The sequence below is a fragment of the Vibrio sp. VGrn 2 genome, from assembly GCF_009361695.1.
GTDB lineage: Bacteria > Pseudomonadota > Gammaproteobacteria > Enterobacterales > Vibrionaceae > Vibrio > Vibrio diabolicus.
Genome location: NZ_RBWD01000005.1, coordinates 230,687 through 288,357 on the forward strand (window position 1 = coordinate 230,687; position 57,671 = coordinate 288,357).

General features: G+C 45.6%; 47 protein-coding genes, 1 pseudogene and 1 riboswitch (2 of these 49 running past the window's edge). Of the genes and pseudogenes, 25 read left to right on the forward strand and 23 right to left on the reverse strand.

What is annotated here, in order from left to right; translation table 11 throughout:
- Window positions 1–619, reverse strand: the 5' portion of a protein-coding gene (locus D8S93_RS11385) for a ferredoxin--NADP reductase (RefSeq protein WP_047009626.1). The gene continues 146 nt to the left of window position 1, outside the view; 619 of the gene's 765 nt are visible here — the first part of the coding sequence; its start codon is at window positions 617–619; its stop codon lies beyond the left edge, outside the window.
- 210 nt (window positions 620–829) lie between these two features.
- Here D8S93_RS11385 and D8S93_RS11390 point away from each other — a divergent pair, with 210 nt between their 5' ends.
- Complete coding sequence (locus D8S93_RS11390; RefSeq protein WP_152813236.1) at window positions 830–1,282, forward strand: acyl-CoA thioesterase; 453 nt, start codon at window positions 830–832, stop codon at window positions 1,280–1,282.
- Between the two features lie 595 nt (window positions 1,283–1,877).
- On the opposite strand, the gene D8S93_RS11395 is transcribed toward D8S93_RS11390, so the two are convergent.
- The gene (locus D8S93_RS11395) at window positions 1,878–2,096 is read right to left on the reverse strand and encodes a VF530 family DNA-binding protein (protein ID WP_005396617.1); all 219 of its coding nucleotides are present in this window, start codon (window positions 2,094–2,096) and stop codon (window positions 1,878–1,880) included.
- A gap of 150 nt (window positions 2,097–2,246) precedes the next feature.
- Between D8S93_RS11395 and D8S93_RS11400 the strand changes: the two genes are divergently transcribed.
- A complete protein-coding gene (locus D8S93_RS11400; RefSeq protein ID WP_152813298.1) occupies window positions 2,247–3,170 on the forward strand; it encodes a LysR family transcriptional regulator in 924 nt (307 codons plus the stop codon).
- Here the strand turns inward: D8S93_RS11400 and D8S93_RS11405 are convergent.
- Both D8S93_RS11405 and D8S93_RS11410 read right to left on the reverse strand, forming a co-directional pair.
- Complete coding sequence (locus tag D8S93_RS11405; protein ID WP_005480132.1) at window positions 3,167–3,457, reverse strand: putative quinol monooxygenase; 291 nt, start codon at window positions 3,455–3,457, stop codon at window positions 3,167–3,169. The genes D8S93_RS11400 and D8S93_RS11405 overlap by 4 nt on opposite strands.
- A 69-nt stretch (window positions 3,458–3,526) precedes the next feature.
- Window positions 3,527–4,180 (reverse strand): oxygen-insensitive NAD(P)H-dependent nitroreductase NfsB, encoded by a 654-nt coding sequence (locus tag D8S93_RS11410; protein WP_005480118.1) that lies wholly within the window; start codon window positions 4,178–4,180, stop codon window positions 3,527–3,529.
- Window positions 4,181–4,374: 194 nt separating this feature from the next.
- On the opposite strand from D8S93_RS11410, the gene D8S93_RS11415 reads away from it, so the two are divergent.
- Complete coding sequence (locus D8S93_RS11415) at window positions 4,375–5,811, forward strand: helix-turn-helix domain-containing protein (protein WP_152813300.1); 1,437 nt, start codon at window positions 4,375–4,377, stop codon at window positions 5,809–5,811.
- Between the two features lie 129 nt (window positions 5,812–5,940).
- A complete protein-coding gene (locus tag D8S93_RS11420) occupies window positions 5,941–8,598 on the forward strand; it encodes an alpha-amylase family glycosyl hydrolase (RefSeq protein WP_319802986.1) in 2,658 nt (885 codons plus the stop codon).
- Window positions 8,599–8,682: 84 nt separating this feature from the next.
- On the opposite strand, the gene D8S93_RS11425 is transcribed toward D8S93_RS11420, so the two are convergent.
- Window positions 8,683–9,840 carry a D-alanyl-D-alanine carboxypeptidase family protein gene (locus D8S93_RS11425; protein ID WP_152813238.1) on the reverse strand — a complete coding sequence of 386 codons (1,158 nt, stop codon included), beginning with the start codon at window positions 9,838–9,840 and terminating at the stop codon, window positions 8,683–8,685.
- A gap of 210 nt (window positions 9,841–10,050) precedes the next feature.
- Here D8S93_RS11425 and D8S93_RS11430 point away from each other — a divergent pair, with 210 nt between their 5' ends.
- Both D8S93_RS11430 and D8S93_RS11435 read left to right on the forward strand, forming a co-directional pair.
- Window positions 10,051–11,346, forward strand: a complete 1,296-nt coding sequence (locus tag D8S93_RS11430; protein ID WP_152813240.1) for an alpha/beta fold hydrolase — start codon at window positions 10,051–10,053, stop codon at window positions 11,344–11,346.
- Between the two features lie 450 nt (window positions 11,347–11,796).
- Window positions 11,797–12,777, forward strand: coding sequence for a rhodanese-related sulfurtransferase (locus D8S93_RS11435; protein ID WP_085342522.1), 981 nt, complete (start codon window positions 11,797–11,799; stop codon window positions 12,775–12,777).
- A 70-nt stretch (window positions 12,778–12,847) separates the two neighbouring features.
- Here D8S93_RS11435 and D8S93_RS11440 read toward each other — a convergent pair whose 3' ends face one another.
- Window positions 12,848–13,153 carry a DUF6482 family protein gene (locus D8S93_RS11440; RefSeq protein ID WP_134646142.1) on the reverse strand — a complete coding sequence of 102 codons (306 nt, stop codon included), beginning with the start codon at window positions 13,151–13,153 and terminating at the stop codon, window positions 12,848–12,850.
- A gap of 108 nt (window positions 13,154–13,261) precedes the next feature.
- Between D8S93_RS11440 and D8S93_RS11445 the strand changes: the two genes are divergently transcribed.
- The 3 genes from D8S93_RS11445 to gbpA all read left to right on the forward strand — a co-directional run bounded on the left by D8S93_RS11445 (window position 13,262) and on the right by gbpA (window position 17,268).
- Window positions 13,262–14,743 carry a cryptochrome/deoxyribodipyrimidine photo-lyase family protein gene (locus D8S93_RS11445; RefSeq protein ID WP_152813242.1) on the forward strand — a complete coding sequence of 494 codons (1,482 nt, stop codon included), beginning with the start codon at window positions 13,262–13,264 and terminating at the stop codon, window positions 14,741–14,743.
- An 80-nt stretch (window positions 14,744–14,823) separates the two neighbouring features.
- Window positions 14,824–15,324: a fasciclin domain-containing protein gene (locus D8S93_RS11450; RefSeq protein ID WP_145533874.1), complete on the forward strand. Its 501-nt coding sequence runs from the start codon at window positions 14,824–14,826 to the stop codon at window positions 15,322–15,324.
- A gap of 273 nt (window positions 15,325–15,597) precedes the next feature.
- A riboswitch (cyclic di-GMP riboswitch) is annotated at window positions 15,598–15,698 on the forward strand.
- Between the two features lie 106 nt (window positions 15,699–15,804).
- On the forward strand, window positions 15,805–17,268 hold the full coding sequence (gene gbpA, locus D8S93_RS11455) for an N-acetylglucosamine-binding protein GbpA (RefSeq protein ID WP_152813244.1): 1,464 nt from the start codon (window positions 15,805–15,807) through the stop codon (window positions 17,266–17,268).
- Window positions 17,269–17,321: 53 nt separating this feature from the next.
- Here the strand turns inward: gbpA and D8S93_RS11460 are convergent, their stop codons facing one another.
- Both D8S93_RS11460 and D8S93_RS11465 read right to left on the reverse strand, forming a co-directional pair.
- Window positions 17,322–18,194: a patatin family protein gene (locus D8S93_RS11460; protein ID WP_005397800.1), complete on the reverse strand. Its 873-nt coding sequence runs from the start codon at window positions 18,192–18,194 to the stop codon at window positions 17,322–17,324.
- Between the two features lie 178 nt (window positions 18,195–18,372).
- Window positions 18,373–19,013: pseudogene (locus tag D8S93_RS11465) on the reverse strand (MarC family protein).
- 195 nt (window positions 19,014–19,208) lie between these two features.
- Between D8S93_RS11465 and nfsA the strand changes: the two are divergent.
- From nfsA to D8S93_RS11485, 4 genes are all read left to right on the forward strand, one after another.
- Window positions 19,209–19,931, forward strand: coding sequence for an oxygen-insensitive NADPH nitroreductase (gene nfsA / locus D8S93_RS11470; protein WP_152813246.1), 723 nt, complete (start codon window positions 19,209–19,211; stop codon window positions 19,929–19,931).
- Between the two features lie 418 nt (window positions 19,932–20,349).
- Window positions 20,350–21,471: a polysaccharide export protein gene (locus D8S93_RS11475; RefSeq protein ID WP_152813249.1), complete on the forward strand. Its 1,122-nt coding sequence runs from the start codon at window positions 20,350–20,352 to the stop codon at window positions 21,469–21,471.
- Window positions 21,472–21,540: 69 nt separating this feature from the next.
- Window positions 21,541–21,981: a low molecular weight protein-tyrosine-phosphatase gene (locus D8S93_RS11480; RefSeq protein WP_152813251.1), complete on the forward strand. Its 441-nt coding sequence runs from the start codon at window positions 21,541–21,543 to the stop codon at window positions 21,979–21,981.
- Between the two features lie 29 nt (window positions 21,982–22,010).
- On the forward strand, window positions 22,011–24,170 hold the full coding sequence (locus tag D8S93_RS11485) for a polysaccharide biosynthesis tyrosine autokinase (protein ID WP_152813253.1): 2,160 nt from the start codon (window positions 22,011–22,013) through the stop codon (window positions 24,168–24,170).
- A gap of 64 nt (window positions 24,171–24,234) precedes the next feature.
- Here the strand turns inward: D8S93_RS11485 and D8S93_RS11490 are convergent, their stop codons facing one another.
- Both D8S93_RS11490 and D8S93_RS11495 read right to left on the reverse strand, forming a co-directional pair.
- Window positions 24,235–24,606: a hypothetical protein gene (locus D8S93_RS11490; RefSeq protein ID WP_193621604.1), complete on the reverse strand. Its 372-nt coding sequence runs from the start codon at window positions 24,604–24,606 to the stop codon at window positions 24,235–24,237.
- 7 nt (window positions 24,607–24,613) lie between these two features.
- Complete coding sequence (locus D8S93_RS11495; protein ID WP_152813257.1) at window positions 24,614–24,922, reverse strand: monooxygenase; 309 nt, start codon at window positions 24,920–24,922, stop codon at window positions 24,614–24,616.
- Window positions 24,923–25,032: 110 nt separating this feature from the next.
- Between D8S93_RS11495 and D8S93_RS11500 the strand changes: the two genes are divergently transcribed.
- The 3 genes from D8S93_RS11500 to D8S93_RS11510 all read left to right on the forward strand — a co-directional run bounded on the left by D8S93_RS11500 (window position 25,033) and on the right by D8S93_RS11510 (window position 29,163).
- Window positions 25,033–25,917 (forward strand): LysR family transcriptional regulator, encoded by an 885-nt coding sequence (locus D8S93_RS11500; protein ID WP_152813259.1) that lies wholly within the window; start codon window positions 25,033–25,035, stop codon window positions 25,915–25,917.
- A gap of 286 nt (window positions 25,918–26,203) precedes the next feature.
- The gene (locus D8S93_RS11505) at window positions 26,204–27,469 is read left to right on the forward strand and encodes a DUF1835 domain-containing protein (RefSeq protein ID WP_152813261.1); all 1,266 of its coding nucleotides are present in this window, start codon (window positions 26,204–26,206) and stop codon (window positions 27,467–27,469) included.
- 389 nt (window positions 27,470–27,858) lie between these two features.
- The gene (locus D8S93_RS11510) at window positions 27,859–29,163 is read left to right on the forward strand and encodes a dicarboxylate/amino acid:cation symporter (protein WP_005397791.1); all 1,305 of its coding nucleotides are present in this window, start codon (window positions 27,859–27,861) and stop codon (window positions 29,161–29,163) included.
- Window positions 29,164–29,267: 104 nt separating this feature from the next.
- On the opposite strand, the gene D8S93_RS11515 is transcribed toward D8S93_RS11510, so the two are convergent.
- The 4 genes from D8S93_RS11515 to D8S93_RS11530 all read right to left on the reverse strand — a co-directional run bounded on the left by D8S93_RS11515 (window position 29,268) and on the right by D8S93_RS11530 (window position 32,167).
- Window positions 29,268–29,642, reverse strand: a complete 375-nt coding sequence (locus D8S93_RS11515) for a YkvA family protein (RefSeq protein ID WP_047009638.1) — start codon at window positions 29,640–29,642, stop codon at window positions 29,268–29,270.
- A 186-nt stretch (window positions 29,643–29,828) separates the two neighbouring features.
- A complete protein-coding gene (locus D8S93_RS11520; protein WP_054866806.1) occupies window positions 29,829–30,953 on the reverse strand; it encodes a M20 family metallopeptidase in 1,125 nt (374 codons plus the stop codon).
- Window positions 30,954–30,962: 9 nt separating this feature from the next.
- Window positions 30,963–31,430, reverse strand: a complete 468-nt coding sequence (locus D8S93_RS11525) for a YjiG family protein (protein ID WP_152813263.1) — start codon at window positions 31,428–31,430, stop codon at window positions 30,963–30,965.
- Window positions 31,430–32,167, reverse strand: a complete 738-nt coding sequence (locus D8S93_RS11530) for a nucleoside recognition domain-containing protein (RefSeq protein WP_152813265.1) — start codon at window positions 32,165–32,167, stop codon at window positions 31,430–31,432. Before D8S93_RS11530 ends, D8S93_RS11525 begins: the two co-directional genes overlap by 1 nt.
- A gap of 448 nt (window positions 32,168–32,615) precedes the next feature.
- Here D8S93_RS11530 and D8S93_RS11535 point away from each other — a divergent pair, with 448 nt between their 5' ends.
- Together D8S93_RS11535 and D8S93_RS11540 are read left to right on the forward strand one after the other, a co-directional pair.
- A complete protein-coding gene (locus D8S93_RS11535; protein WP_054866868.1) occupies window positions 32,616–32,903 on the forward strand; it encodes a hypothetical protein in 288 nt (95 codons plus the stop codon).
- Window positions 32,904–32,999: 96 nt separating this feature from the next.
- On the forward strand, window positions 33,000–33,716 hold the full coding sequence (locus D8S93_RS11540) for a DsbA family protein (protein ID WP_152813267.1): 717 nt from the start codon (window positions 33,000–33,002) through the stop codon (window positions 33,714–33,716).
- Window positions 33,717–33,783: 67 nt separating this feature from the next.
- Here the strand turns inward: D8S93_RS11540 and D8S93_RS11545 are convergent, their stop codons facing one another.
- From D8S93_RS11545 to D8S93_RS11565, 5 genes are all read right to left on the reverse strand, one after another.
- The gene (locus D8S93_RS11545) at window positions 33,784–35,844 is read right to left on the reverse strand and encodes an alpha-amylase (protein ID WP_152813269.1); all 2,061 of its coding nucleotides are present in this window, start codon (window positions 35,842–35,844) and stop codon (window positions 33,784–33,786) included.
- Window positions 35,845–36,024: 180 nt separating this feature from the next.
- Complete coding sequence (gene mtgA / locus D8S93_RS11550) at window positions 36,025–36,702, reverse strand: monofunctional biosynthetic peptidoglycan transglycosylase (protein WP_152813271.1); 678 nt, start codon at window positions 36,700–36,702, stop codon at window positions 36,025–36,027.
- 151 nt (window positions 36,703–36,853) lie between these two features.
- On the reverse strand, window positions 36,854–39,049 hold the full coding sequence (glgB, locus tag D8S93_RS11555) for a 1,4-alpha-glucan branching protein GlgB (RefSeq protein ID WP_227483973.1): 2,196 nt from the start codon (window positions 39,047–39,049) through the stop codon (window positions 36,854–36,856).
- A gap of 282 nt (window positions 39,050–39,331) precedes the next feature.
- On the reverse strand, window positions 39,332–41,512 hold the full coding sequence (gene malQ / locus D8S93_RS11560; protein WP_005396760.1) for a 4-alpha-glucanotransferase: 2,181 nt from the start codon (window positions 41,510–41,512) through the stop codon (window positions 39,332–39,334).
- A gap of 117 nt (window positions 41,513–41,629) precedes the next feature.
- A complete protein-coding gene (locus D8S93_RS11565; protein WP_152813273.1) occupies window positions 41,630–44,083 on the reverse strand; it encodes a glycogen/starch/alpha-glucan phosphorylase in 2,454 nt (817 codons plus the stop codon).
- Window positions 44,084–44,817: 734 nt separating this feature from the next.
- Between D8S93_RS11565 and malT the strand changes: the two genes are divergently transcribed.
- The 7 genes from malT to sstT all read left to right on the forward strand — a co-directional run bounded on the left by malT (window position 44,818) and on the right by sstT (window position 53,555).
- Window positions 44,818–47,526, forward strand: coding sequence for an HTH-type transcriptional regulator MalT (malT, locus tag D8S93_RS11575; protein WP_109169259.1), 2,709 nt, complete (start codon window positions 44,818–44,820; stop codon window positions 47,524–47,526).
- A 580-nt stretch (window positions 47,527–48,106) separates the two neighbouring features.
- A complete protein-coding gene (locus D8S93_RS11580) occupies window positions 48,107–49,024 on the forward strand; it encodes a DUF368 domain-containing protein (RefSeq protein ID WP_041853110.1) in 918 nt (305 codons plus the stop codon).
- A 256-nt stretch (window positions 49,025–49,280) separates the two neighbouring features.
- Entirely contained in the window at window positions 49,281–49,706 is a 426-nt protein-coding gene (locus D8S93_RS11585; RefSeq protein ID WP_152813277.1) for a hypothetical protein, read from the forward strand.
- A gap of 9 nt (window positions 49,707–49,715) precedes the next feature.
- A complete protein-coding gene (locus D8S93_RS11590) occupies window positions 49,716–50,330 on the forward strand; it encodes an SCO family protein (RefSeq protein WP_006740812.1) in 615 nt (204 codons plus the stop codon).
- Window positions 50,320–50,628: a PTS transporter subunit EIIB gene (locus tag D8S93_RS11595; RefSeq protein ID WP_046875700.1), complete on the forward strand. Its 309-nt coding sequence runs from the start codon at window positions 50,320–50,322 to the stop codon at window positions 50,626–50,628. The genes D8S93_RS11590 and D8S93_RS11595 overlap by 11 nt, the downstream gene beginning before the upstream one ends.
- 275 nt (window positions 50,629–50,903) lie before the next feature.
- Complete coding sequence (gene rsgA, locus D8S93_RS11600; RefSeq protein ID WP_152813279.1) at window positions 50,904–51,980, forward strand: ribosome small subunit-dependent GTPase A; 1,077 nt, start codon at window positions 50,904–50,906, stop codon at window positions 51,978–51,980.
- A gap of 357 nt (window positions 51,981–52,337) precedes the next feature.
- The gene (sstT, locus tag D8S93_RS11605; RefSeq protein WP_005396770.1) at window positions 52,338–53,555 is read left to right on the forward strand and encodes a serine/threonine transporter SstT; all 1,218 of its coding nucleotides are present in this window, start codon (window positions 52,338–52,340) and stop codon (window positions 53,553–53,555) included.
- 72 nt (window positions 53,556–53,627) lie between these two features.
- Here the strand turns inward: sstT and pdxY are convergent, their stop codons facing one another.
- From pdxY to speF, 4 genes are all read right to left on the reverse strand, one after another.
- A complete protein-coding gene (pdxY, locus tag D8S93_RS11610) occupies window positions 53,628–54,497 on the reverse strand; it encodes a pyridoxal kinase PdxY (RefSeq protein WP_152813281.1) in 870 nt (289 codons plus the stop codon).
- A 101-nt stretch (window positions 54,498–54,598) separates the two neighbouring features.
- Window positions 54,599–54,787 (reverse strand): AbrB/MazE/SpoVT family DNA-binding domain-containing protein, encoded by a 189-nt coding sequence (locus tag D8S93_RS11615; protein ID WP_005396772.1) that lies wholly within the window; start codon window positions 54,785–54,787, stop codon window positions 54,599–54,601.
- A 147-nt stretch (window positions 54,788–54,934) separates the two neighbouring features.
- Entirely contained in the window at window positions 54,935–56,245 is a 1,311-nt protein-coding gene (gene potE / locus D8S93_RS11620; RefSeq protein ID WP_005396773.1) for a putrescine-ornithine antiporter, read from the reverse strand.
- A gap of 61 nt (window positions 56,246–56,306) precedes the next feature.
- Window positions 56,307–57,671, reverse strand: the 3' portion of a protein-coding gene (gene speF, locus D8S93_RS11625) for an ornithine decarboxylase SpeF (RefSeq protein ID WP_152813282.1). Its footprint extends 816 nt past the window's final position; 1,365 of the gene's 2,181 nt are visible here — the last part of the coding sequence; its start codon lies off the right edge, out of view — the gene reads right to left on this strand; its stop codon occupies window positions 56,307–56,309.

The following is a 57,671-nucleotide window of genomic DNA, read 5'->3' on the forward strand; positions in this document are numbered from 1 at the left end:
CATCAGCAGCGTTGGACAGTCTACCCGATTCGATGAGTTCGGGAATTCGACCTTGTAACTGACCATCCACCACTTCCCTACTGACTATCGGGATGTACTTTAATCTGCCTTCATATCGTTGCTGTAGTTGCTCAATCAGATATTTGTAGACCAGATCTTTTTCGTAGCGAACCGCATGAACAAGCACAATTCGCTCATTATGAGGTGGTAAGTTTATATCATCCAGTAGCGATAAAAACGGTCCAATACCTGTACCTGTAGATAGCAGCCACAGATCATGAGCCTGTTTAGGAATAGAATCGTGGATTAAATCACCATGTGCGGTCTCACCAACATAAATACTATCACCAGATTTAAGCTTTTGGAGCCTTGGGGAAAGTTGTCCTTGAGGGTCCGCTACTATTAGGAACTCCAACCAATCGAACTGTTCGCTTGGTGCATTAACCACAGAGTAAGCACGGCTGATCGGCTTGCCCTCATCATCTAGCAAAGCAAGCTTGGTGAACTGGCCGGCTTTAAAGGTAAGAGGCGCGCCTGAGACCCTTAAACTGAACAGCTCGCCAGTCCAGTCAATGCGTTTTTCCACCTTGGCTAGATTGAAACCTTTCAGCTCAGTCATGAGACACCTCCTATTTGGTTACTCTTAGTTAAACTTACGCCTTCAACTCGATTATGTAAAGTTTCTAGTTTACATAATAAGATTGCCATTTCATTTCACATTTTAAAAACAATTTTATTACATATTAAATGATTACATCTAGAATAAATGCTCAAAGTGATAAGTCGCGTCGCAATTTGTGGCAATGCAGATGAAAAAGGAGCACTAAAAATGGACACACTGTTAAAGGACTTTCCCGTTATCACAGAGATCAAAGTCGCATGGGGTGAAATGGATGCTCTGCAACACGTCAATAACGTGGTCTATTTCCGCTACTTCGAGACAGCGCGTTTAGATTACTTCAACAAAATTAATCTGCTAGTCGACCTGCAAACCTCGCAAATTGGGCCAGTACTGAGCGAGACGCAATGCCGCTACAAGCTTCCTGTCACTTACCCAGACACGTTATTAGTCGGCTCGCGCGTAATCGACATGCAAGAAGATCGCATCACGATGGAATACCAAGTGCTGAGTAAGAAGTGGGGTAAGATTGCGACCATCGCCACCGCTACTGGTGTGATGTTTGATTTTAAGAACAACGAGAAAGCGGCCATTCCAGACCACGTTCGCCAGTCGATTTTAGACTTGGAAGGAACTGTGGGTAGCACGCATCATTTAGAGTAGCAAGAAACGAGAGATTAAAGGCGAGGTTCCCGACAGCGCTTCTTCATCGCTATCGGGAATAATGCTGAGGTACTATTCCAGCCTACACGATAAGAAAAGCTGCGTCATTCTAGCGAGCCATAGCGAGACTAAGAATCTACTTACCGCTTGCTGCAGACCCTAGAGCGATGAATAAACTCAATACAATCTGAGAGTAGATTCTGAATCACGCTCGTTCCTCGCTGTTCAGAATGACGGTTTGAGTTTAGCTCTGACCTCTATAAAACCATCTAAAAAGCTATTCCAGACAAGCCTAAGTGACCATCCGGAATCTCGCCTTAAATGTAACAGCAGAGCTACTCTTCCAGCCTACGCGATAAGAAAAGCTGCGTCATTCTAGCAAGCCAAAGCGCGACGAAGAATCTACATACCGCTTGCTGCAGACCATAGAGCGATGAATAAACTCAATACAATCTGAGGGTAGATTCTGAATCACGCTTTAGACGTAACAGCAGAGCCACTCTTAAAGCCCACACGATAAGAAAAGTGACGTCATTCTAGCGAGCCAAGGCGAGACTAAGAATCTACATAACGCTTGCTGCAGACCATAGAGTGATCAGCAGAACGTCTCGATATATAGCGCTTCCACCTTATCTCTTGCCCATTGCGTTTTACGCAAAAACTTCAGCGAAGATTTGATCGACGGATCTTTCTTAAAACAGTTCACTCGAACGCGCTCATACAGGCCATTCCAACCAAAGTGTTCAACTAGTCGGGTGACGATTTTTTCTAAACTCAACCCATGCAGAGGGTTATTCGGCTGTTCGTTGCTCATGTTGTTGATCCAGTAGCGATGTAAGTGGCGGGCTAATCTAACTCAAAGTGACCACTTAACCTAATGTTTTCACCTTCAAAGGCGTTTAGCTTGAATTACTTTGCTCATCTCCCCTATAGTAGCTCAAACTTCACAAACATCCTTTTCACGATGAAAGCCCTCAACGACCTCAATATTTTTGTCGAAACAGCGCGCCAAGGCAGCTTTTCAAAAGCCGCTAACAGCATGGACATGACACCTGCCGCCATTAGCGCATCGATTAAGCGTCTTGAAGGGCAAATCGGTTTCCCGTTGTTTGTGCGTTCTACCCGAAGCCTGCGTTTAACCTCAGAGGGCGAACTGTTTTTAGACAAAACCACGCAAGCGTTGGCAACATTGCAAGAGGGGTTGGATCAGATCTCAAGTGCGCGTGGCGAGTTATCTGGTCAACTGCACATTACTGCGCCCTCCGATTTTGGTCGCAATATGTTGCTCGATTGGGTGGATGAGTTCATCGATCTCTACCCAAATGTTTCCATAAAACTAGAGCTGTCCGATAGCTTGACGGATATGTACACCAAGCCTGTCGATATTGCGATTCGCTACGGCGAGCCGGCCGACTCCAATCTGGTCGTGTTGGCTTTGTGTGGGTCAAACGAACGGATCTTATGTGCATCGCCAGAGTACGTAGCTACACACCCAGAACTCACCTCTCCTGCCGATTTAATGCAACACAACTGCTTGTGCTATATGGTCGCGGATTCGGTCTACAACAAATGGACGCTCACGCGTGGCGGCGAGAAAGAACAAGTCGTGGTCAGCGGTAACTTGATGAGCAACGATAGTGACTTGCCACATCGGTTAGCGATCAAAGGCAAAGGCATTGCGAATAAGTCGTTGATGGACATCAGCCGAGACTTAATCGAGGGAAGATTGGTGCGAATGTTACCAGAGTGGGATTGCGGCCCAGTGCCACTCTACATGGTGTGCGCCGATCGTCGCTTACTGACGCCAACGATTCGGACTTTCCGCGACTTTATCCAACAAAAATGCTGCCAGCAACGCGCCAACGTGCTGGCAACCTTCTGTCATTAGGCGATAAATCGAAGAGGACGAATCTGGGTATATTCAACCCAATCGTTCTCTTCCAATGTTTCAAGAAACGTCGCCATGTGCGGGCTTTGCAAATGCTTATCCAAGGCCTCTTGCGATGCCCAAATTTCTTGGAACATAAATAGGCCTTCAACTTTTTCGTCGAGATACAACTCGTATTGGCAACAGCCTTCTTCTTGACGAGTTGGCTCTAGTAAACCAGCAAGCAAATTCACCACCTGATCCTTACTATCTGGATAGGCTTTCACTTCTGCAACTAAGTGGATCATCGTTTTATCACTCTTTTGCGATTTATATATTGATTACAGGGTTCTACGTCACCTGCAAGTAAGCTCGAATTAGATCTCGGTGAATACGGTTTCTGCGTCCCAGCGAGACTTTGGCGTTTTCGCGTTGAAGTCATCTTCCGCGTGGTAGCCAAGCGGCACGATCACAACGCTGGTGTAACCTTTTTCACGCAAGCCAAATTCTTCATCCAGCACTTTGGGATCAAACCCTTCAATTGGCACTGCATCAATTTCTAGCGTCGAAGCACCCAACAGCAACGTACCCACGTTGAGGTAAACTTGTTTCTCCATCCAATGGTTCGCATCTTTCAGATCAAAACGGTGCATGTTCACAAAGTAGCTACGACCACCGCGCACAGCCGCTTTCGCTTCTTCGGTTGGGAATCGGCCATCTTTTTCTTCTTGCGCCATTAGCGCTTCAATGTAGTCGTTATCAATGCCTGTTTTTGCACAAAACACCAATACGTGAGAAGCGTTGAGAATCTTCGCCGCGTTAAACGCGTAATTCTCTTGCGCCGCTTTAGCGATGCGCTGTTTGCCTTCTTCTGTGCTTGCCAGAATGAAATGCCAAGGCTGGGAGTTCACACTCGATGGACTAAAACGAATCAGCTCTTTAACTGCGTCGATTTTTTCTTGAGGTAGCTTGCGCGTTGGGTCAAACACTTTCGTTGAGTAACGAGATTTTGCAGCTTGTACGATATCCATGAGGTTCTCCAATTAATGAATTTAAGCTGTGTAACAGCATAACCTCATGAGATAAAGGGAAAAACCGATTTCGATTAAAAACATTTTCAAAATAAATTTGAAAATAAAACGATAAGAAAGGCTTTGAGCGTTCTCACTGAACTTCTTCATCTTTTCGGCAATAATGCTTGTTTGCTCGCAACCAAACTCAACTCATGCAGCCTCAAGATAACGTTATTACATCCTTTCTGTGTAAAAAGCTCGGTCACAATCACCTGAGAATTGCCGGCGAATATTGGCACATTGAGAAGTTGGTTGCCTTGCAATGCATGATGTTGAAGGAAGCGCCTGACCTCCAAGAAGGCCTGCTGTGGTGGAGTAAAAGTGTTTCATTATTCGACCGCCGTTTGTACGTCACATTTCAACATGGTGATGCCCAAATCCATCTGCAAGTAGAATGCAGAACGGCCGATATGCCAAATTGGGCGGAGTCGGTGTTTGGCTTGCTCAAAATGCAGTTGGAAATGCTTGAGCTAAGCGAATCAATACAGGTACAGGTTCACGCCAACAATCCACTCGCGGCCGATATTTTTCTAGGGGAAACGCGAGATTCTAAAACGAGTTCAAGCGTGTTTGACTTGGTGAAACATGTTTATTTGCTGCTTTCTCACCAGCCAATTGAACAACCAGAATTGCTGAGTGTTTTGAACGCCTTGTTCATCAAAAACAGCAATTACGCGCTCAAGTTAGAGCAAGCGGCAAGGCAACTGGGCGTCTCCAAACGCACCTTGCAACGTCGACTACAAGAAAAACAAATGAGCTACTCTCAATGCGTTGATTTCGCTAAAAGAAAGCAAGCACTCACTTTGCTCGCCGATACCCAACTCACGACGCAGCAAATCGCCTATCAACTTGGTTACGAAGAACCATCGAACTTTCACCGCACTTTTCGTCGTTGGTATCCGTTTTCACCCATGCAGTATCGCCAACAATGTTTGGATAACCGAACTCAACTAAATCAACAACCGATCCGCTTGTACTACGCCAAAGCCAATACCTTCGACAATAACCACATCGACCAACCTGTCGGCAAAATCTGGATGGAAGTGGACAATATTGCGTTTGAAAAAGTGGTCTCGGTAGAATGCCGTGACCGTGATGGCGCATGGCGGCGCTACCCCGCCTTCTTCGAGCGTTTTTTAAGTCATGGCACCGAACTCTGGGCAACGACTGAACTTCCGGTGGCGCATCCCCTTACCTTTCGCCTGTGTTATGAAGTCGATGGAGAACGTTACATTGAGAATAACCACCAGCGTGATTATGTAGTTTCTAAGGGGCTTTTAATTGGCGCAACGGAATATATTGTCCCGACTCGGCAGCTTATTAACATTGGGGCGCAATACACGCTCTTTATCGAACTGGCATGCCGACTTGAAAACGTTGCGAGGATTGACGGTTACGTCGATGATGACCCCACACCTCACGCAATGCGCTTAACCAAACACTCGCTACATTATGCTTGTTGGGTGCTGCAATTATCGCTCACTCAAACTGCAAAGCAGTGCCGTTTCCGCCTTTATGATGAATCCGACAACGAGCTCGCGAAAGAGCATTACCCGATACAATATCCTATTGTGCAACCGCTCAATTAAAACTGTCGGTCAGATCAAAGTCGCCGCTTCGTGACATCATTTCACGTCTTTTTTGGCGTGAAGTGACACCCTCAATTTCAAACCTTTGCTTTATCGTTTCTGCATTGCTGCATAACGGAGGCAAAAACTGTGTTTGAAACTCTACCTAACCCAATGAATAAAATAAAAATACTCCCTTTAGCGATCGCTCTTGCTCTTTCTGGCTGTGGAAGCGACGAAACCACACCAGTCGATACAGGCAGCCACGTGGCATCTCCTGATTGGCAAGATCAAATCATTTACTTCCTGATGATCGACCGTTTTAACGACGGCGACAGCGCTCTTAATGCTCAAGGGCAAAACGAATTCGATCCGACTTCGGATAAAAAATTCAGCGGCGGCGACCTCGTTGGTGTGAGTGATAAGTTAAGCTACATCGAAGATCTCGGTGCCACATCGATCTGGATTACTCCGCCAGTTGCAAACCAATGGTGGGATGCAGAGCAAAACTACGGCGGCTACCACGGATACTGGGCGCGCGATTTCCAAAAAGTGGATGAACACTTTGGTGACATGGAAAGCTACCAAGCGTTAGCACGCGAAGTGCATGCGCGTAACATGTTCTTAATTCAGGACATCGTGACCAACCATGTAGGCAACTTCTTTACCTACGATGATCCTTACAGTTATGATCCAAGCCTACCTTGCCAAGGTTTCCGTTTGATAAAAAATGCGCTACCTGCCGGGCAAGAGCTGCCGTACCCACTCAACATGAACGAGTGTAAAACAGACGGCACAGGCAGCTACCACTGGACGCCAACCATCACCGACCACAATGATCCGGTACAAGAAAAAACCTGGCAGCTCTCTGATTTGGATGACCTTAATACGTCCGATCCTGAAGTACGCGCTTATCTAAAAGAGAGCTACCGAAAATGGATTCGCGAAATCGGCGTCGACGGATTCCGTATCGATACGGTGAAGTTTGTTGAACACGATTTCTGGAACGATTTCCTACACGCCGACGATGGTGTGATGACGCAAGCGGTTGATACCGGTCGTGACAACTTCCTCACTTTTGGTGAAGTATTCGAAACATCTACGCCATACAACACCGAAGGCGAAGAGAAGATGCTGACTTACATCGGTGAAAGTGGCTCGCCGAAACAGCTAACCTCGGTACTGAACTTCCCATTGCAAGCGACCATGACGCGCGTATTTGCATCAGGGCAACCGACCGACTATTTGCGTTTCCGTCTTGAGAAAATGATGGAGATGTTCCCAAATCCATACATCATGCCGAACTTCATTGATAATCACGACATGCCGCGTTTTCTGTCGCAAGGTAGCGTGAATGACATGAAACAAGCACTGATCACCATGATGAGCGTACCGGGTATTCCTGTGATTTACCAAGGTACAGAGCAAGCGATGTCAGCGGCGCGTGATGCGATGTTCGCCGGAGGGTACCGTGAAGATGGCAACTACGTAGACTCGTTCGACCAAAACAGTGAGATGTACTTGTTTATTCAAGAACTGGCCAAGCTACGCACTGAAAACAAAGTCATGACACGTGGCGAAATAAAAGTGATTGGCAGCGATAAAGCGGGTGCGGGCGTGTTCGCCTTTACCCGAACGTTGGATAACGACGAAGTCTTGGTTGTGATGAACACATCCAACTCGCCGATGTTGATGAACCAACTCGATGTAGAACAAGTTGGCGGCACCGTCTTCCAACAACAAATCATGTCGAACTGGGCAGAAGCTCCAGAACAGTTAATCGCAGATGAAAATGGTCACGTAACCCTTGAGCTACCAGCCAAGTCTGCAGTGATTTACTCAAAAACAAGCAGCAATCAATCTGTAGATACGCCAGACCTCAACATCCAACTAGCGCAGGATTGGGAAGGACAAACCATCACTGGTGATATTGTTATCGCGGGTAGTGCGAACGCCAACGAGAAGTTGAACCTCGTCATCGATGGTAACTTGGAAACAGCGCAAACCATTACTGTAGGCGCTGATGGTCAGTTTAGAGTCACGCTGTCGACTCGTCACTTTGCTATTGGCGAACAACAGCACCGCTTCGCGATTTATTCCACCGAGAAAAAAGCAGGCATCGAGGACGTGAATTTTGTCTCGAACCTAAGCTGGTCAAGCTCGCCGGATGACACCATTGATGATGCGGGCGATGCACAAGACGGCATGGGCGGTCCTAACGGTAACTACTCATTACCAACCGATCCAACGTTCGACAAAGACAACAGCCAACTCGCAATCAACAAAGCAGAGGTGTTTACCGTTGGCAGTAACGTACGTTTGACCTTCACCATGGACAACATCACCGATACTTGGTTGCCGCCAAACGGCTTTGACCACGTTGGTTTCACCATCTTTATTGATTTACCTGAAGAAGCCGCAACTAACTTGTCTGAGCTACCGAAGATCAACGCTTCTATGCCAAGCGGAACCTGGAGTCGCAATGCGGTTGTCTTTGGCTGGCAAAGCTCGATTTACAACACCAAAGGAGCAAATGCGACGACATGGGGAGAAGTGGTCACGCCAGCACCAACAGTGACAGTAGACAAAGCCAATAACACTATTTCGATGGACTTTGCTAGTGACGCGCTGGGCCGACCTGATTCACTGGATGGCATTCGATTCTATGTGACGACTTGGGACTTAGACGGCCTTTCGGCAACTTACCGTCCGCTAGAACAAAACAAAGGCCCTTGGAACTTCTCCGGTGGCGCATCGGATGAAAGTAATATTTGGGACGATTTACCAATCATCACCTTGTCGGAATAAACCGTTAAATAAGACACCGCCCAGCGTTTAGCTGGGCGGCCATCAACAAAAGAATGCAGAAAGACACTTCTGCTCGTTTTTATTCTAGTTAAAGAATGATTTCACCCACAGCACCAAACTGTCCCAAAGCTGACCAAACCACGAGCCCTCTTCTACCGCTTGGCTGCTGACCAAGGGATAACTCGCCACGGTACTGTCATCGCTTTTCCAAACGACCTTACCAATTTCATCCCCTAGCGCGATCGGCGCAATCAACGGTTCATTTAGCACCACACTCTTATCAAGCCCAGCCGTCATAGAACGAGGCAGAGTGAGATAGGTATCTTTGGCGAAGATAGCCTCAACTTGATTGGCATTTCCCTTCCAAACGCGAACTTTAGACTCAACCTGCCCTTGTTTGGCAACTTGTTTGGTGTCATAAAAACGAAAACCATAACTGAGCAAATTCTTGGATTGGCTCGTTCGAGCCTGCTTACTTGGCGTGCCCATCACTACCGAAATCAACCGCATTTTCCCTTCTTTGGCGGAGCTCACCAAACTGTATCCCGCATTGCTGGTGTAACCGGTTTTGCCCCCGTCGACATCAATGGAATTGTCCCACAGTAATTTATTGCGGTTGTACTGCGTAATGTCGTTCCACTTGAAGACTTTCTCACTGTATAGCGCATACACAGCGGGAACATCATTGATGATCGACTGCATGAGTTTTGCCATATCGGTAGGTGAGGTTTGGATGCCTTCGCTATCGAGACCATGGGAATTTACAAAATAAGTGTCTTGCAGTCCTAATTTCTCCGCCCAACCGTTCATCAAGGCAACAAAGCCGCGTTCACTGCCAGCAACGTGCTCAGCCAGTGCAACGCACGCGTCATTACCCGATTGGATGATCACGCCGCGCATTAAGTTCGCAACACTAATTTCATCTTTCGGTTTGATGAACATTTTAGAAGATCCGGGAAACTTGGCCGACCACGCGTTTTCGCTCACGGTGACAACATCATCCCAATTCAAACGCCCCGCTTTGATTTCTTGCCCAACTACATAAGCGGTCATCAACTTGGTTAAACTCGCCGGAGCAAGGCCTGCTCGCCCGTTATGCTCGGCAATAATGGCACCGGATTGAAAGTCCATTAATACGTAACCTTTCGCCTTTAATTGAGGTGGGTTGGGCGTAACAACGGCAAAAGTAGGTACGCTTATTAAACAAGTCACAATAATCCATCGAGCCAGTGACACTTTCATCCGACTTCCTCCATGCTCTCACTTTGTCGCAACTCTATTGAGCATAGCTCACTCAACCAGTTGCACCAGTCGCTAATCGTTTCATTTTCTTGAACTTACATTGATTTGACCAAGGTATAGAACTGACGAAGCGATTTGGAAATAGCATTGGTTCTTCACGCCATTCGCAGTAAAGTAGCGCTACCCCTCAATAAGGAAATAAAGATAACAATGAACGCTCAATCATTTATCGACGCAGGATTGCATTACACTCCCCACAGTTTTACCGTTCCTCTGGATTACCAAGACGTGAGTAAAGGCACCATTGAAGTCTTCGCTCGTGCGGTTTGCCTAGTTGGCGATGAAGAATCGACCAAACCTTGGTTGGTTTACTTTCAGGGCGGCCCGGGCTTTCCCTCTCCGCGTCAAAACGGCAATAACGGCTGGGTAAAACGCGCGCTGCAAGAGTACCGAGTTTTGCTTCTCGACCAGCGCGGTACGGGCAATAGTTCGGTGATTAATCATCAGACTCTGGCTCATTTCACGCCGCAGAAGCAGGCCGAGTACTTGAGCCACTTCCGAGCGGATAACATCGTGCGCGACGCGGAGTACATTCGTGAGCAATTTGGCGTCGAAAAATGGGCGATCTTAGGTCAAAGCTTTGGTGGTTTTTGCTCTCTCACCTATTTGTCTTTGTTCCCAGACAGCTTGCTACAAAGCTACATCACGGGTGGCGTGCCATCAGTCTCGCGTCATGCCGACGATGTGTATGACGCTACCTTCAAACGTACCATGGAGAAAAACCAAGCGTTCTTCCAGCAATTTCCAAAAGCGCAACAACTTTGCCAAAACATTGCGAATCACTTGCTGGAAAACGAAGAGTACCTACCAAATGGTCAACGCTTCACGGTGGAGCAATTTCAACAAATCGGCATCAACTTTGGTGTGAGTGATACTTTCTTGCCAACTTACTATTGGCTAGAAAGTGCATTGATTGAAGTGAACGGCAAAAAACAACTTCGTTATGAGTTCTTGAACGATATGTTGGCGCAGCAAAACTTCCAAACCAACCCGATTTACGCCATTTTGCATGAATCGATTTATTGCCAAGGCTTTGCGTCGAATTGGAGTGCACACCGTGTTCGCCAAACCCGACCAGAGTTTAATTATGAACCTAGCAAGCCATTTTACTTTACGGGGGAAATGGTCTTCCCATGGATGTTCGATCAATACGTCAACCTCAAGCCACTAAAAGATGCCGCTGAAATATTGGCCGCGAAAGAAGATTGGGCTGCGCTGTACGATCAAACACAACTGGCTCAAAACAAAGTGCCTGTCAGTTGCGCCGTTTACGCCGATGATATGTTTGTGGAAATGGATATCAGCCGAGAGACGCTCGCGTTAATCCCAAATTCAAAAGCGTGGATCACCAACGAGTACGAGCACAACGGTTTACGTGCGGACGGTGAACGCATTCTCGACAGACTCATTGCCATGGGTAAACAGACCGCAGCTGCGTTGAAGTAAGCACGGCAGACGTTAGAAATGCGCCTTTTCAGTATTTGGTGAAAAGGCGTTTTATAGCGGTTTATGAACAATGGCGATCAGTCTTTCACTCTTTGTCCCTCACCACTTTATGTCTAAAACTGCGACATGTCCTTTCCTTGTCAATGACTCCGGTGATTATTTGGTGCTTCTTGCGCCTAACTTTTTTGAAGGGCCTAAAACAGAATAACAGCATAAATTTAAACCAAAAGTATCGGCTCCAACCTACCTAACTCACTATAATTAATGCTTATAATTTGAACACATAGCGGCTTCACCTGCGGACATGCTCCCCCTATCAAAGACCGCCAGGCCCCGCCTACTCATAATATCCATATAATTTGTCCGTATTTCCGACTAATTTAGTCAGGTATACTTCGTGCCGCTAAAATTTTAAGGTCGTTGACCACCTGTATTTTTAAAGGAAACCTCATGAGTCAGTATGTAGTTTGTGCGCTGTACAAGTTTGTTGAGCTGAATAACTATCAAGAACTACGCGAGCCATTACTTGCGTTGATGGAAAAACACCATATTCGCGGAACATTACTGCTGGCAAGTGAGGGCATCAACGGCACTGTTGCCTCTGATCGTGCAGGTATTGATACGCTACTGGAGTGGCTAAACAACGAGCCTCGTTTGACAGGCACCGTATACAAAGAGTCGTATTCTGAGACCCAGCCATTCAATCGCACCAAAGTGAAACTGAAAAAAGAGATCGTAACATTAGGTGTTGAAGGCATCGACCCTCGCCACGTAGTGGGTACTTACGTGAAACCTCAAGAGTGGAACGATCTTATTGCTGATCCTGAAGTGTTTGTTGTCGATACACGTAATGATTACGAAATCGAGATCGGCACATTCAAAGGCGCTGTAAACCCAAATACTGAAACCTTTCGTGAATTCCCAGACTATGTAAAAGAAAACATGGACCCGGAAAAGCATAAGAAAGTGGCGATGTTCTGTACCGGTGGTATCCGCTGTGAGAAATCAACTGCTTACATGAAAGAACAGGGCTTTGATGAGGTCTACCACTTAGAAGGCGGCATTCTTAAATATCTTGAAGAAGTTCCTCAAGAAGAGAGCATGTGGGAAGGTGACTGCTACGTTTTCGATGGCCGTGTTGCAGTAAACCACCAGCTAGAAAAAGCAGATTACGATTTATGTAACGCTTGTCGTCTACCGATCACTGAAGAAGACAAACAGTCAGAATTGTTCGAGCAAGGCGTGAGCTGCCCGAAATGTCACGGCACACACTCAGAAGAACAAATTGCTCGATTCCGCGAACGTGAAAAACAAATTGTTCTTGCAGAACAACGAGGCGAGCAGCATGTTGGTGGCGAAAGTGCCAAGCAAAGAGAAGCTCGACGTGCCGCTAAGTACGCACAAAAAGAAGCTCAGCGTAAACAAGACTAAGCTCGACTCTAATTCTATTTTAAGCGAGCTGCCGTAAGGTGGTTCGCTTTTACTATGCACCAACACTCTTTCAATACAATTTTGTATCCTTCACCAAAACCTCTAGTTGATTGTCTCTTTTGCCTTCGGGTAGCCCCACCATCTCATCATAAGCACTTTGATGTACTAAAACCTGCTTATTTGCTTTGATATTCTTGCACTTCTTTTGCATCTCGATAAGGGAATGAGCCCTCAAAAAGATACCGTTGTCGTCAGTGATGAATTGCGCTTTTCCATCAACTACGACAGATGCTTGATACAATGCGAGATCAAGCGAGTGAATGATCAATTTATCTACGTAGAAGAACTTTTCTAACTTACTCAGTGGTATCGACATGTCTCACCTCCTTGTGAGCAACCTCTACGTTTTAATGAACAAAACCGATCATTAGGTGAGATCTCTTCGGGTCATTTGCGTACAACATCGGAAACAAAGAGGATTCCGATGCAAACAATCAATGTCGTGTGGTTAAAACGAGATTTAAGACTGACTGACCACCAGCCCTTAACACAAGCATTGTCGTCAAAGCACCCAACGGTACTTTTATATATTGTTGAACCGTTGCTGTTAAACAACCCTCACTATTCTGAGCGTCACTGGCGATTTGTTTGGCAATCATTGCAAGACATGAATGAAACGCTCAAAGCCTATGGACACCGCATCACGGTTCTGTTTGGCGATGCCTTAGCATGTTTTCAATCAATTCAAATGCAATATCAAATCAACGCTGTGTTTTCTCATCAGGAAATAGGGCTCAACTGCACCTTTGAGCGCGATAAGCAAATTGCCGACTGGCTGCATGAGCAGAACATCACGTGGTTTGAGTTCGAGCACAGTGCTGTTATTAGAGGAGCAAAAGACCGGCAGGGTTGGGACAAACATTGGGATTTGGTCATGAGAGCCTCCATAAGCCCTCTTGAGCTGCAAACCAACTTGTTGCATTCATTGGATGCAGAATCACTCGGTTGCGCGTTTTCGCCACCTTCATCCTGGCTATCAAAATGCAAAGGAATGCAAACGGGAGGAAGCCAACTCGCTTGGAAAACACTGGAGGACTTTTTCAATCGTCGAGGTCGTGATTACTATCGAAGCATTTCTAGTCCCACAGCCTCACGTACAGCCTGTACTCGCCTTTCTCCATACCTCGCTTGGGGTAATATATCCTTGCGTGAAGTTTATCAGTACCTATTGAAATACTGGCAAGTTGCTGGGTTTCGTCGCAGTTTAATTGCGTTGTCTTCACGGCTGCATTGGCACTGCCATTTCATGCAGAAATTCGAGTCGGAATACGACATGGAGTTTTACTGTGTTAACCGAGCTTACGAATCGTTGATTAAACAAAGTAGCACTTTCGATGAAGAAAAGTTAGCAGCATGGAAATCTGGATATACAGGCATACCTTTGATCGATGCCTGTATGCGCTGTTTGCATCAGACTGGCTATATAAACTTTCGCATGCGCGCCATGCTGGTTAGTTTTCTCACTCATCACATGAACATGGATTGGCGAACTGGCGTGACGCATTTAGCGCAACTATTCCTCGACTTTGAGCCTGGTATTCATTACCCACAATTCCAAATGCAAGCCGGGGTAACTGGGACCAATACAATCCGGATTTACAACCCGGTTAAGCAAGCCCAAGAACATGACCCTGATGGCGCGTTCATCTATAAATGGGTGCCTGAATTGCAAATGGTCCCCACCCCACTATTGTTCGAGCCCTGGAAAATGACACAGATGGAAACCGTCATGTACCACTTGAAACCGGATAGCCGTTACCTAGCGCCTATTGTCGACCTAAATAGCGCAGCTAAAGACGCAAGGGAGCGTCTATGGGCATGGCGCAAACGGGCCGATGTAAAACAAGAAGGCAAACGAATTTTAACGCGACACGTGAGGCCATCGAAAGAAAGCAGGGCTCGTTGATCATCTCTTCATTTAGATGCGTACAAACGAAGACATTCTCTAGGGAAACCGTTGTACCCTCAACTCGTAAGGAACACATTATGTTTAAACGTATTTTGGTTATCACGGCTACATTGATGGCGACTTTATCTTTTATGCTTCCCGTCAAGGCTCATGAGCATGGCATGATGAAGGCTGATATTGTCGACGTTGCCACTGAAAACGGCTCTTTCAATACACTTGTCGCTGCAGTGAAAGCGGCTGATCTAGTCGATACACTCAAAGGAGAAGGCCCATTTACTGTTTTTGCACCAACGGATGACGCTTTTGCAAAACTGCCTGACGGTACAATCGATATGCTCTTAATGCCGGAAAACAAAGACAAGTTAGTATCCATTTTGACTTATCACGTCGTCCCAGGGAAAGTAATGGCTGCCGATGTTGTTAAGCTGGACAAAGCGACTACGGTTCAGGGGCAAGACGTGATGATTAAAACCATGGGTGATAAAGTCATGGTCAACGATGCAAATGTAATGGCAACCGATGTGAAAGCTAAAAACGGCATCATTCATGTTATTGATACCGTCATTATGCCTAAATAAAATGATTCAGAGGGCGGTATATTCCGCCCTTTAAACGGTGCTTCTTCTATCCTTAATCCTGCCCCTTCCCACCTTCGACCCAACAACCAATCACTCATTCACCCCAGCTATAGAAAAGAAAAAAAACAACATGAAAACCAATACCTTAGAAACAAAACAGCACAATATCAATGAGGTTGGCGTAACGTTACCTTTCAATTTGAGAACATGATCCCATGTCAGTGTCGTTTACTTTTCCACATGTAAATTCTTGAGCTAAATTTTGGCTGCTCAATCACATTTCGGCAAACCACTCGAAAGGGTGGGACGCAAAGCTTCCGGTCTGTCAGCATTCCATCATCAAAAGTAATGCTCATGATAGCGGGGTTGCCATGTTGCAACACTACATTGTCCAAATGTATGGATTCATGCAGCGTTGCTTCGTGCTCAGCATGCGCCGAGGTGTGACATTAATTTGTCAGCCATAACAGAGGACATGTGATGAAATCCTTTCCAACCAAATCCGTACTCACGTTAGCACTTGCAAGCATTAGCTCAAGTGCTGCGGCTCACGGCTACGTATCAGAAACCAATGATGGTGTCGCTGCAAGTCGCGCGGCACTATGTAAGTATCCAACACCTGATACTAACGAAAAAAATAATAACTGCGGTGCCATTCAATACGAGCCACAAAGTGTTGAAGGTCCTGATGGTTTTCCACAAACAGGGCCTCGCGATGGAAAAATAGCAAGTGCCGAAACCGCTCTAGCTGCCGCTCTTGATGAACAAACTGCCGACCGCTGGGTTAAACGTCCTATTCAATCAGGTACACAGACTTTTGAATGGACATTTACCGCTAACCATGTGACGCGTGACTGGAAATATTACATCACCAAACCTGATTGGAACCCAAATTCCTCACTATCACGCGACTCGTTTGATCTGACTCCTTTCTGTGTAGTCGACGGCAATATGGTTCAACCTCCAAAACAGGTGAGCCATCAATGTAATGTGCCTACGCGAGAGGGGTATCACGTCATTCTGGCGGTATGGGATGTTGGCGACACAGCGGCTTCATTTTATAACGTTATCGATGTGAAATTTGATGGCGACAGTCCAGTCATTCCAGATTGGACGCAAGGCGGTCAAATTATTCCGACGATGGATTTAAATGTTGGAGATTCGGTTTATACGCGCGTATTTGATCAGGCGGGTGAAAACATAGCTTATCGAACCGAGCTAGAAATTACCGATGCAGTCATGGGCAAAGCGAAAAATTGGTCTTACGCTCTAGCAACGAAGATCAACCAAGAGCAAACTAAACTGCAAGCTGGACAGTATGCCGAGGATAAATTCACTCCTGTTTATGGTACTAACCCGGTGTACCTGCAAGCTAATAGCGGCCTTGAGCGTGTAGAAATCGGCTACAAGATAGAAACTCCCGCTCCAGAGTACTCACTCACAGTAGATGGCTTAGCAGACGAGTATATCATTGAGTCAACACCGACAACGTTGGATCTGACACTAACTGCTGAAGGCGATTTAAACGCAGAACTCACCGTGTACAATCACCACCGTGAGCCACTTGCAAGCTGGGCAGACGAAATGAAAGACGGCTCGGTGGAGGCTGTATCGCTCGCTTTAACCAAATCAGAGCCTGGTCACCATATGCTCGTGACTCGTATTAAAGACAAAGATGGCAACTTGGTGGATCAGCAAACGCTCGACTTTCACTTAAAAGAAGAGTCAGTAACGCCACCACCATCTGGCGAGTACGATTTTGTCTTCCCCGAAGGGCTATCTAGCTACACAGCGGGCACAAAAGTGCTTGCAAGCGACGGTGCCATTTACCAATGTAAACCTTTCCCATACTCTGGTTACTGTGTACAGTGGAAAGAAAGCGCAAACCAATACGAACCAGGAACTGGTTCACACTGGGAAATGGCTTGGGATAAAGTCAACTAAATCGCCCTTTGAACGTTAAGTAAAAAGAGCCTCGCTATGAGGCTCTTTCATTATCAAACGCAAAAATGGCAGTTTTCCCGATCTAAACCATGAACACCTGACAAATTGGCCAAATGCGCCCGCCCTTCAATCAGCCCCATTTCATAACCTTCCAATAGCACGGTTTGTCGCATTGATAAGCGCTGAACAGGAAAATTATCTGGTGGTGCAATCACTCTGACATGCGTTCCCGGTGGAGGATTACGAATAAATTCCAACGATTGATTGTAGTTATCTGCACGTCTTAACATCGCGTCCGCCATTTTAGGATGTTCGGCAAATAACTTCTTCATCAGCCATGTGGTTTTTACTGGCTTCTTGGCATAATTTAGCGGGTGAGAAAGCACAACGGTTATGTCTCGAGCCCCGCGACGATAAGCCTCACGCACCGGGATAGAATCTGCAACCCCGCCATCGGTATAGCAGCCTCCAGAAAAGCAAGGGGTATGCTTGTATGCAATGGGTAACGCTGTTGTCGCTTCAATCGCATGGTGAAAATTATCACGCGTCACGCGATAATAATCTGCCTGTCCTGTATCTACATTCGTCGTCGCTGCCAGAAAAGGAATGCCATTAAACAGTTTATTTTCATCGACGGGATACAAACGATTAGACTCTTCAAACAGCCACTTCACATCAATGAGATCCCCACCTTTAACGAATCGAGTCGGATCAAAAAAGCGTTTACTCGTTGCCAGCTTAGTAATGACATTAATGCTGCGATGCGGATAGTCGGTCAAATAACCAATCAAGTTTGATGCGCCAGCAGATACACCAATGGCAAAATCAAACGGTTTATAACTCTGCTCTAAAAACGCATCTAGCACTCCGCTTGCGAAGACACCTCGCATCGCGCCACCTTCCACTACAATTGCTTTTGTTGCCATATTTCCCCCATTATTCTTGCCAAAAGAGTAATGAAATTCGTGCAATCAAAACAATTGAATATTCTTATTATTGAAATAGGTGAAGTCTATTTATTTCTTTCTTAGAAAGTGAAAACTAAAGTTCAAAAAATCCACACCAGCTAGAAATGTAGGTGTGGATTTAGAGAGATGGAGACGCCTATGAGAAAACAGTTTTATAGGCTTCGCCCGCGCCATCAATAAACATTTGAGTACCGATAACCGCTAGGATTAAGCCCATCATTTTCGTCACGACGTTCAGAGCACTCGGTCCAACTGCTTTGACCAATTTGTCTCCAAATAAAAACAGTATATAGGTAATAACACACAACACAGCAAAAGAAACGATGGTAAAATGGTTTGATCAAAACCACCCGCCGTAGCAAAGTTCATCGCGGTAGCAATCGTTCCAGGCCCTGCTAATATCGGCATTGCAAGTGGAGAAACGGCAATGCTCAACGCCGCCTGCTGCTGCGCTGGAGAATACGCTTTCTCTTTAGTTTTCTGATGCGTCGAATCACCTTGAAGCATATTAAAACCGATCAAAAACACCAAGATACCGCCCGTTATTCGCAAGGCGTACAGCGTGATACCAAACAAATCAAAAATTAATTTACCGGCGATCGAAAATATCGCAATGATGACAAATGCAATAAAAACCGAACGAAGCGCCATGGAACGTACGGTTTCCCTATCCTCATCAGCCGTTAAACTCAAAAAGATAGGAATATTGGCGATGGGGTTCATGATCGCAAAGAAGCCCATAAACACCGTGACTGTATGAACGATGAGTTCTTTCATATTTTCCACTGCAGTTAAATTGTTGATTCTAAAAACAGTATATACGCTCTCAAGCAGAACGAGTGATGTATTCTCTATTCATCTTCACACTTATGCGCTAAGCATTGTTTTTCTTTTGAGATAGTTTACCGACTCATTAAATATCGCTAAGGTGAGGCTTCAGCCTTTACATGTAACAGGGGATGTTAAGTCACCATGAACAGTACGATACAAACAATTCTCAACCACCGATCAATTCGAAAGTTCACCTCACAACCTATTGAGAGCGAACAATTAGAAACGATTCTACAAGCTGGCCTTGCGGCGTCTTCATCAAGTATGTTGCAAGTCGTCTCAATTATCCGCGTGACTGATAAAGAAAAGCGTACGCTATTGGCACAATATGCGGGGAATCAAGGGTACGTTGAAAGCGCTGCTGAGTTTTTGGTGTTTTGCATTGATTACCAGCGCCACGCCAGTATCAATCCTGATGTGCAAGCTGATTTCACCGAGTTAACACTTATCGGTGCTGTTGATTCTGGCATCATGGCACAAAACTGCTTACTTGCGGCAGAGTCTATGGGACTAGGAGGCGTGTATATTGGTGGCTTACGAAACAATGCTCAAAAAGTCGACGAGTTACTAGGCTTACCTAAAAATACAGCCATTTTATTTGGTATGTGTCTTGGTCATCCAGATCAAGCCCCTGAAGTTAAGCCACGTCTACCTGCTCATGTGGTTGTTCATGAAAATCAATACCAAGAGCTAAATTTAAATGATATTCAGAGCTACGATCAAACTATGCAAGCGTATTATGCAAACCGTTCGAGCAATCAAAAACAAAGCACTTGGTCACAAGAAGTCACCAGTAAACTAGCTGGCGAATCACGTCCGCACATCCTTCCGTATTTGAATGGGAAGGGGTTAGCGAAGAAGTGACCATGTCGAAAGACAACAAAACAAAAACGAGACATGAGTCACATTATTAATAATCCTATTTAATACAACGAGATAATTAGTCGGTAGATTTTCTTGGTTGTATTTTAGAAAGAAAACACTACATATAGAGCTAATAAACAAAATTTGAGCTAATTGAACAAGTTTTTTATCCGCAATATGAAATCTTGTAAGTGAAAACATAAAAATACGATATTTATCTGGACACTTGCTGCATTACTGTCTATTGCTCTAATCATTGAAATTCATTAGAGTTCATGCCTCCAGATGCAATCAATCCCTTATTGAGCGCTTTATAAATAGAAGAAAGTGGTGCTTATAAGGTTATGTTGTGAAGTCTTTTCTGGAAAAGAATGTTGCTACCAGCAACTCGCTCTTTACGTCAGATGAATGAAAAAACATGAATTTCAAACATAAAAAGCTAGCTAGTTTAGTGCTCTCCTCAGTACTTCTTTCTGGATGTACTGTACCCGGTAGTCACCTTTCCACAGATGGAAAAAACTTCGTCGAAGACAGCAATGTTAGTCGCACTTCTGATTTCAATGTTTTTCCACTTACACTTGATAAAGTATCTCAACTTAAAAGTTTGGAGATAGAAGCCAAATCCAACCCTGATCTAGATCGCCAACTTAGCGCTTATGAGTATGAGGTTGGCCCTGGAGATATACTAAACATTACTATTTGGGATCACCCAGAACTAACTATTCCTGCTGGTTCTTATCGCAGCTCTGCTGAAGCGGGTAACTGGGTACATGCTGATGGTACTATCTTCTATCCATATATAGGTATTGTTGAAGTTGCAGGTAAAAACGTTCGTCAAATTCGTGCAGATATTTCTCGCCGATTAGCAAAGTACATAGAAAGTCCTCAAGTGGATGTCAGCGTCGCCGCTTTTCGTTCGAAAAAATCCTACATAACTGGTGAGGTAAATAATCCGGGACAACAACCAATCACCAATATCCCACTCACCTTGTTAGATGCAATTAACCGTGCAAGTGGATTAGCCGAAAACGCCGACTGGAAAAATGTAACACTGACAAGAAACGGCATAGTTGAAAACATATCTCTTTATGCGCTGATGCAAGAAGGCGACCTCACTGAAAATAGGCTACTCCAACCAGGTGATATCATCCATGTGCCAAGAAATGATTCACAAAAGGTTTTCGTTATGGGTGAAGTTAACGACCCTAAACTACTGAAAATAGATCGCGCTGGCATGAGCCTTACGGAAGCTCTGAGCAACGTTGGCGGTATTAACCAAATATCAGCGGATGCGACAGGTGTATTCGTGATTAGGAGGTCACAAGACGCTGGTTCACTGGGCGACATATATCAACTTGATGTCTCCGATGCGGCAGCGCTCGTTATTGGTACTGAATTTGCTCTCAAACCGTATGACATTGTTTATGTCACTGCGGCGCCTATCAGTCGTTGGAATCGCGTTATTGCACAGCTAGTACCTACCATCTCAGGCTTCAATGAACTTACAGAAGGCGTCCTTCGAGTCAGGACTTGGCCATAGAAAAAGCATTCTGAAGGGCTTGTTTGAACACAAACAAGTCCTTCAAACGTTGTCTATAAGGAGCAAAACATGTTTTCGAACATTCTTGTCGTGTGTGTAGGTAATATTTGTCGCTCCCCCACAGGAGAGCGGTTACTACAGCAACTACTCCCGGATAAACAGATTTCTTCGGCGGGTATTGCCGTAGAAAAAAGTCGCCTAACCGGAAAGCAAGCAGATGAAACCGCCAGACTTGTCGCGTTAGAACGTGGTATCTACCTGCTAGACCACAAAGCACAGCAGCTAACCGCTCAGTTGTGCGCAAAGCAAGACCTAATATTGGTGATGGAACAAGGTCATATCGATGCTTTGACGGAGCTGGTACCGGAGGCTAGAGGTAAAGCAATGTTATTTGGTCACTGGATAGGTTCCGTGGATATTCCAGATCCATACAGACAGAGTAGAGAAGCCTTTGAGCATACATTATCTCTGATTGAAAATGCTGCTCATGCATGGGCAAAAAAAATATAAATTCAGATCACTTGGCGAAATAAAAAATAATGGCTAACCAAACAATACAATCATCTGCTCTTGCTGATGGTGAGATCGACCTAGGCAAGCTCTTCGGCATATTGATAGACGCGAAATGGTTTATCATCAGCATTACACTCTTTTTTGCAACATTAGGTATCGCGGTCGCGTTGCTATCAACTCCGATTTACAAAGCCGACGCGTTAATACAAATCGAAAAGAAGAGTTCAGGTGGTATCTCGGCGATGGTCGGTGACATGGGAGAACTCTTTTCTGCCGAATCATCTGCAACTACAGAAATTGAAATAATTAAATCGAGAATGATTCTTGGCGATACCGTTGATAAGTTTAACTTAACAACCATTGCCACTCCTGATTACTTACCTTTTGTGGGTAAAGGTCTAGCACGAATCAACGGTACCCAAAACTACATTTCTTTGACTACGTTTGAAGTACCTCGAACGGCTAGAGGGTTATCTCATCAACTGATTGCTACAAACGTCGAGAAAGGTCAATTCAGCCTAATGCTTGAAGACCAAATAGTACTTTCTGGTTCAGTTGGTCAACTGATTGAGATGAATGGCTATCGTGTAAAAGTGAACCAGCTCAATGCTCAAAATGAAGATACTTTTACAATAAGTAAAATAAGCAAGTTAGGTGCTATCAACAAGTTAGCCTCACAACTTGCTATTTCAGAGAGAGGTAACCAAACAGGTATTGTATCTCTAAGTATTGAAGGTGAATACCCAGACCATAATCAGCTTGTTTTAAATGATGTTGTTCAAAACTATTTTTTGCAGAATGTTAGAAGAAACTCAGCTGAAGCTGAGCAAAGCCTCAACTTCCTTAAAGGTCATTTACCCGAGATTAAGGACAAGCTAACTATTTCAGAAGATACACTGAACAGTTTTAGACAAGAAAACGAATCTATCGATTTAAATCTCGAAGCACAATCTACTCTAAAAGTGATGGTGGCACTTGAAGCCCAACTTAATGAGTTAACATTTAAAGAAAGTGAAATCAGTCAAAAATTCACCCAAGACCACCCAGCTTATAAATCACTGTTAGACAAACGTCAGACATTACTGCAAGAGAAAGAGCGTCTTAACAAACAAGTTCAAAAACTGCCAAAAACACAGCGCGAAGTCTTGCGTATGACTCGTGATGTCGAAGTAAACCAGCAAATCTACATCCAACTTTTGAATAAAGTTCAAGAGCTAAATATCATAAAAGCTGGCACCGTAGGTAATGTGCGTATTATTGACAACGCACAATCTTACGCAATTCCTATTAAACCGAAAAAACCTTTGATTGTAGTTTTGGCTACTCTTCTTGGAGGCATGGTAGCTGTCGCATTTGTTCTGGTAAAAACCGCGTTTCATCGTGGAGTGACTTCTCCTGATGAAATTGAGCAAACTGGAATATCTGTATATGCAAGTGTTCCAAAATCGGCACAACAATTGGAAGTCGCGAACAAGCTAAAACGTAAAAACAACAAAGATTTACTTCTTTTAGCAAATGCCAATCCAGCAGATCTTTCAATTGAAGCACTACGTGGACTTCGAACCAGCTTACACTTCGCAATGTTGGAAGCCAAAAACAATGTCTTAATGATTTCAGGCCCAGCTCCTTCCATTGGTAAGACGTTCGTATCAACCAACTTTGCTGCCGTTGCAGCTAAAACGGGTCAAAAAGTCCTTTTGGTGGATGCTGACATGCGAAAAGGTTATTTACAGCAATGTTTTGGCCTCACAGCAGAGCAAGGATTATCTGACTTACTAAGTGGAAAAATTGATCGAGCAACCGCAATCAAACCAAGTCAAGTTGAAAACTTGGATGTGGTTACTCGCGGCCAAGTACCACCAAATCCATCAGAGCTTTTGATGCATCCACGATTTGTTGAATTTGTAGAACAAGTATCAAAAGAATACGATCTAGTCATCATCGATACACCGCCTGTACTTGCAGTAACTGATCCAAGCATCGTTGGTGCACTTGCTGGCACCACATTGATGGTAGCTCGCTTCGACCAAACGACATTGAAAGAAATTGAGGTAGCACGTGGTCGCTTCGAGCAATCAGGTGTAGAAGTTAAAGGTGTGATTCTAAATGCGGTTGAGAAAAAAGCATCTAACTCATACGGCTATGGATACGGCTACTACAACTACGCATACAAAAGCGAATCATGAATTAATCTAGATCGCTAATTTGACCAAATATGACAAAGCCCTGCTAGAAACAGCAGGGCTTTTTCTATTGCACTCTTAATTGCTTGTACGTCAACAAACTGAGCGAGACAAAGAATATTGGGTCACTCCAACCAAAACCGACAAATACTCCTGTAATGCCGGCATAGGTAGTAATCACTGCCCCTAACCCATTAGTAATCAATAATGCTTTAAACAGCTGTTTCGCAGTCTTACCAGATTCCACATCACGTAGCATCAAACTCACCGCAACGATTCCACCTAAAAAGATCGATGTATGTTGCGATAAAAACAGCGCGTATTGGTCGTTAATTTGTACGCCATACATCGGCCACATCATGGTTGGTACAAAAAACAACGCAAAAGCGAATACCGTATATATGACACCATGAACGGTTAGAAAAGTGCGGTTGGTCATCATCTCCTTATCCTCCAATAGGCCCTTGATTGATCGTCGTTAACGGCACATTGATATCGAAGATTTGACCTCGTACTTCGACTACGCCCATTTTTTGTAAGCGTGCGGTATGCATTTCGAGATAAGCTTGAGCTGTGGCTTCATCTTCAAAAAGATAGATGCCACCACCGAGTTTGTCTTTTTCGCTTTCCGTCCAAATTTTCCAAATCATACCCGGCTCTTGGTTAATCGACTGAGCTAAGTCGACCAAAGCATTCGACATCTCTTCACCAAACGGACCATGAAATTCAAAATCAACTTGCAATAATTTCGCCATCTTGAGTCTCCTCTTCTTAACTGACTCGCTTTCGATGACAAGATTATTACCTTTATAAAACTGACAAAAAAGTTCATAATTTTGCCATTAACTGTCTAAAAAATTGACCCATGAGACTAAAAACGACCTTAGAACAATGGCAAACGCTACAAGCGATTGATCAAGAAGGCAGCATTCAATCCGCAGCTTTGCTGCTCAATAAAAGCCATACCACATTGATCTACTCAGTGAGGAAGTTAGAAGACCAACTTGGTATTCAACTTATCGAAGTACGAGGGCGCAAAGCGGGTTTGACAGAGCGCGGCAAAACCATACTGCGTCGTGCACAATCCATGCTTGAACAAGCGCGAGAACTGGAAGTCATCAGCGAGCAGTTAAAAAGTGGGGTGGAATCTCAAATCACGGTCGCAATAGATCATCTTTGTGACCCTTGTTGGCTTTATGCACCACTCAGTCAATTTTTGGAGGACAACAACACGACCTCCGTTCAAGTGGTTGAAACGTCACTGAGCAAAACAACCGAAATGGTCGTAAATGAGATCGCTGACATCGCAATCATCAACTTACCGATAACCAACTACCCTGCCGAAGCATTTGGCGTAACAACCATGCTGCCTGTAATCGCAGCACACCATCCACTTGCTAAAAAGCCGCATGTTTCCATCGACGATTTTGCAACCACCAGCCAAATTGTCATCCGTGACTTAGGCGATTCAGACAAAACGAAAAGAGATGTGGGTTGGTTACGCGCACGTCAGCGTATTACCGTCGATAACTTCGACCACGCTTTTCACGCCGTAGAGCAAGGCGCTGGATTTTGTCGGCTACCAGCGCACTTAGTCGCAGCCCGCAAGAGCGATAAAATTAAAGTATTGGAGATCGAACACTCCCATCAATATCAAGTTGCGCTGCACCTCACTTTGCCCAAAGGAGCCAAAAGCGGTCCTGCGACTCAAGCTCTTTATCGTACTTTACTCAAAAGTGTAGAAACTTGAGTCTAGCAACAGTGGTATTGAGTTGAATCGCTAGTGTTATCGCCTATTGGTTCTCCCTAAATATAGAGAAAGGTCATTTTGTGACGCTACACTCTCACAAAAGGTTGCACGAAGGATTGCGACCACCTACTATCAGCCTGCTCACGCCTAAAGCCCCCAACACTCGCGGAAAGAACTTGGTTCACGGCAACTCTTCCACCCTGCTCTGTATAGCAGGAACAATCTGTTTTTACCTTCTTTTTAGCTTCTATTTAGGCGAGTGTGGAAGAGATAAGAAAGGTGAAAAATGAACTCTACAAATAGCTTCTTAATCAACATTAACCAACAAAAATCCGTTGCTAAAAAAAGGCTCAAAGCTATACGTCAACACGATGATGAGATGTTGGATCGAGTTAAGCGATTTCACTCCAAACCAGAATCATTAGCTCCCAATACAATTCAATTAGCTGACGTTCAACATTCGCTAGCCAGAGAATTAGGTTTACCAAGTTGGAGTAAATTAAAAGCGCATGTCGAAGAGTTAGAAGCTCACAAAGACGCCATCAAAAATCACTTCCCTCCTCTTGATAGCGAACTAAAAACGCTCCATGTCCGCTGTGGGCATGATATTCAGCAACGGCTTAAAGACAGCGGATTCGAGGGGACATTTTTAGCCCTGATAGATCCGCTTTGTATTGGCCCCATACCAGCAACACCACAAAACTTCCTTGCCATTCGTGCCCAATATGTCGTAGAGACTCTGCTGCCCGTGATGAAGCGTGAGGATTCAGTGCAAGATATTGTCAAATTTGAGCAAGCTAATATTGATACGCTGCTCAGTGATACATTTGAACGAATCGTCTTTTGGGTCGAACATGACAGCTATGATCAATTGATGCTAATTCGTGCTCTAACACAGTTAGAGAATGTAGAGAATAAAGTGATAGAGATCATTGAGTTGAACCAGTTCCCGGGCACTGAACGATTCATCGGCTTTGGGCAGTTGCCTGAAGAAGCTATTCGTTCTTGTTGGCGATATCGTAAACCTGTGACAGCAAAATTATTCAGTCAGGCTAAACGGTGTTGGCACGCTATTACATCACCGACACCTATTTCCATAGTTAATTTGATTCAGCAGCATAACCTGGATTGCTTGCCCAATATACTCAACGTGCTTAAACGCCATTTGCAAGAGTTACCTAATTCACAAACTGGATTGAGCTTGACACAACACCTCGCACTAAAGGTCTTGAGCTCGCAAAATCATTCAATTCCCATCAAAGATTGGTTTGAGCAATATCAACAACTAGAACCTCTTCCTTACCTAGGAGACGTGATGTTTTACGCGTTACTCCTCCCTCTAGCACAGTGTCAAACACCTTTGATCACGATTGAGTCACGTGAAAGGCACTGGTGGGAACAGAGCGTCCGTATCACTGAGGCTGGCAAGCAGTGTTTGGAGGGTTTAATACGAGCGAAACAATGCTATTGGGTTGGAGGGATTAAAAATACCAGTCAAAGTTATTGGAGCTGGGATCACCTCCAACTAACTACACTTGCCAACCATCATTGAGTAGACAAATATGAAAGCATAAAGGGTTCGTTGGCTATGATGAACACTCAATACTAAATTATCCCTAAAGAAGCGACCGCTAGCCTAAATATAACTTAAATAGTTATGCAGAAATGCATCCACTCAAAGAGAGTATGCACTCTATCTCTTATTAAAATTTATTGTAAATCCTCTTTGTTATCGGTTGTATATTCGATAAAAGTGTTAAAATACAAACTTTTCATCCGTCCAATTCGTTAATATTTGGTTAAAATCCTATTTTTATTAGTGATAAAGTTCACATCTATTAACCATTTAGAGGATTATTCTTTCGTATTTTCTCACTCCACTGCTACTCTGCTCGCCGCTTTGAAGTGAACTCAAGGTGCATAACTATAAGGAGTGTTCTCATGAATACCAAGAAACCGATGTCGCTAACCAGCCGCGTAATTTTGGGTATGGTAGCGGGTATCTTGACAGGATTTGCAATTCGCACACTTTTTGCCGGCAACGGATTTGTCGACGCATACATTGTTAATGGATTATTTGAAGTTGGTGGACAGATCTTCGTCGCCAGCTTAAAAATGCTCGTAGTCCCTCTAGTGTTTGTTTCACTAGTTTGTGGTACTAGCTCCCTCAAAGACCTTTCTACACTGGGTCGCATGGGTGGTAAAACCCTCGCTTTCTACGTTACGACAACGGCTATCGCGATTACGCTTGCTCTAACTATGGGTACTCTGTTCCAGCCAGGTGCTGGCGCTGACCTAACCGCAGCAAGTTCATTCAAATCAGCAGAAGCACCATCTTTGGGTCAGGTGATCATCGATATGTTCCCAACCAACCCTATCAGTGCGATGGCTGAAGGTAAAACCCTGCAAGTTATTGTGTTCGCAGTGCTATTTGGTATCGCGATCAGCGCAGCAGGCAAACCTGGTGAACGTATTGCAGCGTTCTTCTCTGATCTGAATGAAGTGATCATGAAACTGGTTGCGATTTTGATGAACTTGGCGCCTTATGGTGTGTTCTTCTTAATGGCGAAGCTATTTACTGGTCTTGGTCTGGGCGCAATCGTCAATCTGGCAGAGTACTTCTTAGTACTGGCGGGGACGCTTGTCCTGCACGGCCTAGTCACTTACAGCTTAATGTTAAAAGGTTTCACTGGTCTAAATCCAATTACGTTCCTACGTAAGATGGAAGACGCGATCATGTTTGCTTTCTCGACCGCATCATCAAACGCGACGATTCCAGTGACAATGGAAACGGCTAAGCACCGTATGGGGGTTGAGAACCGCGTATCATCGTTCACAGTACCACTTGGTGCAACCGTGAACATGGACGGTACGGCGATCATGCAAGGTGTAGCAACCGCCTTTATTGCTCAAGCCTTCAATATTGATTTAACTATGGGCGATTACCTAATGGTAATCATGACAGCTACATTGGCATCTATCGGTACTGCGGGTGTCCCTGGTGTTGGCCTTGTAATGCTAGCCATGGTATTGAACCAAGTTGGTCTGCCGCTTGAAGGTATCGCGCTCATCATGGGTGTTGACCGTCTACTTGATATGATTCGTACTGCGGTAAACATTACTGGTGACAGTGCAGTTACCGTCATTGTCGCAAAATCAGAAGGTGCATTGGATGAAGCTCGCTTCAACGACCCAATGGCAGGCGTTGCCGAAGAAGAAGTGCATCTTAAACGCGCTGACGCCTAAATCGTTCTACGATTACCATTCTGAAATTATATAGTCCTGTCTAAAAGAAAGCCCCGATGGAAACATCGGGGCTTTTGTTTTCTCCGCGTCTAGAAATGCTCTTTCTAATCCGCCATCGAATTCAGTTTTTCTCTAGCTTGCTCTTCGTGTTCTTTAGTGATGGCATTGCCAACAGAGTTGGCGGCTAAGGTAAGCGCTGCCATGTCATCGGTAAAGCCGACGCCTGCGAGAACATCTGGCACCATATCGGTTGGTAATACAAAGTAAGCCAATGCGCCACCTAAAATCGCCTTATGGCGAACGGCGGTGTTGGAATCTGTCATCGCGAGCCATGATTTGATGCCCATAACGGCAATTTCTTCACCCGCTTTCTTAACCGACCCTTTCATTTTGCGCCAGAAGGTTTTCTCATCTGGCGCTTGCATCGTTTGATCTTTGGCGTCTTTCGGCGCCGATTTTACAGACATTGTTGTGCTCATCGTTGCCTCCGAAATTTATGACTGTGGCCAATATATTAATAAATCGAACCTGAACGCAAGATTAATAACAAGAGATGATGGTAAAGTGAAACAAAAACACAGATAGAAAAATCCCCAAACCGAAGTCCGGGGATTATTGTCTTGGAAACCAAAGGTTTGGGAACCAAGCTTTAGAAGCAGAATGCCTTATTGAGCAATCTTCTCCAGTACACGCATCAGCATTTTGATACGTGGTTCGATAGACTCAAGCAACAAGTACTCTTGGTCACTGTGGAAACCTGCACCGATAGGTCCTAGACCATCCAAAGTTGGAACGCCAAGAATTGCCGTATTGTTTGCATCAGAGCCGCCACCCACTTCTTTCCAGTTGATGTCGATAGCCAGTTCACTTGCTGCGTCTTCAACTAATGCCATCAGGCTTTCGGTTTGCGCGCTTGGCACCATAGAAGGTTTGTAAGCTTCACGAACCAACTCGATGCTAACGCCATCAACGAATGGTGTTTCCAGCATGCCGTTTAGCTTGCTATCGACATCATCGTATTCTTCATTACTCCAGAAACGCACATCCACGATCGCTTCAGCGTGCTCAGGGACGATGTTTGCGCCGTTACCGCCAGACACAATACCCACGTTTAATGTGGTGCCAGATTCGAAGTTCGTCATGGCATTGATTGCGAGAATCCAGTTCGCCATCTCGGTAATTGCACTGCGGCCATTTTCTGGCTCGTTGCCAGCGTGGGCTGCTATGCCATTAAACGTGATTTTGTAACGCGCCATGCCTTTGCGCGCTTTGACTAAACCGCCGTCTGCACGTGCTGCTTCTGCCACCAATACGTTCTTCGCGTTTTTTGCAACAGATTGAATCCAGTCGACCGAATATAACGATCCGGTTTCTTCGTCTGGGTTCATGCAGATACAAATCGACAGTTTATCCAACACCGCTTGGTCGAGGTTACGCATCGCGTACACAATATTCAGCAAGCCAGATTTCATGTCCGAGACACCCGGACCGTACGCTTTTTCAGGGTCTTGAGACATAGGACGTAATCCAGCGGTACCGACAGGGAACACTGTATCCATGTGACCAATCAGCATCACGTCAACTTGCTCTGCTTCAGGCTTATTTCGAACTTCAAGACCGATGCCCGCTCTGCCACAGTCGATGCGTTTTACGCTCCAACCTGACATCGCTTGGTACTTCTCTTCAAATTGAGAAGCGATGAACTCAATGCCATCAGTGGTGTACGTACCACAATCGACATTAATGAGAGGACGAAGTTCTTCGAGATATTCATTAAGAGAAAACTGCATGATTGCTCCTTAAACAAACAAGTTCATGACTAGCATTGCGCCAAATGCGTTCAATACGGAAATCGCAATCATGACTGGGATGTAACGACCTTCAGTACCGATAGGTCCCATAATTCGACCCATGTACTGAACCTGTGAGCCCATTAGGTAAATTGCAGGTGCAAGAATCGCGATGTGCGTACCATTCAAGATGCCTTGGTCAAACAATGTGATAACCACGCCAACTGCGCCGCCCATCGACATCCAAGCACCAATCAGCACCGCAGCCGCTTCACCTGGCAAACCAAAAACCGCCATTACTGGAGAAAATACCGAGCCCATCAAATCCAACGCGCCAGTGATCTGCAACGCCTTAATGATGACAAACGCCATAAGTACGTTAGGCACGGTTGATGTTGTCGCAATAGCCCAGCCTTTTTTAGCGCCTTCAACGAAAATATCCGTCACCATCGGCTTACTTACTTTTACGTCACTCATTACGCCGTCTCCTCTTTTAAGTTCTCAGATTTGCTTTTCTCTTGCTTGTCTTCTTTACCTTCTGTGATGTTTAGGTAGATACGGAATAGGTTTGCACCGATGATCTTGAATGCGAACATCACCACAACTGCCAAACCAATAGAAGAAGTTACTGCTAGAGAGCCGTCAGCCATCGTCAATGTGAACAGCACAGCGCCTGATGAGAAGAAGTTCACGATGGTTGCACCTGCAGTGAACTGGAACATAGTAAATACATCCGTTTCACGCTTAGTTAGGTGACCTTCATCTTTTAGCTGACGCGTCATTGCCGCACCTGCATCGGTACTTTGTAGAGAAGCAATCAGAGCCAGACCAGAGTTACCAGGGATGCCCATCAGAGGACGTAGAAGAGGAGTAAGAAGCTTACGAGCAGCTTCAAGCGCACCGTAGTGCTCAAGTACGTTGATCATACCTAATGCGAACATAACGGTTGGAATCAAAGTAAGTGCGAAAATGAAACCGTCACGAGCACCGCTACCACCAGTACCACGAAGCGACGTTGTTGCAACTTGCACACCGTCAGCCGTTTCGGTGACGCCATAAGCCACCTTGCCGAAAGAGCCATTCAACGTGGTGAAATCAAATACGCCATACCATTCATTCGATTGCATGAGACCAGAAAAGAAGACGACCGCAAACGCCAGTGCAACGTAGCACCCCAGCGTAACCTTGCGCTCGGTTTGAACAGGATTTTTCATAACATTACCTACACATGTGGGACAGGACACATATGTTCACTCGAATAATGTGCTAGAGAGATGATCAAAATCAATCCGCCTGCCGAACATTCTAGCGACTCAGTTATGAAGTTTTGTTTTATGATTTTAATCACATTTGAAAGATAATAAAAATTTGTGCTAACAATTAGGTATATTAATCTATATCGATACCTCAGGACTTCTTCATCAACCCGACCAATGATTCTGACGAATATTGCTTTCTACAACATTCATGACGTACTTCATACTTTGGCATTGAGGCGATATCGATTAACTCGAAAGTAACATTCCATAATGAAATTTAGGTTAGGATTGTCCGGTCATATGCAAACGGCATAAACCAGAATCAACAGGACTAGGCAGCCCATTGTTACGCTCACAACCTAAAATAGCCAAGTGGACACTCGCCCTCGTGTTTTGGGTGGTGATGGTATGTTTAAGCCAAAACTCCGGCTTCTCGAAAAGCTGCCCTAAGGCTCACCAAATACAGAGTCAGCAAGATGAAAGCGTGAATTTATCACCATCTTGCGACCTTTCAGAGAAGCTGGTTCAAGCGTACCAACACCAGTTGGACCATATTCTTATTCCATTTTTTCTGTTTGCTTTGATTGTGGCGCTACCGATGGCATCCACAGCAATTCATTATCTGGAATACACAGAACCGATACCGGAAAAGTGTCGGGTTCACCTAAAACTTTGTGTGTTTAGAGAATAAACCTAGCAAGGCGAGAGACCTTCTCGCCTGACTTTTGTACGTATTTTATTCACTTCACATAACAAACAACGAAATCTAAAAGTTTTAGGAAATATTATGACATTCACTCGTACACTTTTGACGTTAATGATGGCTATCGTACCTGCCGTATCTTTCGCATCAGAAAAGACCGCAGAGCAAAAGCTAGAGGAAGTTACTCAGATACTAAAAGAGAATCCTCAAATTCTTGATTCATTACACCAAAACCTTCAAGAGTACATTGCGTATCAACAGTCATTTGGAGATACCTTGAAGGAGGTTCGTCACTATCTAAGTGATGGCAAACATTCCTCTTTTGGTGCTGAAACCCCAGAGTTAACCATTATTAACGTAACGGACTACAGTTGCCCTTTTTGTAAACGTTTAGAAGGAGAACTGGTCAAAGTTGGCAAAGAATATCCGCAGATAAAAGTGCTTAACCTCAATGTCTCTTTTAAAGAACAATACGAGAAAAACGGCTACAACTCGGCAAGTTACGCATTAAATGTTTGGCAAAACCAGCGAGATAAGTACGAACAAGTGCATGAGTTATTGGTGAAAAAACCGGGCGCACATGATGCACGCTCGTTAAAGCAAATCGCGAAGAAAACAGGGACAGAAGCGCAGCTTGTCGACGACAAAGAGACCAAAGCGCTGCTTGATAAGAACTATCAGTATTTCACGCAACTTGGTTTACGCGGCACGCCTGCGTTGATCATTAATGATCAAGTCATTCCTGGCTATGTGCCGTTTGACGAGCTAGAAAAAGTCATCGACCAAGAACTGGCGAACTAAAACAACAAAGCCCTTCCTTGATAACTCAAGGAAGGGCTTTTTATTTATCGACATAAAGAGCGTTTAGTTACTTATTACGTCCTACAAACGCCACGACGACTTTGTCATTGCCAAGCGAACGAGAGAACACATACGCGCCTTCTTGTTCAATCACTCGATGCTGACCCGCACCAATCGCTGGGTGCGCTTTACGAAACTGACCAAGGGTTTGCCAATGTTTCAGCAGCGCTTGCTTCTCATCCGATAGTTTCCAAACCATGTCTGAACGTGTGCCTTGGTGGAAATCATCCGCGTAAGGACCAATGTTACGACCTACTTCATCACCATAATAAACCTGAACCGCACCTGGGCTAAGAAGCAATGCGTTCGCCGCGTTACGTTGCATGCCGTAATCTTTAAAACGTGAGAAAAACAACTCCGTATCGTGAGAAGACATGTAACTGACTGGGTTGAAGTCTTTCTCGTTCGCGATAGTTTCCGCATAGCTTTGGTAAGTGTCTGCCATTTGGCTAAAGCACGCCGCGCCTTTGTCTAGGTTCTTCTGCATATCGAAGTTGATCAACGCGTCAAAACCATCATCGAAATAAGGGCTACGATACGCGGTGTGTCCCCAGACTTCGCCCATCATCCAGAACGGCTGACCTGATTTGCCATTTTCTTTACGCCACTGTTCAAGACTGCTTGATGCCTCTTCTTTCAAGCGTTTCCACACATCACCTTCAACGTGCTTCACCGTATCGACACGATAGCCATCAATGCCAAAGCGTTTCACCCAATCAGTTTGCCACTCAATTAGATAATCCGAGACGGTGTAATTGTCACGCGCCTTTACGCGAGTACCAGGGTTATCTAATAGCCACTGAGCTGGTTTTACAGCTTTGCCTTGTTCAGTGATAAAGTCAGGCAGCCCCGCCAATGACATGGTGATGTCGCTACTGCCCGGAGCTGGGTAACCTGGCAAGCCGGTTCTTACCCAATCGCCGCCCCACCATTTCGCCCAGTTCGGACTCTGATAATCAATATTCTGGTGATAGCTATGCCAACTTTCACCCGCTTTTGGTTGCCAGTCGCCCCATTTCTTGGGCAGATCGGCATTAGGCTTTAACACCTCAATACCGTCAAATTGCAAATCGGCTAACGTTGAGTAACCAGAATGGTTGATAACCGCATCCATCAAGACTTTGAGGCCTCGTTTGTGCGCCTCTTCCACCAGCGTTTTTAAATCTTCTTCGTTACCGAAGTTCTCATCAATCTTGGTGAAATCGCGCGTCCAGTAGCCGTGGTATGCATAAAACGGAAATGAACCACTATCGCCACCACCGACAAAGCCGTGCACTTGCTCAACGATTGGCGACAACCAAATCGCGTCTGTACCTAGGCTCTTAATGTAATCCAGTTTTTCAATCACGCCTTTAAGGTCACCGCCGTGGAAAGTACCGATCTCTTCTTTGCCGTCTTTCTTACGTCCATAGCTGTTGTCATTGCTCGTATCGGCATTGTTGAAACGGTCAACCATCACGAAGTAAATGTTCGCATTTCGGTAATCAAATGGCACCGCGTCTTTGGTTTTCTTCACTGGCTCTAGTAGCACCAAACCGCCTGAGTCTTTACTTGGCGTCAACGATACTTGCTGATCTTTCACTTCAACCATTTGATCTGAATAAGCATCGCGTAACTTGGTGCCTTCAGGAAAGCTATCCCCCAGAGCGATCGTCACTTCGCCGCCTTGGTAAACCTCACATTGCACTTGTGGAATTGGGCGTTTGAACTCACTCTTGGCGGCTTTCTTAGGTTCACGCTTAAAACGCAGTGTTTTGGCTTCTGCATCAAAAGCAAAAGAGTAATCGCCGGTAAAGCGGATTTTTAATGGCAGCTCCGTTGGCTTACCGCAGTTCAGCGCAAGAGGTTTGTTGAACTTCACTTTCTGACCATCGGGTGCAACGCAGTCACCTTCAACGCCCGTGATTTTTAGCGTGTATCCGTCTTTGGTTAGAGGCACAACCAAAGGCTGTTCTGCACTTAATGGGAAGTCACGGCTGTTGGTCGTGGTAGAAATGGTGATGTTAGGCTCGGCGATGGCACTTGCCGACGCAAGCAGTAAAGTAGTGGTAATCAGGTTCAGTTTCATCGTTCAGTCCATTGGCAGCACATGGTAACCATGCACATTTATTAGTTTTATTCATACTAATTGTGCCTAGATAAGAAACTGAACACATCATTCTAACTGCCTACGCCCCAAAGGTTGTGACGCTTCACATTTTATTGATATAGGGGCGTAGTTCTATTTAAGCGCAATGGATTGAGGGAGTTAAAGTTGCACGCTGCCAAGATTGCTCATTTGGTTCATCGCCCATCTTGTGCGGCGATCGGTGTAATCACTTTGCGGATAGACTTTGATTCGATATGGGTTTGGCAACACCACGGCTAAACGCGCTGCTTGCCACTTCGAGAGTTGCTTTGCACTGACACCAAAATAATTCTGCGCCGCTGCTTCAGCACCGTAAATACCGGGACCAAATTCAACCACATTTAGATACACTTCGAGAATGCGCTCTTTGCTCCACATCAGCTCCATTAGCAAGGCAAAGTAAAGCTCGTAAGCCTTGCGAACGTAGGAGCGAGAAGGAAACAAAAACACATTTTTCGCAGCTTGTTGGGTAATGGTGCTCGCGCCTCTCGACGGACCATTATCACCTGCCTCGGAAATCACGTCGAATAGCGACTCGAAATCGACACCAAAATGATGAGGGAATTTTTGGTCTTCGGTCGCAATCACCGCTAACTGCATATTTTTTGAAATACGCGACAAGGATACCCACTCGTGTTGGCTGCTATCTGGATAGTTCTTTGGTGGCACAACAATGCGGCTTAACTTCCATCCCCATATTGGTGGATCGACATATTTCACCACACCAACCAAAACAATTGGGGCAATCAGTAATATCAACACCATTTTAAATAGAAATGACTTAAGCCTTTTCAACATGAGTGGTTCCCCAATGCATTAGCGATTGATGATAAACAAACCAGCGAGCTTGCCTGATTCAATCAGGAACAACAAGTTTTTGAGGTAAAAAATAGGTCAAAAAAAGCCCGATTTACAATGTAAAACGGGCTTAGAATTTGATTAGACTGAATTATTTATTCAGCTTGTAGAACACGGTTGAAAGTGGTGGTAAACGAAGCTCAAGTGATTGAGGCAGTGATTCACTTTCTACTTTTTCCGTTTTCACACTGGTCTGCACTTTAAAATCGCTGCCGCCGTATTTGCTGTCGTCCGTGTTCAGCAGTAGTTCGTATTGACCTGCATTTGGAATGCCTAAACGAAAACGCTCGTGTGGTACGGGCGTAAAGTTGGTGATGATCAAAATACGCTCACCTTCTTTACTGATACGCTCGTGCGCTAGGATACTCGCATCCGCTTCGTCTTGTAGACGCCACTCAAAACCAGCAGGAACACAATCTTGATCGTGCATCGCCGCTTCATTTCGGTACAAGTGGTTCAAATCTCGCATCAGCTTTTGAACGCCTTGATGACGCTCATATTCCAGCAAGAACCATTGCAACTGATCATCGTGGTTCCACTCCGCCGTTTGGCCGATTTCCGCGCCCATGAAGTTCAGCTTTTTGCCCGGTTGACCATACATGTAACCGTAGTATGCACGTAGGTTTGCGGTTTGCTGCCATTCATCACCTGGCATCTTGTTATGGATAGAACCTTTGCCGTACACCACCTCGTCGTGAGAGAGAGACAAGACGTAGTTTTCGCTGTGCGCATAAACCAGCGGGAAGGTGATGGTATTGTGGTGGTATTTGCGGTGAACAGGATCTTCTTTGATGTATGAAAGACTGTCGTGCATCCACCCCATATTCCACTTGAAACCAAAACCTAACCCCCCCATAAAGGTTGGCGCAGACACTCCCGGGAACGCCGTTGACTCTTCCGCAATCGTCATCGCATTCGGGAAGTGCTTGTACACTTCTTCGTTCATCCATTTTAAGGTTGCGATTGCGTCGTAGTTTTCGTTGCCACCGTCGACGTTCGGTACCCACTGATCGTGGCTACGTGAATAATCGAGATAGAGCATCGACGCGACTGCGTCCACGCGAATGCCATCAATATGGAATTGTTCAAACCAGTACAGCGCATTCGATACAAGGAAGCGACGCACATGTTCACGGCCTAAATCGTAGATGTATGAGTTCCAATCTTGGTGCCAACCGCGACGTGGGTCCGGGTCGTGGAACAGCGGTGTACCGTCAAAGTTTGCTAAACCGTGGTCATCCGATGGGAAATGCGCCGGAACCCAATCCAACACCACACCGATACCAGCTTGGTGACACGCATCCACGAAGAATTTGAAATCATCAGGTGAGCCAAAACGGCTGGTTGGCGCAAACAAGCCAACGGGTTGATAGCCCCATGAACCGTAGAATGGATGCTCAGACACAGGCATCAGCTCAACGTGAGTGTAGCCCATATCCACAAGGTATGGCACCAACTGCTCCGCGAGTTCGCGGTAGTTGAGGAAATCGCCTTTCTCGTTGCGCTTCCATGACCCAGCATGTAGCTCATAAAATGATAACGCTTCATCACGCTTTTGTGTCACTGCGCGATTTTGCCATTTCGCATCTTGCCATTGGTAACGCTTGTGATCGTAAGTAATGGATGCGAACGATGGGTACTGCTCAGAGTAAAAACCCCAAGGGTCTTGTTTGTGTGGCAGCCCTTCCCCATTTGGCCCTTTGAGCTCAAATTTGTACTGAACGCCTTCTTCTAAGCCAGGAATGAACAAGCCCCAAATGCCATAATCTAAACGTTGCATTGGGTGACGACGACCGTCCCATTGGTTGAAGCACCCCACAAGGCTAACAGCCGATGCATGCGGTGCGTAGACAAGGAAGCGAACACCGGAGATGTTTTCACCGCCACGTTCTAGCGTGACAAAGTGTGCGCCCATATAGTGATACATGTCTTTGGGCGTATGCAGATGCTCGTACTCTTGGTAAATATTGTGGTACTGGTACGGGTCATCAATAATTTGTTCAACACCATTCCAATCGACCGCCAAACGGTAGTGGGTCAGGTGTAAATCGCGTTGCTCTTTTAAGATGAAACCGCTGTCACCATCACGCTCAAGCGCCACGCGAGGTTCGCCATTAACAAGCAGTTCAACCTTGTTTGCGCCCGGCATCCACACTCGCAGCGATCCTTCGCCATCATCAATGAATGGCCCCAACGCCGAAAATGGGTCTGAGTAAGCCGCCTCAGCAAGCAGTTCATATGCGCGTTCGTGTTGTTTCTTTATTTTCTTGGTTTTGGTGGTTTTCAAATCTTTCTCCCTAGAGCCAATATCCTTTTCAAGACCAGAAATCTGAATCAAACATCGGTTTCTCCACAGCCAACGTTGTGAACTCACAAAAGACTTCGCTTAAAACATGTATGCATCAAGCGATGTCAAAAACAAAAAATGCCCGCTATTGTCGCGGGCATAATAACGGTACTTCATCCTAACGGATTGTGTTTTCGGAATGAGTGACCTAGACGGAACTTTCGTACCTCTGAGCTAACAAAATTGGTAATCCGCTCATTCATCTACGTCACTCTACGCATCTTATTTGCTCGCCTGTGCGCGAACTTCAGTGAGGCGTTTGGAAATGCGATTCACATCTTCACGGCTGAAGATTTCATCTAGGTTCATCGACAACTTACGACGCCAGTTTGGATACTCATCCACCGTGCCAGGAATGTTGACCGGTTGATCCATTTCTAGCCAGTCTTCAAGCTGAACGCTAAGCAGTGCAGAGTCACCCGCTGCTACGTGCAGTTGCAGCGCTTCGCTTAGGTACGAGTCCATCGGTACGTACTGAGCATCATGACCAATGCCTTCTGGCAAATAGCCGTGCCAGCGAACGCTGTCTAAGATGCCTTGCTTGCACTTCAAGCGATCAGCAAATAAGCCTTCCAACTGTTTTTCATCTGGGTAAAGGCCAATCTCACGACCCATTTTCAAATCATCGCAGTGCCAGAAACCACGCAGGGTTGGCATGTCATGCGTACACAGTGCCGCCATCGATTGCTCTGCGTAGTGCTTCGGAGAAATGAACCCACCGTCTTCTTTCGAAGTTTCGAAGAAGAATACTTTGTATGAGTGCACACCTGCATCGCGTAGGATATCGACGATTTCATCTGGCACAGTACCTAAGTCTTCACCAATCACAGAGCACTGATGACGGTGCGACTCAAGTGCTAGGATTGCGAGCATATCTTCCACTGGGTAGTACAAGTAAGCGCCTTCTGTCGCTTTCTCGCCTTTTGGAATCCACCATAAACGAAGTAGACCAAGCACGTGGTCGATACGCAATGCACCACAGTGCTTCATGTTGGCACGTAACAACTTGATGTACGCGTCGTAGCCAGTCGCTTCTAAAACTTGAGGGTTAAGCGGAGGCAGACCCCAGTTTTGACCCAGAGGACCAAGTACATCCGGCGGCGCACCGATGCTGGCGTCTAGCACTAAGTTACCGTCGTCGGCCCATGTTTCGCTACCTGAGTCGGCAACACCGACAGCAAGGTCGCGGTACAAGCCCACAGCCATGCCTTTTTCTTCTGCCAGTGACTGCGCTTCTTTGATTTGATCGTCTGCGATCCACTGTAAGTACATGTACAAGTGAACGCGGTCTTGGTTGTCTTTGATGTATTTCTGAGTGCCGGCTGCGTCGAATGTGCGGTATTTCTCAGGGAATACAGGCCAACCCCACATGTTTGAATCTTCTGCGTGTAAATCCGCATGAAGCGCATCAAATGCAGCTTGGTGTAACAAGCTGTCGCCGCCTTTTTCGACAAAATCCAAGAATGCACGAGCGCGGTCGGTGTTTTTGTCTAAATGGCGAGCTTTAAACTCACTAAACAGCAGCGGAAGAACGCTCATTTTCAGTTGCGAAACTTCTGTGTAGTTCACCCAATGAGAGTCACGTGCTTTTTGTAGACGCTGTTGAAACTCTGCACTGCCAACACGTTGCTGAGCTTCAGCACTCAGTGCGAATTCAGGTACAGAACTTACGTCGATGTACATGATATTCAACCAACGACGAGAAGACGGGCTGTATGGGCTCGCGCCTTCTGGGTTCGCTGGGAACAGTGAGTGAATCGGGTTCAAACCAATGAAGTCACCGCCACGAGAAGCGATATCGCTCACCAACTGTTTTAGGTCACCAAAATCACCGATACCCCAGTTGTGCTGAGTACGCAGTGTGTAAAGCTGGATACTAGGACCCCATAGCTTTTTATGTTGGTTTAGATCGTCTTGTTTGAAACACGCTTTCGGCGTGATGATCAATGACATCTCGTAAGGCGTTTTACGACGCTTACGGCTGACAATCAATTTGTGATAACCCCAAGCCAAGTTCTTTGGCAATGCAAACACTAGAGGGCCACCCTCAGCACGCTCATCACGAACAATTTGGGACTGAAGATAGCCTTCAAGTACCTCTCCTTGTTCTGTTTCTAAACGCCAGCTGAATTCACTCTCACGAGCACTCGTACCTAGGTTTAGTTCCACTTCGACTGGTTCGCCGTCGCGTAAAACAAGAACAGGGGCTAGTACGTCTTTTTTATGTTTCTTTTCAGCAGAAGCCAATAGTTTTTCATCGCTGCTAGTATCGTAGCCAAGCGAAGCGAGCAAGCGGCGTAGCGTCTCCTCAGACACTTTTGCCTCATCTCCCCAAGCACTGACATAGCTATCAGCCAATCTCGCCATTTCCGCGACTTTCTTTAATGCTGTTTGTTCTTTCATCGCTTTCTCCGAAGGTAATACCAACACCTTCCATGTAGGGTTTTATTGTTATCAATAACTTCTTTTGGAAAATGACCAAAGGTAGCGCTTGGCTACCTTGGTCTTAACTCTGTTCTATTAACGGTGAACCGCTTTTAGTTTCCAGATGTTGTTCACATAGTCGCGAATTGAGCGATCTGAGGTGAACTTGCCGACAAGGGCGGTATTAAGAATGGCTTTCTTCGCCCAGCCAGCTTGGTCTTTGTATTGTTCGCTCATGTCTTCGTGCGCTTTCACGTAAGATGCGAAGTCCGCAAGACATAAGTACGGGTCACCACCATCTAGTAGGCTGTCGTACGTTGCACGCAGTAAGCCTGGTTGACCTGGAGTGAATTCTTCACCCAGTAGTAGGTCCATAGACGCTTTGAGTAGATGATCCGCATTGTAGTAATCAAATGGGTTGTAACCTTGAGCTTTCAGCGCTTTCACACCTTCAACGTCTAGACCGAAGATGTAGATGTTCTCATCGCCTACTTCTTCACGAATCTCAACGTTAGCACCATCCATCGTACCGATCGTTAGGGCACCGTTAAGCGCCATCTTCATGTTACCAGTACCTGATGCTTCTTTACCCGCAAGTGAAATTTGTTGTGATACGTCCGCCGCAGGAATAATAATTTCAGCCATGCTCACGCGGTAATCAGGAATGAAGACCACTTTCAGCTTGTTGCCGATGCGAGGGTCGCTGTTCACTTTCTCAGCAATTTTGTTAATAGCGAAAATGATTTCTTTCGCTAGGTGGTAACCCGGTGCCGCTTTCGCTGCGAAGAACACAACGCGAGGCACACATTCGAAGCCTGGTTCGTTAATAATGCGATGGTACAGAGACAGTACGTGTAGAAGGTCTAAGTGCTGACGCTTGTACTCGTGCAGACGCTTGATTTGAACATCGAAGATCGCATTAGTATCGAGTTCGATACCCATGTTATCTTTCACCCAGTTAGCTAGGCGTTCTTTGTTCTCTTTCTTCACTGCCATGAATTCTTTCTGGAATTTCTCGTCAGTGGCGTACTTAGCGATGCCTTCTAGTTGCTCTAGTTTCGCTGGCCATTCTGGACCGACTTTCTCTGTGATTAGCTTAGAAAGACCTGGGTTACAGAACTTCAACCAACGACGTGGCGTAATACCGTTCGTTACGTTGTGTAGACGTGTTGGGTACATTTCGTGGAACTCTGGGAATAGGTCTTTCTTAACCAATTCAGAGTGAAGTGCCGCTACACCGTTTACTGCGTAAGAGCCAATTACACATAGGTTTGCCATGCGAACCATGCGGTGGAAACCTTCTTCGATGATAGAAAGCTTCTGTTGTTTCGCGACATCACCCGGCCACATTGCACGTACGTCTTGTAGGAAGCGGTGGTTGATCTCGTAAATGATCTCCATGTGACGTGGTAGTAGGTGCTGAATTAGCGACTCTGGCCATGTCTCTAGTGCTTCTGGAAGTAGCGTGTGGTTTGTGTACGCGAATGTTTGAGAGCTGATTTCCCAAGCCGCTTCCCAAGTTAGACCTTTTTCGTCCATCAGGATGCGCATTAGCTCAGGAATCGCAATCGTTGGGTGCGTATCGTTAAGCTGGATAGTCTCTTGCTTCGGTAGATCCGCTAGCGAGTAGCCAGCTGCTTCGTGGCGACGTAGGATGTCACGTACAGACGCAGCTGAGTGGAAGTACTGTTGCATTAGACGCAGTGTTTTACCTTTCTCGTGGTTGTCGTTCGGGTAAAGCACTTTAGTGATGTTGCCCGCGTCGATCAGTGCGTGCTGCGCTTCGAAGTAGTCACCGTTGTTAAAACTTGCTAGCGAGAATGGTGCAATTGCCTGACATTCCCAAAGTCGTAGCGGGTAAACCGTGTCTGATTCGTAACCCACGATTGGTAGATCCCAAGGCATTGCTCTTACAGACATGCCAGGAAACCATTTGCGAACTTCTTTACCGTTCTCGTTAACCACTTCAACGTGACCGTAGAAACCGATCTCTTGTGCAAGTTCTGGACGAGCAATTTCCCAAGGGTAGCCTTCTACACCACGCCATGCGTCAGGTGCTTCTTGCTGGCGACCATCTTTGAAAGACTGTTTGAACAAACCGTATTCGTAGTGCAAGCCGTAACCGACGGTTGGGAATTCTTGTGCCGCACATGAATCCATGAAACATGCCGCTAGACGACCAAGACCACCGTTACCCAATGATGGGTCACGTTCTTCTTCTAGCAGGTCAGTTAGGTTGTAACCCAGTTCAGCCATTGCTTCTGTTACTTGTTCGTACAGACCCATGCTGATTAGGTTGTTACCCGTCAAACGACCGATAAGGAACTCTAGAGAAAGGTAGTTAACGCTCTTCGCACTTTTAATGCGTGGATCTTCTTCAGTAGCAAGCAAATCTAAAGTAGTGAACTCAGCCAGTGCATGACCCATTGCTAGGTACCAAGCGCGGCTGTCTGCGTTTTCAATCGTGTGAGCGTAAGTTACAGATAGGTGTTTCTTTACGCTTTCTTGGAACGACTTCTTGTCAAATTGTTTTTGTTGAGTAGGTTTCATTACGAAATTCTCACGTCTTTTGGTAATTCATCTGCCATACATCGTGCATTTACCTCTGTGAATAAACATCCTCCTAATTCTCCTCCTTTGAAGGAGGAGGGCTGAGGGCGTAGAGGGGGTACCATTGCTAGGTTAGTGATCCAAATCTCAACAAAGTGAACTTTGCTCTAGTTCTTAGTGATTTTGATCACAATGGAATATGAGAAAGGTTAAAACCCGTTCATGACGCTTTTTATAGCCCACTCATCTGATGATGTGAAAATTGCAATATTGGTCACATTAACTTGGTTAACATGGAAAGATTTTTCATAATCGATGTGCAACGAGATCTTAATACACTCGACACAAAAGATATTTAAGTGACAATAATCACAAATAAAGGGCGTAGTTGATGGTAAATCCATCAACCCTTGAGAATTAGGAAGTGGATCAAAGTAACGGACATTTCTGATGTCGTAACATCCCACACGGCTCACAGGATTGTACGCTTTTTATACAAACTAGAATTAGGCGGTGTGAGTTATTTCTAGTTTTCGCTAGCTTTTATATCTAAGTGACCGTATGGAATGGTTTTTCAGACGGATACAAGCCCCAACAAGAGGCGACATTAACCGCATTCAAGCAGTTTTTGATGCTGATGGCATCATTCAGTAAGACGAAGCTTTCGAGGGGGCCTTACTGAAATGATCACGTCGCAATCACTTGGGTATACATAAATAAGGACATAATTACTAATGTGGATTCCATCTAAGCTTACTCGACCAGGACGCCTGCACAATGCCATCGTGCGCCCACGAGTGTTGGACTTACTACAGCAAGCGCCTTACTACAAATTGGTTTTATTCCGCTCCCCAGCAGGTTACGGAAAAACCACCATGGCAGCGCAGTGGCTATCCGATAAACCAAACGTCGGTTGGTACAGCATTGATGACAGCGATAACGACGGCTTTCGCTTTGTAAATTACCTGCTTCAAGCATTAAACAAAGCCACCAACTTCAGTTGCTCTAACGCACAAAAACTGGCGGAAAAACGCCAGATCTCTTCTCTACGTTCTTTATTCAGCGAAGTATTCGCGGAAATGGCTGATTTTCATCAAGAGTGCTACGTGGTGCTAGATGACTATCACTTGATCACCAACGATGAAATCCATGAATCCATGCGTTTCTTCTTAAAACACATGCCAGACAACCTCACCGTTGTGGTAACAAGTCGTGCAGCGCCGCCTCTGGGTACTGCAAACTTACGTGTTCGTGATTTAATGATCGAAATAGGCAACGAGATGTTGGCGTTCGATACCGAAGAAACGACTCGCTTCTTTAATCAGCGTATTGCCGATGGCATCGACGAAGACATGGCAAACAACCTCAGAACCTATGTGGAAGGTTGGCCATCGGCGATGCAGTTGATCGCGTTACAAGCGCAACATCAAAACCGTACATTGGCGCAAACCGTAGAGTCAGTATCACAGTTCAATCACGCGCATTTGTGGGATTACCTGGTCGAAGAAGTATTTGACCTACTCGATCACGAAACTCGTCATTTCTTGATGCAAGTTTCCGTGCTTGACCACTTCAATGATGAGTTGGTGTTTGCCCTCACCCAACGCGAAGATGCGCTTGGTTTGATCGAATCATTAAACCGCTACGGCTTATTCATCTACCCACTCGAAGGGGAGCAAAACTGGTTCCGATTCCATAACTTATTTGGCGAGTTTTTGTCTCATGAGCGCCAAGCGCGTATTCCTCAGCAAGAAAAAGATCTCCACCGCAATGCAGCTGTTGCCTGGTTACAACAAAAAGCACCGCACCAAGCGATTCACCATGCACAAAAGTCGAACGATAAAGACTTGGTGGTAGAAATTCTAAACGAATTCGGCTGGAAGATGTTTAACCAAGGCGAGCTCAGCACACTGGAAAGCTCAATTAATAAGTTGGATGCTGAGCTTCTGTTCAGCCACCCAAAACTTACAATGCTCCGAGCTTGGTTGGCTCAAAGTCAACACCGTTATAACCAAGTAGGCCACTTGCTTGAAGAAGCGGAAGAGGAGCATAAAAAGCGTAACATTGAGTTAGATATTCATTATCAAGGTCAAGCAAACGCGCTGCTTGCTCAAGTGGCTATCAACAGCAACCAGCCAGAGAAAGCACTCGAATTAGCGGAGCTAGCACTTAGCCAACTTGATAACACGATTTACCGTAGCCGCATTGTGGCAACTTCGGTTGTTGGCGAAGTTAACCACGTGCTAGGTAAACTCGACCGCGCGTTACCGATGATGCAACAAACCGAAAAATTGGCGCGTCAGTACCAAGTTTACCACCAAGCGTTATGGGCGATTTTACAACAAAGCGAGATTTTGATTGCGCAAGGTTACGTACAAGCCGCCTTTGAGCTGCAAGATTCCGCATTCCGTTTGATTGAAGATCAGCAACTTCAACATGTTCCTCTGCACGAGTTTTTGCTGCGTATTCGAGCGCAAGTGCTTTGGTGCTGGAACCGACTTGATGAAGCAGAAGAATGTGCCTACCGAGGTCTACAAATTCTCGAAAACCATTCGCCAAGTAAGCACTTACACAGCTACTCGATGCTGGCGCGTATTGCGGTTGGCCGTGGCGAGCTAGACAAAGCCGGTAAATTCATTGAGCACATTCAACATTTGATGAAGCAGTCGACTTACCATGTAGACTGGACAGCAAACGCTTCACTATCGTTGATCCTATTTTGGCAAGCGCGCGGTAACACCGATGCAATGCAAGAATGGCTCAACACTGCGGTTCGTCCTGAATCGGCATGCAACCACTTTTCACAATTGCAATGGCGTAACATTGCACGCGCACACATCAACTTAGGTCAATATACCGAAGCGCGCGCAGCATTGGATTTCCTCCAAAGTGAAGCTCGTCGAACCAACCTGATCACAGATACTAATCGCAACTTAGTGGTCGAAGCGGTGTTTGCTGCTCGTCAAAAAGACGAAGAGCAAGCAAAAGCTTTGCTAAAAGAAGCGTTAGTGATGACAAACCAGACGGGGATGGTAGGTAATTTCCTCATTGATGGCGCCACCATTGGCGGGCTACTGGAGAAGTTAAGCCTCCGCCATGAGTTAGGCGATCTAGAACGTCACCGCGCTCAACAATTGATGAAGGATATTTCCTCCAATCAGCGCAGCCGCTCTATTCACTTTGATGAAGACTTCATTGAGAAGCTGGTAAACCACCCTAACGTACCTGAACTGGTTCGCACAAGCCCACTGACTCAACGTGAGTGGCAGGTGCTTGGTTTGATTTATTCTGGTTTCAGTAATGAGCAAATCGCGCAAGAGCTTGATGTGGCAGGCACCACGATTAAAACCCACATTCGCAACTTGTACCAAAAGCTCAATATCGCCAATCGTAAAGAGGCCATTGTGACAGCTGAAAATTTACTCCAGTTGATGGGGTACTGATCAGCTCAAGAAAACAGATTAAAACCTAAAGTGAAATACAACGGGTTGGCGTGATGCGTCAGCCCTTTTTTATGAGTCTAGAACGAGAGAAGTGCAATTTGCAAAGCACGTAAGTAACGTTGTTCATATAAAAAAATAGCCAACCGCAATAATCGCGATTGGCTTATATTTAGTGTGAACAAATTGTATTCACTAACAACGTCAGTTGGCTAGGTGACCCTCGGCTTAAGAAGGGTCGAGCAGTATTATGCATTAATCATGCCAAAATGCAAAGACTTATTTTTGGGCACAGGATCTCATATAAAGTGAATTTGTCTATATAAAATATAGCAAAACGCAAATTAAATTATCAAATTGCATTTGCATAATGCAACAAACGTAGCCATTGATAGTACAGTTAATCATCTCAATAATGTAAACCAAATATTAAGATATCGTTGTATTTGAATCACCTCATAACCTGTAACAAAAATAAGCAATTACTTGGATATACAACCCAGTAGCTACAGCACTATTTCATACTTTTTTCGTCGCAATGTTTGTATACTCTGTGCCATCGAAACGACTTAGCATTAGAGCAATGAACTACTTAATTACTTTCTTCAAAGGAATCGCCATGGGCGCAGCAGATGTTGTTCCTGGCGTATCAGGCGGCACCATCGCGTTTATCACCGGCATTTACGATACGCTGCTTGAGAGCATTCGACGCATTAACCCATCACTTTTCTCTATTTGGCGAAAAAAAGGGGTTAAAGCCGCCTTTAATCACATCAACGGTTTCTTCCTTATCGCTCTGTTTGCCGGTATTTTCACCAGCATTGCTACGCTAGCAAAGTTGATCACTTGGCTTCTTGACACACACCCGATCCCACTTTGGTCATTTTTCTTTGGTCTGATTTTGGTATCGGTCTATCACATTATTCGTCAGGTTGAACAACGTGATCTTATCCGCTTTGTGACTCTACTTGTTGGTGTCGGGTTTGCTTACAGCATCACCGTGCTTAAACCTCTGCACATGGAACCAACAGCCATTAACACATTGTTCGCTGGGGCTATCGCGATTTGCGCGATGATCTTACCGGGCATCTCTGGCAGCTTTATCTTGTTATTGATTGGGATGTATGCGCCAGTATTAGCCGCCGTGAAAGGCTTCCAAGTCGATACATTGGCGCTGTTTTTGTCAGGTTGTGTGATTGGTTTGCTGTCCTTTTCGCATCTATTGTCGTGGTTACTACGCAAGTTCCGCGATTTCACTCTGATGTTTTTGACAGGCTTAATGATTGGTACGTTACCAAAGATTTGGCCTTGGAAAGAAACCATCACTTGGCGTACCAATTCCAAGGGTGAGCAAGTGCCCTTACTACAGCACAACCTATCACCATTTGAATTTGAACACGTGACATCACAACCCTCTCAGTTAGTGCTTGCCGTTGTGATGATGCTTGCTGCCATTGCGCTGGTTTTGAGTCTCGAAAAATTCGCAGATTCAGACAAGTAACTGCGGTATCAAATCAATACGGAATCAACAAACAAGAACGGAGCCAATTGGCTTCGTTCTTGTTTGTTGGCAAAGAGAAAATCATCGCAATTGAAAATCTTTATGGGCTTGATTCACCCCCCCCCCCCCTACACCGCGCGGTTATTTTGATCTCTGTCATCGAGGCACAACGCACAATTTATCTAGGCCACGAGTTGGCGAATGACGCTTCTGTGCTACGATGCAGGTAATGTTAAGTGATAAATGCTGAACCTTAATGAAAGTGTTACAAATCGCCGCTGTTTCAGCCGCACTGGTTGCGGGATTTTATGCCCCGACGTTACTAAAAAGCTTTTCTTCATCCACTCCGATCAAACCGATAGATGAGTATTGCGTTCTCTCTACTGCCTCGTGCGTTCAAGAGAATGTTACGATGACGCTCAACGCAGATACTGCTCAACCCTTGGTACCCACTACTCTGAATGTTGAGTGGCACACAAGCGATGCTGAGCAACTCGTCCTAAGCCTTTCAGGAAGAGAAATGGAGATGGGAGAACCCAAGTTTTTACTGAAGCAAGTCGCTTCCGGTCGATATCAAGGTGACATCATTCTGCCGGTTTGCACTCAAGACGCCATGACCTGGGTTGGTGAACTCAGTGATGGAGAGAATACCGTTTACCCTGCTATAAAAATGCAAAGATAAGGAATCGTTATGAGCCGCAATTGGTCCCTATTTCTCGTAGTTGCTTTCGCCCTCGGGTTTGGCGTAAAAAGCTATTTAGATAATCAGAAAACGAAGCCAGAGCAAGTGGATAGTTCCACCTCTCAACAAACGGTATTGTTTGGGGAAAATAACCAAGCCGTCAATATCTTCGATGTGAATGACCCTCGCATTCGAGTCGTCTATTTTGGCTTTACTCGCTGCCCAGATGTTTGCCCAACTTCGCTTGCTATGCTAGCAGGAGCCCTAAATCAGATCGATGAAGCGCAAAAAGCGCAACTGCGCCCAATGTTCATTTCTTTAGATCCAGAGCGTGATGAGGCCGATGCCTCGGCGAAATATGCCCATTACTTCCATCCAATGATTGAAGGCCTATCGGCACCTCTTGATGTAACCACACCTTTGGCACACAACTATGGTGTTATTTTCCGAAAAACCGAATTGGAAGGCTCGGAGCTCAAATACACGCTTGATCACAGCTCTTACTTTTACTTCTTGAAGCCGGATGGCACGTTAATCACCAAGGTACCGCATACACTCTCGCCGGCACCGATTGTTGAAGCCATTTCAAAACTGACGACTGAAGGCTCCTCAAATGACAGTTAAATCAGTGCTGAAACAGTTTTTCAGTTTCCTAACTCAAACCAACCCCAATGTCGAACAAGACGTCGATACGATCATTGACGCCATTGGGGGGATAGAAAACCTGCTAGAAACTGGGGCATGCGCGACTCGGCTGCGTCTTACCCTTAGAACGACGTCCATTATAGATAAAAATGCACTCAAAAATCATGGCGCGCATGGCGTCGTGATACTGGATGAGCGTCATGTCCAAATCATATACGGCTTAAAAGCCAACACGTATTCGCAGATAATGGAAGAGCGCATCAACAAACAAAGCTAATATTTTCGCTGTATAGCTACCCTCTAAGAAAAAGGGCGGCTATACTCTCTTGGCTTAATTAATTCACTTATTTATTAACCAACGAAGAGGACACATGATGATTGTATTGAATAACACTAACTGGGCATCGCAAGGGTAAACCTAACCGCACCAACTCTGTGGCATAGCCACAATTCCCCTTCTCTGCCCGGTCTTCACCGGGGTCAACTCTATCCGAATTAGACCCTAATGCGATTTGTATTAAGGCGCTTTTTTGCGTCTGGGATAATTCAACAATGAATCAAACACATACTTTTTGTGACACATTAATTTCAACTTCAAACCCACTAAAACGATTGGGTTGGAAACCATTTTTTCAGCAACAACTGACACTAGACGATTACGACGACACTATCTTTGCACGTGTGATTGCGCATCACCGAAGTGGTTACCTATTGGCGACAGAAACGGGGCAAGTCCACCTCAATGCCCACCACTCTCTACCCAATATGACCGTCGGAGACTGGGTTATCTTAAATGACGATCAGCAGTTTGTTCGCTTACTGGATCGCTTGAGCCTCTTTAGCCGCAAAGCAGCGGGCAGCAAAGTGGCAGAGCAACTCATCGCCGCAAATGTGGATACCGTTTTTATCGTCTGTTCCCTTAACGACGACTTCAATTTAAGTCGTATTGAACGCTATCTCGCCTTGGCTCATGAAGCCGAAGTCGAACCCGTCATCGTGCTTTCCAAAGCCGATTTGTGTGACGACGTCAATCAACTCAAAAGCCAAGTACAGAAGCTAGACCCTCTGCTAGTCATTGAGACGGTCAACGGCTTAGATGCAGAAAGTACTTCTAAGCTCATGAGTTGGTGTAATGAGGGGCAAACCGTCGCTTTTATCGGTTCTTCAGGCGTTGGCAAATCAACTCTTGTGAATGCATTACTCGGGCAGCAAGAACAGGCGACTGGGCATATTCGTGAAGACGATAGCAAAGGGCGACATACAACCACATCGCGCTCTATCCATCTATTACCTGATGGCGGCATCTTGATTGATACTCCGGGAATGCGCGAGCTTCAACTAGTAGACTGCGAAGTGGGCGTCAGTGAGGCATTTTCTGACATTGAGGTTCTCGCTCAGCGTTGTCGCTTTGGTGATTGCCAGCATCAAACTGAGCCGGGTTGCGCAGTTCAAGCTGCGATTGAAAATGGCAAACTGGAGGTTCGTCGTTTCAATAACTATCAAAAACTATTGCGAGAACAAGCCTTTAACGGCGCGACTTTGGCAGAACAACGAGCTCAAAGTCGACAGTTCGGGAAACTCACTCGAAATGCCATGAGTGATAAGCGCAGGCGCCAACAAAGTTATTGATTTGTTACGTTTGAGTTGTCAATAAAATCAAAGGAGACGAAAGTCTCCTTTTTAACAACTTTATTAAAAACCATTACTCATAACTAATGATAATTTTCAACATAAAAATCTTATTTAAATAACATTGAGCAAACATTTAATCCAAAAACAAACTAAAACTAGACACAAAATATTACCAAGCTAAGATATGTGATATTCAGCAAGAAAATGGCTGAATTTATAAAAACAGGATAATTGATAATCATGTGTCTTAGTGACCAGAAGCAATGCTCACCCCTTGCAATACAAGGGCATTATCGCCGTGTAATGATGGACTATTGCCCTGCTCGCTCTGGCATAAAATTGCAGGAATGATGTATGCAACACAACAGCCTCGTTGCCCGATTTGCTCGTGGTAACCTCGTCGTCCAGATCCTTGTCGGTATTGTCTTTGGTATTTTGCTCGCCACAATTTCCCCAAGCCATGCCGAAAGTGCAGGATTAATTGGTAGCCTTTTTGTTGGTGCTCTTAAAGCGATCGCGCCAATCCTTGTGTTTATTTTGGTTGCCGCTTCAATTGCGAACCAAAAGAAAAACCAGCACACGTACATGCGTCCAATCGTTGTACTGTACCTGATGGGTACGTTCTTCGCGGCGCTATCAGCAGTGGTTCTAAGCTTCCTTTTCCCGACCAATTTAACGCTTGTCACCGGCGCTGAAGGTGCAACGCCGCCTCAAGGTATTGCTGAAATTCTACGCACACTGTTGTTTAAACTGGTCGACAACCCAGTAAATGCACTAGTAGAAGCAAACTACATTGGCATTCTTGCTTGGGGTGTGGGTCTGGGTCTTGCGCTACACCACGCATCTGCAACAACGAAAGCCGTGTTTGAAGATCTCAGCCACAGCGTGTCTCACATTGTTCGCTTTATCATTCGTCTTGCACCATTTGGTATCTTTGGCCTGGTTGCTTCAACGTTCGCAACAACAGGCTTTAGCGCACTAGCAAGCTACGCACACCTTCTGGCGGTTCTTCTTGGCGCAATGATGATCATCGCACTCGTTGTAAACCCGGCGATCGTGTTCGTTAAAACTAAGCAAAACCCTTACCCACTTGTATTCCGTTGCCTACGTGAAAGTGGTGTAACCGCGTTCTTCACTCGTTCAAGTGCGGCGAATATCCCAGTAAACATGGCACTATGTGAGAAGCTAAAACTGGACGAAGATACGTACTCAGTATCTATCCCACTAGGTGCGACCATTAACATGGCTGGTGCTGCAATCACTATCACAACGCTAACGCTTGCAGCTGTGCACACTATGGGTATCGAAGTTGATCTACTGACTGCGCTACTGCTCAGTATTGTGGCTGCGGTTTCTGCATGTGGCGCATCAGGTGTTGCAGGTGGCTCGCTACTACTTATCCCACTTGCGTGTGGTCTGTTTGGTATCTCAAACGACGTAGCAATGCAGGTTGTAGCGGTTGGCTTCATCATCGGCGTGATTCAAGACTCTGCTGAAACTGCACTAAACAGTTCAACAGACGTTGTCTTCACAGCAGCAGTTTGTAAATCAGAACAGCAAAAAGCTCAGTAAGACTGACAGAATAAATAGAAAGGGGAGCCGATGATGGCTCCCCTTTTTTATATACTAATTATTTGCGCTCAATTACGCGGTGGCCAGAGCCACCTCTTCAATTGAGAAATGCTTACTTGGCTCAACAAACTCTTGCTGTGCCGCGATAGTTTGCAGCTCCCACTCCCCTGCATGGTAAGTGGCGCTTAATACCCCGTAGCACGCGTCATGGCAGTGTTGGAAAGCTTGCTTAGGAGACCACCCCTTCAATAATCCAGCGGTGAAGATAGCCGAGATAAGATCACCCACACCTACAGGCTGTTTGGCAAACTCAAACTGAGGACGCTTCGCTAAGTAAATGCCTTCTTGCGTTGCCAGTAACATGTTGAAGCTGCCATTCTCTAGGCAGTAAAGGTGCTTCAATAGCACTATTTTTGGACCTTTCGCTAGTGCACGTTGGCATGCGGTGATCGCATCGTCTAGTGAGTGGATTTCCATCTCTGAAAATTGGCTTAGCTCGAACTGGTTAGGCACGATCACGTCCGCCATTGGCATCAAACGAGTCAGAAGATTTTCAGCAATACCCGGCGCTACAATGCAGCCTTTGTCTGGCGCGCCCATCACAGGGTCGCAAACATAAAGTGCCTTCGGGTTCGCTTGCTTCACCTTCGTCACGGTTTCTTCAACAGAAAGGCACTGCTCTGCGCTGCCTTGGTAGCCCGTCAACACCGCTTGGCACTTTTCCAATGCACCGATGTTACTAAGACCACGAACTAATTCGCTAATGTCTTCAGCCGCAAACGCTCGCCCAGTCCAACCTTCTTGATACTGCGTGTGGTTAGAAAATTGAACGGTATGAATCGGCCATACTTCGAAGCCCATGCGTTGCATTGGGAAAACGGCACTGCTGTTACCAGCATGACCAAAAGAAACATGAGATTGTATAGAGAGGATACCTTGCATAGTACCTTACCTCTTATTGTTGTTATCGATAGTTCAAAGACAGCGGCAAGCGCCAGTTTTGCGAAACCAGTAGTGTATCCGACAAACCAAGATTCTCTAACTCAATTCTCGTTAACTTCTTCAGAGTAAGTTGGAGCGCTGGTTTTCAACACCATCTTCTTGATTTCCATTTTGTCTTTATTCAGTGCGATTTCTAGGGTATCTCCTTCCCTTATCCCGAGTTGAGTCAGGATTACGCTTGGAATGACTACGGCGGTATCGTCACCGATTTTAACAGGTTGACTTATCATCTTTCGTCCTCCAAATGTCGAAAATGAGTTTTCACATCATTGGATATTTATTCCCAAGAGCCTTGTTCTGACTTGGGCTTGGCATAAGCGCCTAAAAACAAAGAGCCTTCCACACCGCGCTTGGGAAGGCTCTTTCATTATTATTTTTTAATTTGCTAAAGGCTCATGCTTGGCAGCAATCAGACCGTAAGCACTCCAGCCTAGGAAGGTGACGATTGAGCCCCACATCATCGCTTCGTAGCCGGAACCATATAGCGCGTAGAAGCTGTATAGGGAACCAATCAGAGCGATAATGTTGGTGGTTTTCATCTCGCGCTCTGGTACGTGCGCCACTTGCTGCATGATGAAAATTGCGCCCATACATAGGATGTAAGGAATAACGTTCGTTACTACCGCTAGGTTAACCAGCGCTTCGAACTGCTCGTTCAGCGTTGGAGAAATAGTCATTAAAGACAGCACCGATTGGATAACCGTGATGGCCACCATACCTTTGATTGGCGTACCACGTTTGTCCACTTGAGAGAACAATTTAGGGAAGAAGCCCGCATCAGAAGATGATTTGAACACTGACGCGATAGTGAACTGCCAACCTAATAGAGAACCCGCACAAGCCAATACCGCCATACCAGCAACCGCTTTACCTGCTGCTGAGCCAAGCATCACAGACCATACGGTTGAGAATGGCGCGGTAGAAGCGGCAAGCTCAGAGTTTGCAACGATACCAGAACAGATGTTTGTCGATACAATGTAAACCACCGCAGCAATCAACGTACCGCCCAATACTGCGATTGGTACGTTCTTCTCTGGGTTTTCTACCGCTTCTGAGTTCGCACAGGCCGATTCAAGACCAAGAAACGCCCATAGTGTCATGGCAATAGAAGCACTCACAGCTTCACCAAATGGTAGGTGGTGTGGGTTCCAAGCTTCGATGTACATGGTTGGGTTAAACCAGAACCAACCAACAATACCTAGCGAACATACTGGTAGGATCACACCCCATACCGTGAAGGTACCGATTTGACCTGTGATTTTCGCACCACCGAAGTTAGCGAAAGTACAAATCCAAAGAATGGCGATGGTGTACAAACAGGTTTCGACCGGAGATAGGGTCACTTCAAAAAATGCGGAGCCGTAACCCACACAGGTAATCGCGATCGCAATATTCGCAATAAGGAGCGACAAACCGTAAGTCCAGCCCGCCATAAACGCACCCGATTTACCGAATGCGTAAGACGCGTAACCGTTCATACCGCCGTCACGTTTACTAAAGCGACCACATTTTGCAAACACATAAGCCAACGCCAAAGAGCCCGCTGCCGTGATCAGCCAAGATAACACAGAAATGGTGCCCACTTGCGCCAGTTTACTTGGCAGCATAATGATACCGGAGCCAGCCATGTTGATGAACGTCAAAATGGTTAACTGCACCACCGACATTTTTTTAGTTTCAGTACTCATAAATTATTCTCCACGAATAAGCGGTTCGCACCGACGCCGGAGCGTGGTGCGAACGGGTAGATTAATCTTTTAGGACATAGCAATGTGCGGTAGTGCGACCGTCGACATCTTCAAGGTACACACCTTGAATTTCTGGCGCGAAGCCTGGGAATCGGTTGATGCCTTCTTCTAGAGATAAGAAGTAATCCACCACCTGTTGAGTCCAGATTTCACCAGTGATCACACAGATAATGCCTGGAGGGTAAGGTAGTGCACCTTCGGCGGCTACGCGGCCGACGGCCTCTTTAAGTGGTAGGTAATCGCATTCACCGCGGAAGTATTTACGTGTTGCCACGTCGGGTTTGTGAACCATTTGTGGGAAGTATTCACTGCGGAACATCGCTTTTTGTAGCTGTTTCACGTTCAGCTCTTTGTACATGTCATGCATTTCCTGACATAGCTGACGGATGGTGTAACCACGGTAGCGCTCTTTGTTCGTTTCGTAGACGCCTGGTAGCACGATACTGAGAGGTGCATCATCACGAATGAATTTTTCAAATCGGTTGATTTGCGCAACAAGGTGACGGATCTTACCCATATCTTCCGCTGGTGTGAGTAGGAACAAGATGGAGTTCAAGTCACACTTCTCAGGGATGATGCCGTTTTCGCGAAGGAAGTTCGCCAATAGCGTTGCCGGAATACCGAAATCTGCGTAGCTGCCGTCTTCGGCAATGCCTGCCGTGGTTAGCAACAATTTACATGGGTCAACAAAGTATTGACCTTCACCATAACCTTCAAACTTGTGCCAGTTTGCATCTGGCTCAAACATGAAGAACTTCTTGTTGGTCGCGATCACATCCGTGTCGTAACTGCCCCAAGGTTGACCTTCAATTTCATTTGGAATGAACGGACGAATTAACTCACAACTTTTGAGAATTTCTTTACGCGCTTCGATACCGGTCTTAACCGCGTCGCTCCATAAACGTAAGCCTGCTTCACCATCGTGGATCTTCGCGTTCACATCCAATGCAGCAAACAACGCATAGAACGGAGATGTCGATGCGTGCATCATAAACGCGTTGTTAAAGCGTTTGTGATTGCAGTAACGAGCCTGGCCTTTGATATGGCGGTCTTTTTTGTGGATTTGCGACGTTTGAGAGAAGCCAGCTTGTTGCTTGTGAACAGACTGAGTCACGATCACACCCGCATCTTCTGGTTTCAGATCCAGTAGCAGTGGCGAACAGTCTTTCATCATAGGGATGAACTGTTCATAGCCTACCCATGCAGAGTCAAACAAGATGTAGTCACAAAGGTGGCCAATCTTATCCATGACGTAACGAGCGTTATAAATTGTACCGTCGTAAGTACCCAACTGGATGATGGCCAGGCGGAACGGACGTTCATCTCGTGCACGCTCTGGAGATACTTTCGCGATTTGAGCACGAAT

Bases quoted from the DNA above. Each gene is read 5' to 3' on its own strand.
- D8S93_RS11390 (WP_152813236.1), top strand. From the start codon at position 830: ATGGACACACTGTTAAAGGACTTTCCCGTTATCACAGAGATCAAAGTC.
- D8S93_RS11395 (WP_005396617.1), bottom strand. From the start codon at position 2,096: ATGAGCAACGAACAGCCGAATAACCCTCTGCATGGGTTGAGTTTAGAA.
- D8S93_RS11400 (WP_152813298.1), top strand. From the start codon at position 2,247: ATGAAAGCCCTCAACGACCTCAATATTTTTGTCGAAACAGCGCGCCAA.
- D8S93_RS11405 (WP_005480132.1), bottom strand. From the start codon at position 3,457: ATGATCCACTTAGTTGCAGAAGTGAAAGCCTATCCAGATAGTAAGGAT.
- D8S93_RS11410 (WP_005480118.1), bottom strand. From the start codon at position 4,180: ATGGATATCGTACAAGCTGCAAAATCTCGTTACTCAACGAAAGTGTTT.
- D8S93_RS11415 (WP_152813300.1), top strand. From the start codon at position 4,375: ATGCAGCCTCAAGATAACGTTATTACATCCTTTCTGTGTAAAAAGCTC.
- D8S93_RS11425 (WP_152813238.1), bottom strand. From the start codon at position 9,840: ATGAAAGTGTCACTGGCTCGATGGATTATTGTGACTTGTTTAATAAGC.
- D8S93_RS11430 (WP_152813240.1), top strand. From the start codon at position 10,051: ATGAACGCTCAATCATTTATCGACGCAGGATTGCATTACACTCCCCAC.
- D8S93_RS11435 (WP_085342522.1), top strand. From the start codon at position 11,797: ATGAGTCAGTATGTAGTTTGTGCGCTGTACAAGTTTGTTGAGCTGAAT.
- D8S93_RS11440 (WP_134646142.1), bottom strand. From the start codon at position 13,153: ATGTCGATACCACTGAGTAAGTTAGAAAAGTTCTTCTACGTAGATAAA.
- D8S93_RS11445 (WP_152813242.1), top strand. From the start codon at position 13,262: ATGCAAACAATCAATGTCGTGTGGTTAAAACGAGATTTAAGACTGACT.
- D8S93_RS11450 (WP_145533874.1), top strand. From the start codon at position 14,824: ATGTTTAAACGTATTTTGGTTATCACGGCTACATTGATGGCGACTTTA.
- gbpA (WP_152813244.1), top strand. From the start codon at position 15,805: ATGAAATCCTTTCCAACCAAATCCGTACTCACGTTAGCACTTGCAAGC.
- D8S93_RS11460 (WP_005397800.1), bottom strand. From the start codon at position 18,194: ATGGCAACAAAAGCAATTGTAGTGGAAGGTGGCGCGATGCGAGGTGTC.
- nfsA (WP_152813246.1), top strand. From the start codon at position 19,209: ATGAACAGTACGATACAAACAATTCTCAACCACCGATCAATTCGAAAG.
- D8S93_RS11475 (WP_152813249.1), top strand. From the start codon at position 20,350: ATGAATTTCAAACATAAAAAGCTAGCTAGTTTAGTGCTCTCCTCAGTA.
- D8S93_RS11480 (WP_152813251.1), top strand. From the start codon at position 21,541: ATGTTTTCGAACATTCTTGTCGTGTGTGTAGGTAATATTTGTCGCTCC.
- D8S93_RS11485 (WP_152813253.1), top strand. From the start codon at position 22,011: ATGGCTAACCAAACAATACAATCATCTGCTCTTGCTGATGGTGAGATC.
- D8S93_RS11490 (WP_193621604.1), bottom strand. From the start codon at position 24,606: ATGACCAACCGCACTTTTCTAACCGTTCATGGTGTCATATATACGGTA.
- D8S93_RS11495 (WP_152813257.1), bottom strand. From the start codon at position 24,922: ATGGCGAAATTATTGCAAGTTGATTTTGAATTTCATGGTCCGTTTGGT.
- D8S93_RS11500 (WP_152813259.1), top strand. From the start codon at position 25,033: ATGAGACTAAAAACGACCTTAGAACAATGGCAAACGCTACAAGCGATT.
- D8S93_RS11505 (WP_152813261.1), top strand. From the start codon at position 26,204: ATGAACTCTACAAATAGCTTCTTAATCAACATTAACCAACAAAAATCC.
- D8S93_RS11510 (WP_005397791.1), top strand. From the start codon at position 27,859: ATGAATACCAAGAAACCGATGTCGCTAACCAGCCGCGTAATTTTGGGT.
- D8S93_RS11515 (WP_047009638.1), bottom strand. From the start codon at position 29,642: ATGAGCACAACAATGTCTGTAAAATCGGCGCCGAAAGACGCCAAAGAT.
- D8S93_RS11520 (WP_054866806.1), bottom strand. From the start codon at position 30,953: ATGCAGTTTTCTCTTAATGAATATCTCGAAGAACTTCGTCCTCTCATT.
- D8S93_RS11525 (WP_152813263.1), bottom strand. From the start codon at position 31,430: ATGAGTGACGTAAAAGTAAGTAAGCCGATGGTGACGGATATTTTCGTT.
- D8S93_RS11530 (WP_152813265.1), bottom strand. From the start codon at position 32,167: ATGAAAAATCCTGTTCAAACCGAGCGCAAGGTTACGCTGGGGTGCTAC.
- D8S93_RS11535 (WP_054866868.1), top strand. From the start codon at position 32,616: ATGGTATGTTTAAGCCAAAACTCCGGCTTCTCGAAAAGCTGCCCTAAG.
- D8S93_RS11540 (WP_152813267.1), top strand. From the start codon at position 33,000: ATGACATTCACTCGTACACTTTTGACGTTAATGATGGCTATCGTACCT.
- D8S93_RS11545 (WP_152813269.1), bottom strand. From the start codon at position 35,844: ATGAAACTGAACCTGATTACCACTACTTTACTGCTTGCGTCGGCAAGT.
- mtgA (WP_152813271.1), bottom strand. From the start codon at position 36,702: ATGTTGAAAAGGCTTAAGTCATTTCTATTTAAAATGGTGTTGATATTA.
- malQ (WP_005396760.1), bottom strand. From the start codon at position 41,512: ATGAAAGAACAAACAGCATTAAAGAAAGTCGCGGAAATGGCGAGATTG.
- D8S93_RS11565 (WP_152813273.1), bottom strand. From the start codon at position 44,083: ATGAAACCTACTCAACAAAAACAATTTGACAAGAAGTCGTTCCAAGAA.
- malT (WP_109169259.1), top strand. From the start codon at position 44,818: ATGTGGATTCCATCTAAGCTTACTCGACCAGGACGCCTGCACAATGCC.
- D8S93_RS11580 (WP_041853110.1), top strand. From the start codon at position 48,107: ATGAACTACTTAATTACTTTCTTCAAAGGAATCGCCATGGGCGCAGCA.
- D8S93_RS11585 (WP_152813277.1), top strand. From the start codon at position 49,281: ATGAAAGTGTTACAAATCGCCGCTGTTTCAGCCGCACTGGTTGCGGGA.
- D8S93_RS11590 (WP_006740812.1), top strand. From the start codon at position 49,716: ATGAGCCGCAATTGGTCCCTATTTCTCGTAGTTGCTTTCGCCCTCGGG.
- D8S93_RS11595 (WP_046875700.1), top strand. From the start codon at position 50,320: ATGACAGTTAAATCAGTGCTGAAACAGTTTTTCAGTTTCCTAACTCAA.
- rsgA (WP_152813279.1), top strand. From the start codon at position 50,904: ATGAATCAAACACATACTTTTTGTGACACATTAATTTCAACTTCAAAC.
- sstT (WP_005396770.1), top strand. From the start codon at position 52,338: ATGCAACACAACAGCCTCGTTGCCCGATTTGCTCGTGGTAACCTCGTC.
- pdxY (WP_152813281.1), bottom strand. From the start codon at position 54,497: ATGCAAGGTATCCTCTCTATACAATCTCATGTTTCTTTTGGTCATGCT.
- D8S93_RS11615 (WP_005396772.1), bottom strand. From the start codon at position 54,787: ATGATAAGTCAACCTGTTAAAATCGGTGACGATACCGCCGTAGTCATT.
- potE (WP_005396773.1), bottom strand. From the start codon at position 56,245: ATGAGTACTGAAACTAAAAAAATGTCGGTGGTGCAGTTAACCATTTTG.